Genomic DNA, 57,671 nt, shown 5'->3' with positions numbered 1-57,671 from the left:
GGCCTGCTGCATGGTGAATTTATACAGATCATTGTCAAGTATGGTCTCAATCATGGGCCTGTAATATTTCTAAAAAATTTTTGTATATGACAGCTAAAAGAATTATCTTATGGCATAATTTTCAAAAAGGACAGAGACTTTATGCAGATAAATACAAAACAGGACCATACAGCAGTGGTTGTTGTGGATATCCAGGCAGATTTCACCCAGGCCATGCAGGGGAGCCTGGCCGTTGGGGGTGCTGACCAGGCATACCTTGATGCGACAGAAACCGAAACCCGGCGGCTCAAGTCACTGGGTTACCCGATCTATGCCACCCAGGACTGGCACCCGGCAAACCACATTTCCTTTTTTTCCAACCACGATAACACCACCCCCTATGATCTCATTGAAATTGAGGGACGCCAACAGGTATTATGGCCCCCCCATTGTGTGCAGGAGAGCCCAGGTGCCCGGATTTTGATGGATGAATCCCTGTTTACGGCCATTGTAAAAAAAGGCATGGATCCGGCCTTTGACTCCTATTCCGGTTTTTTTGATGACCGCAAAAAAGAGACCGGCCTGGCGGATATCCTTAAAGGTTCAGGGATAAAAAAGCTCATCATTTACGGACTGGCAACCGATTATTGCGTCAAGGCCACGGTCATGGATGCTATAATGCTCGGGTTTGAGGTGACACTGATCAAAGACCTGTGCCGGGGCGTTGCCCCGGAAAGCACGGCTGCAGGGTTGGAAGAGATGAAAGCGGCCGGTGTCGATATTTGCTGAAAACAAATTAAGGGGCTTTAGCGGGTTCGGAAAAATTAATGCTACAGCGTTTTCTTAAAAAAAACAATATTTTTCAGTGTGTGCAAAAACATAACCGGACATTACGGATAACAAATAGGATTATATGGGGGAAATAGCAGAAACTGCCGCTGCCACCTGATCCTTGGGCAGGGCAAACTCCCTGATAAATACAGGAAGGCAATTCCATATTTTTTTGGGTTGTCTGATACTTCTGTCACTGTCAATGGCAAGAACCCCGGTCTGTTTTCCGGCGTTAAAAGGATCCGGCCTGGATGTCAACGGGGTTTGGTTTCTGTCTGTAAAAGGAAGAACAAGGGGACCCTCGTTTTCAAGAACATAGGCCATATGTCCGCTTTTAAGAAAAACAATGCTGCCCGGCGGATAGAGCCCGACGGTTTTAACAAAAGCATGGAGAATAAACTGCAAGATGGGGTCTTTGTGCACATAACTGCGGAACAGGCCGGTGACGGCAGTAACCTGGTTAACGGCATCCTGGTAGCTGCGTTTGGAAATCATGGCGTCATAGATGTCCATCAGTTTGCATATTTTGACATAGGGCGGCATCATCCCGCAATCAAGTCCCACAGGATAACATCCAGGCTCTCCCTCATATATCGGCCCATGATGATACCGGATCATGTTGCTGAGCACAGTACTGCCCAGATGGTTTTTTTCAATTACCGTAAATCCGAAATCGTTGGTGTGCCTGCGCAGCAGTTCGGTTTCATCTTTGCTCAAGGCGGATGTCTTGTTTAAAATCTCTTCCGGTACCATGGACTTTCCCAGATCATAGATGAACAGCCCAAAGGACATCTCTTCTATCTCCTCGGGGTAGTAATAGGAAAACATTCCGGAAGATCCATTGCCGGCAAGCGCTGATGATGATGACCAAAGCGATTTTTCCACTACGCTGGAGAAAGCCCTGTTAAATTGACGCAATACTTGGGAGCCCAAGGCGCAGACATTGGTGGCATGGCTGTAAAAATAGTCATCATAGAAAAACCAATCCCTTGGCGCGTATGCAAAGGGGTGGTGTTTGTGTTCGGCAAATGATGCAAGTTCAGATGCCTGCTCTGATACGGCATTCACATCAAACTCACCCTTTGTCTGCCGGATCTGGTTCACAGCATTTTTTATCCTGGCCTGGGCTTTAACACTGATGGATTCGCCAAACCTGCGCAGTTCCAGAATCTCCTTGAGCCGTTCAGTTACGTTTTGAGTTTTGACGGGTTCCGGATCGGGAAAAGAATCTGGCAAGGGGTCGGAAATGGCGGTGGATCCCATCTCTATTTTATTACCGGATGCGTCAAACACGCCCCCGTTGCTTGCCACCGGAACCTGCCGAAGGCCATTGTTCCGAAGTATTTTCAGGGGCTTTGTCTTATCCACCATCACATCTTTGGCCAGAAGCAGGGTGCCGTTGCCGTTATATACATCCACACCGGTTTTAACCCGGCCACCCTGGCGGACAATGTCAATGAGCTTATCTATGGAAATTTTTGATTCAATCATGATTCAAGGGCGTTAAGCTTTCCCACGGCCTTTGACAAATCTATGAACTCCTGAACATTCAGGGTTTCAGCGCGCCGTGAGGCGTCAATGCCGGCGTTTTTAAGGGCAATACCGACGAGTTCTTTTGTCAAGCCCATTTCTCCGCCGGACATGGCATTGTGAAGGGTTTTTCTTCGTTTGGAAAACGCTGCCTTGATTACGCTGAACAGCAGGATCTCGTCGGCTTCGCCCATGCCTTTGGTTTCAAAAAAATCAAAGCGCAGGACCGTGGAGTTCACTTCCGGCCTTGGAAAAAAATTATTGGGCCCGATATCTGCAACCCGACTGATTTTTGATGCATACTGAACCACCGCAGAGAGCCTTGAATAGTCTTTGGTGCCGGCTGATGAAAGAAGACGTTGGGCAAGCTCCTTTTGAAACATCAGAAATGCGCGTGTCACAACCTGGCGAATTGTAACGAGTTTAAAAAGGATCTGGGATGAAATATTGTATGGCAGATTCCCTATTACAACAAGTTTTTCTGTTCCTGCAATTTCCCTGATATCTGTTTTTAATATATCCTGATTTATAATCGTAACATTGCAGATTCCTTCACCGGCCAGCTCCTCTTCAAGCAGAGGAATTATACGGCGGTCTTTTTCAACGGCCACAACCTGCTTGCAGGACCTTGCCAATGGCAGGGTGATTGCCCCTAAACCCGGACCTATTTCAAGCACGGTAGTTTCTTTATCAACGCCGGTTTTTTCTACAATCATCTGGGCCGTAGTCGGGTGTGACAAAAAGTTCTGGCCCAACTCCTTTCCCGCATATAACCCGCTTTTCTTTAATAACTCTCCAGGATGTGTCATACTCGTTTTGCTCTCCGTTTCTTGGCTGTTTATCTCCAGAACGCCATATGTCACATATTTTTCGCCTTGGAAAAAGAATAAAAGATTGACAGTAGCGGTTTTCCTTTGAAATTTTAAGGTACCTACCAGTAAATCACAGTTTTTTATTAAATTCCATAAAATTTAACGCCCACAGGCAGATACTTTTTTTACTTATTTAGATATGGCCTACTTGACATTAGTAGAGTTAAGAAGTAATTTCTAAAATATCATATTAAAAAAGCGGCTTGAAGCACAAGCCGGCCCCTTGAAAATTACTATAACTAATTAACAATTAAGCGCGGGACAGAATATAGAATTTACCGGTATTTATTTTAAGGTACGGTAAAACCTTAAGTTTCAAGAAGGATTGACCTATGGAACCTACAGAATTCAGTAACAATTGGGAGAACTTTATTAAAATGCTTCTCCATCGCTTGGACATTCCAACTAAGGAGGATATTGCTAATCTTCACAAAAGGCTTGATAAGCTAGAACAATTAATTTATCAGAATCATCCGTTGAGCAGGCAGAAAAACAAAAGCCGGACGCCAACAAAAAAAAGTGCATCTTCCATTGTTCTGAGTATCATCGGCAACCATCCGGAAGGCACTAATTTTAAAACCATTAAGGCGGCCACGGGTTTTGACGATAAAAAATTGAGAAATATTATTTTCAGACTGGATAGAATAAAAAAGATCGAACGGCTCAGCCGGGGAATTTATAAAAAAATTTAATTTTCTTAAATTTTTTTATATTGAACCTGGGATTACTCCAAGTGGTAACCTTAGCAAAAACATGCGAAACAAGGCCCATGCCCAGAAGATGGTTAAGGGAAACCTTTTACAGGAAAATATATGAATAAGATTGCATTTACACCCGGGCAGGCCATAAGCGGCTACACAATTAAACAGGTATCGCCCCTGCCCGAAATTAACGCCCATCTCATCGAACTGCTCCACGAGAAGACAAAAGCTGTCCACATCCACATTGCCAATGAGGATAAGGAAAATACCTTTGGGGTATTTTTCAGAACCGTTCCCACGGATTCCACAGGGGTTGCTCATATTCTTGAGCATACCGTGCTGTGCGGGTCCGAAAAATATAAGGTCCGGGATCCTTTCTTTTCCATGCTCAAACGAAGCCTGTCCACCTTTATGAATGCATTTACCGCGTCGGACTGGACCATGTATCCATTTTCTACCCAGAATAAAAAAGACTATTTTAACCTGATGGATGTTTATCTGGATGCGGCGTTTTTTCCCGATCTTGATCATTTAAGTTTTAAGCAGGAAGGCCATCGGCTTGAACTGGAACCAGGGGAAAACGGGGAACCTGAACTGGTGTATAAAGGGGTGGTCTACAATGAAATGAAAGGCGCCATGTCCTCACCTGCTCAGGTCATGTCCCGGGCCTTGCTTAAAGGGCTTTACCCGGATACCACCTATGCCAATAATTCAGGCGGCGAACCCGCAGATATACCAAAACTCACCCACGACGAACTTAAGTCGTTTCATGCAAGGTATTATCATCCGTCCAACAGCTATTTTTATACGTATGGGGATTTGCCTCTGGAAGAGAGCTTAAGCTTTATTGAAAAAAAGGTGCTCTCCGGATTTGATTTTCTTGATATGGATACCCGAGTGCCTTCTCAGCCCCGGTGGCACACCCCTAAAGTCATGACCCAGACATATGCCTATTCAGATACCAATAATATCGCCGCCAAATACCAGGGATGTGTGGCCTGGTTGACACCTGATATCGCGGATCATTTTGAAGTGCTGATTATGGCGGTGCTTGAACAGATTCTCCTTGGAAATTCGGCATCCCCCTTGAGAAAGGCACTCATTGACAGCGCCTTGGGTTCTGCCCTGTGCGATGGTACTGGGTTTGATTCAGATAACCGGGACACCATGTTTGTCTGCGGGTTGAAGGATATTGAAGTATCTGCAGTCCCCGAAGTGGAGAAGATTGTTTTTAGCAGCCTTGAAACCCTTGTCGGCAAAGGAATTGATCAACATTTAATAGATTCTGCCATCCATCAGATCGAATTTTCACGCAAGGAGATCACCAATACACCATACCCCTATGGCATAAAATTGCTTTTGGGCATTGCCTCAATCATGGTTCATGAAGGTGATCCCGTAACCGGTATTAATATTGACAGTGATTTGGTAAAACTGCAGGAAGAGTTGGCCAAAGGTCCCTTCCTGGAAGGCCGAATTCGCCGGTATTTTCTGGATAATCCCCACAGACTGCTGTTTACCCTTGCTCCGGATGAAGGGCTTGAAGCCCGCCAGGCCGAAGATATACGCCAGGAACTTCAGGAGAAATTAAAATCACTGGGTGAAGCGGAACTGGCGCAGATCAACAAGGATGCTGAGGCCCTGAAAGAACGCCAGGAAACAGAAGAAAACATGGATCTTCTGCCCACCTTAGCGCTTGAAGACGTGCCGCCTGAGATTGAAATCATTCACCCCGATACGATCAGAGGTATCACCTGCGCCACCGCTTTTGACAAGCCTACTTCGGGCATCCTCTATTTCACCTGTCCGGTAGGTGCCGGAAACATTGCGCCGAATCTTTTTCCTATGGTGCCGTTTTTTGCCCGGGCTTTTACGAATGCAGGCACAAAAAAATCTTCCTATGTGCAGATGGCTGAGCGTATGGATCTTTATACCGGCGGCATTTCCATGTCCCCCTTTTCAGGCACCCATTTTGACCATGAAGGTAAAGGTCACTCCTTTCTGGCGTTGCAGGGAAAAGCCCTGGACCGGAATATTGACCATCTTTTTGATATGATGGATGAATATATCAATGATGGTGGATTTAAAGACCACGTCCGGCTTAAAAGCCTTATTCTGCAATATCAGGCAGCTCTTGAAGCCTCCATCGTTGGATCCGGACACAGGTATGCGATAACCTTGTCCGCCCGACACCTGTCAACGGCGGCCAGTATTAATGAATTGTGGCATGGCATTGCCCAGTACACCCGGATCAAGGATCTTACCGCCAAAGTCGATAATGCGAAAACAGGCGCCCCGGCCCTGGCTGAACTGGAAAAAGACCTTTCTGCCATGGCTTGTGCCGTCATGAGAAAAGATAATTTTAAACCTGCGGTCATCGGGTCTGCTTCGTCCATGATCCAGGCCGATAAACGCATTAAAAAAATTTATGACAACCTGCCCAACGGCAGCAGCCAGGCTTTTCATACACCGGATATAGAAACACAGACCCTGCGGCCCTACGACGGTTGGATGACCAATACAGCGGTCTCCTTTGTGGGTCAGTCCTTTAAAGCGGTTCGCATCTCTCATGAAGACGCCCCGGCCCTGTCCGTTATTGCAAAACTTTTGCGTTCCCTGTTTCTGCACCGGGAAATCAGGGAAAAAGGCGGGGCATACGGGGGATTTGCCCTGTACAACATGGAAGAGGGTTTTTTTTCATTTGGCTCCTATCGTGATCCCCATATCAAACGGACCCTGGATGTTTATGCAGATGCCTGTGATTTCATCACCCAGGGGCAATTCACTCAGACAGATGTGAAAGAGGCCATACTTCAAGTCTGCTCGGACATTGACAAGCCTGAAACACCCGCTCCGTCTGCCATGAAAGCCTTTTATCGCCAGATAACCAAATTATCCGATGAGATTCGCAAGGGATTCAAGGATGCCCTGTTGGGTATGGACAAGCAAAAGGTCGTGGAAACGGCTATCCGGTATTTTTTCCGGGATGACGCGGACAAGGGTATTTCCGTGATTTCCTCAAAATCCCTGCTGGATCAAGCCAATCAGGAACTCCTGGCAGAAGGGCGTGCGCCGCTGACCCTTTATAAAATATAGGTATTTAATACTTGATCATGAAGCTTTGTTGTGGGCTTGCCTGGCAGTTGATATGTCAGGTCAGCCCATGGCTGTTATAAAAAAAGATCGGGCAATCGTTTTACATTTCAAAAAGTTTGGATAGTATTTCTTCCGCTTCTTCAGGAAGTCCTTCCCCGGCTTTGGCAATATCCAGGGTATGGGCGCCCAGTAGACGGTAAAGGGTTGAAAATTGAGGTGTTTTTTCGTCAATGTCAGCCAGGTGCCGGAACACTGTTTCATGATCCCCCCGGACCACAGGGCCTGTCAGGGCGCGGGTGCATCCCTTGGACCCGATATTGAAAAGGGTGCCCTGAATCAGGGGGGACAAGATTTCAAATGCCACATCTTCTTTAAGCCCTGTTTCCATTAAAAGGGTCAGGGCAAACCGCACCAGGGTCACAAGGTAGTTGGACGCCACCACAGCCGAGGCATGGTAAAGGGTTTTGGATTCCGTTGGGATGGCAAAGGCGCGAGCGCCAAGGGCTGAAGCAATATCCTTGCCCTGGGAAACGGCATCAGGGTCCCCTTCAACAGAGATATTGATTCCCTCAAATGGATTTGCCTGTCCCGGTTCATAAGGGGTAAAGGACTGCAGGGGATGAATGGAGCCCACAATGGCCCCGGCCTGTTTTGCCGGGGCAAGAATTTCTGAAGAATGGGCGCCTGACAGGTGAAAAACCAGGGTTTGTGGTCCCAGGGCCTTTTGTTGGACAAGATCGCCGCAGATAGTCTCTATGAGGCCGTCAGGGGTGGTGACAAAAACAATGTCCCCGGCCCGGGCACAGTCAGCAGCCGTATCAAACACGGTGCCGCACCCGGCTGCTGCCCTGGCGGCCTGGGCTGAAGTCCTGCTTCTGCTGAAAAATCCAGCCGGTTCATACTCTTTTTTAAATAGGAATGCGGCCAGGCAGATCCCCACCCGTCCACAACCGATCACGGAAAATTTACGTTTGGACGTATTCATATTTTTATTTATATTCATGCGCTTGGGACGGAAAACTGCCTTCCTGGACTTCTTTTATATATTCATTAAGCCCCTGGGCAGCCAGGGCTGCAATATCCACGTACTTTTTCACGAATTTGGGTATGAATCCGTCATTGATGCCCAGCATGTCATGGAATACCAGAATCTGGCCGTCGCAAGAGGGACCTGCACCAATGCCGATGGTGGGAATGGTCAGGGCCTGGGTAATTTTTTTGGCAATGGAAGAGGGAATGCCTTCCAGAACTACGGAAAAAGCCCCGGCTGCTTCAACCTCCCTGGCATCCTTAAGCAGACGCTCTTCATCCCGCTGCACCTTGAATCCCCCCATCTGATGTACGGACTGGGGGGTCAGCCCAATATGGGCCTGGACAGGTATCCCTGAATTTACCATGGCTGAAATGGCAGGACAGACAGCAGCACCGCCTTCAAGTTTTACAGCTGTGGCACCGGCTTCCTTTAAAAAACGCCCGGCATTTTCAACGGCCTTATCCAGGCTGCTCTGGTAAGACATGAAGGGCATGTCACCCACAACCATGGATCTTGTGCAGGCTCGGGTCACAAGTTTGGTATGATAAATCATTTCATCCATGGTCACGGGCAGGGTGGTGTCCCAACCCTGAACCGCCATGCCAACGGAATCGCCCACAAGAATGACGTCAATTCCGGCACGATCCAGCATGGCGGCAGAGGGATAGTCATAGGCGGTGAGGGCGGTAATTTTTTTGCCCTCCTGTTTCATCTTCATCAGGCTGGAAGTGGTAATTTTTTTGCTCATGAGTTTCTCCTGAGTTTTCGGTTTGTATATTAATTTTTTGTCGAATCAAGCCAATTTCTGTACCGGACCATTCCGGCCAGCGCCTTGACAGCACGTTCCGGCGAAGGGAAAAATACCCCTTTATAGTCCAGATCGTCATAAGGGTAAAGGGTGCGGCTCCGTTCATCGGTTAAAAGACTGACGCCGATGACTGGTTTGTTGTATTTATGTGTCATTTCAACAATATATCGAGTATAGTCCTCCTCTTCCTTGATATAGCCTGCCATAAATATGTCTGCTGTTTCTCTTGTTATGCCGGGATCTGTTTTCAGTACAGCTTTTGCCATGGCATTAAACAGGATGCGTCTGCCGTGGATGCCCAGGTGAATGACCGCATCACACCCATCCCATTTTAAAAGTTCCTCCAGGCAGATCATGGGTATTTCAGGGTCTCTTTCGCCGACAATATCCACTGGGTTGCAATGGCTCCAGAAAGACGGCAGGCGCTTGTTAAGCCGTTCAATAATTTCTCTGGACAGTTGTGGTACCCCAAGCCCGTATTCTGAGCAAAGATCTGTGGTGACCACACCCCATCCGCCCCCCAGGGTCATGATGGCCACACGTCCCCCCTTGGGCATGGGCAGGGATGAAAATACGGTAGACATATCCAAAAGTTCCATGGGTTGCTCCACCTGGATGATTCCGGCCTGGGTGCAGGCCGCATTAAACACCCCTGCATCCGAGGCCATGGCCCCGGTATGACTGGAGGCGGCCCTTTCCCCCACCTGGGTTCTTCCGCCCTTGAGTACCACCACGGGTTTGTTTTTTGACAGTTGGGCAGCAGATTCAAAAAATCGGCGCCCGTCTTTCACGCTTTCGATATACAGCACTACGGTGCGGGTGAGCTCATCAGGTTCAAGGGCCTGCATATAATCTTCAATTGTGATCATGGCTTCGTTGCCTGAGCCTACAAATACCCGGATGCCGATGCCCTGCTGCTCGGCAAAGGCCAGAAGCTGGGTGCCAAGATTGCCCGACTGGGAGACAAGCGCGGTGGAGCCGGGAAGAGGAAGGGCATTGGCCCCTGAAACGTAAAGAGATGCATGGGGATTGCACAGGCCCATGGTATTTGGGCCAATCACCAGAATGCCGGCCTTTCGGGCTGCGGCCATGATCTCATCCTCAAGTTGTCTGCCCTGGTCCCCGACTTCCCTGAATCCGCTGGTGATCAGCAGCATGCCTTTGACATGTTTTTTTTTGAGAACAGGAATCAGGTCCATTACCCGGCCGGCAGGTACGGTTAGCACGGCCAGATCCACATCGCCTTCTATGTCAGCAATGGTTTTGTATACATGCCGGCCCATAATCTTGCCGCCCTTGGGATTAATCAGGAAAAATTCGCCTTTGAATCCCCCGGCATAGGCATTTGTGGGCAGCAGATGACCCCATTTGCCGGGGCGTGCAGAAGCGCCCACAAAGGCAATGGTTTTGGGATAAAAGGTGCTGTATAATGCCTTGAAATCGATTTTTTGATGCACACAGGCGTCACAGCTTTCGGTTTTTTCAAGAATCATCAGCCCGTCAACTGCCACGGGTGACCCGTCCGGAGTGATAATTAAAGGATTGATATCAATTTCCCGGATGCCCGGACAGGCCATGGCCAGGTCAGACAGCCCTCTGAGTACAGATTTAAGTTCCGGGCGGTTTACAGCCGCCTCCCCCCTGAATGATCCCAGCAGGGCATTGGCTTTCAAGTTATCCAGCATGTCATCAAGGTCTGCCTCGGACAATGGGGCAAGCCGCAAAACTATGTCCTTCAAGCCTTCGGTGAGTACACCCCCCACCCCGAACATGATCACCGGGCCAAAATGGGGGTCTTTAAACATGCCTGCGGTAAATTCCCTTCGGCCCTGGAGCTGGGGCTGGACCAGGAAGGCTTCAAAACTTTCGCCGGCCCGGGATTTCATCCTTTGAGCTGCTTCCTTCAGATGCACCTCATTGGTGATGCCCACTTCCACCATTCCGGCTTCGGTTTTATGCAGGATCTGTTTTGCAATACCCTTGAGTACAACAGGGTACCCGACAGTTTGGGCAGCGCCATCGATATTTTCAATGGATTCCAGCCGTATTTCCGGCACCACGGCAATTCCCAGTTTTTTGAAAATATTTTTTGTCCGGTCCTCGTTGAGGCTTTCGATTCCGCTTTTGATGTAATTGCTGATGGTGGCCGCGATCTGTTTGAGTTGGCTCATGGTTTCACTCCGTTGAAAATGATGTCTGAAATACCGGCAGCAGTTTTTTTTATGTCCAGGGGTTTTCCGAAAATAACCTCCCCGAGACAGGCATGTTCAATGGCCCCTATAATAACTTTTCGTAAAAGATAGGGGTCCGTATGGGCAGCGATTTCCCCTGAGGCAATACCTTCGCGGATAATTTTAAGAATGGTTCGGGCATATACCGTCACCATTTCATAGGCGCCTGAATTGAAAAAAGCCTGGGAATTTCTGACTTCAAGCAGCAGAATTTTGGACAGCAGGCGGTTCTCCAAATACTCTTCAAGGCTGGCAAGAATAATAAGGTCGAGTTTTCCAATACTGGATGTGGCCTGGGTCATCCGGATTTTTATTTTTTCATGGAATTCCTGGAAATGGGCGTTAAGCACCTGGTAGAGCAGGTCTTTTTTATCTTTAAAATACTTGTAAATCAGTCCTTCGGTGACATCGGCATTTTTGGCAATCTGGGCCGTGGTAATGGAGTGGAAATCTTTTTCCTGCATCAGCCTGGAAAAGGATGCCATGATTTTTATCCGCCCGGGGGGATCTGGTTTTTCTTTACCGGTCATATAAAACAGCCTGTCTGATGTAAAAAAGTTACATGAGGGAAAGAAGGTAAGTGATACTTACTCACAAATATGTATTCTGTCAACATGAAATCAATTTAAAAAAATAATCTGCCATGGCGCTATCCTGATTCAGGGACCGGGCTGATAGCGTTTGAATATTTTCGACATATTTTCAACTGGTTTTGAATCGGTTTTCAACCGGTTTTCAACAATCAGACAGTTTTTTTGAACCGCTTCAAGATCATGATGTAAAGCATCTTTTTATTTGTTTTAAACATACCTGAGTTAGCGGCATAAAGATTGCTTTTTTAATTATAACATATTGAAATTTTAATATAAAATTAATACAATGGCATTAAAAAAACATTCACTTCGGAGGTGAAGACCGATGCCGACCACTATCAATGTAAAACATGGAAATGAAAACCTTGTCAGTCAAAGCGGATTGCTCCCTGTAGGTGCATTGCTTAAGTCGATTAATTTTGCCCAGCGGTTCAAAAATTTACCGGATGTACATTGTGTTGATCCTAATATTTCTCATGGAGAGATCCTTTCGTCCATGTTGGGACTTATTTGTGTTGGTAAGCCAGACTATATCGCTATTGAAATTTTCAGGCAGGATCCATTTTTCTTTACACAATCTCTGGGAATCAGCAATTGTCCTTCTCAATCAACATTGCGTGAACGCATTGACCTGATCGGGGAATCTGCCAATGAACTTATCAAGGAGGCTTCAGTTGAAATGATTCGAGGCAAAGCACCCGCCATTTCACCGGTTCAGACGAGTGTCGGCAATTATATTCCCTTAGATCTGGACGTTAGCCCTTTTGACAATTCAAAAACGAAAAAAGAGGGAGTTTCCAGGACATACAAAGGCTGTGATGGCTATGCACCAATGTTCGGATATTTAGGAACTGAAGGATACTTAATCAATGTAGAGCTTAGAGAAGGCAGCCAGCATTGTCAAAAAAACACCCCGGAATTCATTCAAGAAATATTAAAATTAACCAGGCAGATTACCCAGGAACCTCTTCTTATCCGTCTTGATTCAGGAAATGACAGTCAGGATAATTTTGAAGTAATAAAAACATGCGAAGGTGTTGATGTCTTGGTTAAGCGCAATTTACGTAAAGAATCTTTGGATGGTTGGCTTATCCTGGCCCAGAATACTGAAAGCGTTAGATTGATTCGCTGTGGACACAAAAGTGTGTGGGTCGGGCAAACAACTGTTGACCCAAAAGGGCGGGCATTGCCACGTCCGATTGTCTTCAAAGTGACTGAACGATATGAAGAAAAAGGGGAGCCCCTGCTTTTTCCCACAATTGAAGTCGAGACCTATTGGGTTACCATCGCCGGGCTGAGCCCCCAAGAGGTCATCAATTTATACCATGATCATGGAACCAGTGAACAATTTCATTCAGAAATCAAAAGTGATCTTGGGTTAGAACGCTTCCCCAGTTGCCGTTTTAGCAGCAACAGCCTGATTCTCCATCTTGCTCTTTTGGCGTATAACATTCTTAGAATCATAGGCCAAATTAGCCTTGAGGAGCAGGATGAGAACAATCTTCCGATCAACCGTAGAAAAAAAGTCTCACGAAGGAGGTTAAGAACAGTTATGCAGGATTTAATGTATATGGCTGGCCGTTTAATATATAGTGGTCGGCGGTGGAGCATTTCATTTGGTAAGATCAACCCGTTTGCCCAATTGGCTGAGAACGTATTGTACCGGTTACGTTGTTCTCCAGGATAAGCACATTATTGGGTAAAAAATCGGGATGGAGAAGTTATGCGCAGAGCGCTAATGGTGAACTGTGCCTATCTGGCGTGATTTGACCATGGGTAATCAAGTATAGTTCAGTAAAAAAATGGATTAGCTAAGATTGCTGGCCAATAAGTCATCAAATATGATCTTGGGTCAGGGTTTGCAGAGGCCAAGCCTCAGCAGATTTTTATGTATCAGAGCGCAAGGGTTGGCTAAGCAAATTTTATGCCGGGAATCCAGGACATATTTATAAACACAATATTTGTCGGTTTTTAACATGGTACTATGGTTATCGATATTTTATTAACATCGTTTTGAACATGTTGGACGGGTGTTGATAAAAGATAAGGAGATCTCTATTATTTTTCACAGACAGAAACGCAGGGATGTGTTAGGGGGGACTCGGAAGAAATAAATTGCGCGCAAAACCTGCTGAATTTATTTCTTCCGAAAAAGTTGGATTTCTTCTTTTTTCTCAATTAAAGTTGATCAAATGAACCCCTTTTATTTTCTGGGTACCACGTTTTGAGGATTCCCTGCCAGATAGCTTTTTATATTTTCAATGGCTATAGACATCAGCCGTTCCCTTGATGCAATCGTTGCCCAGGCAATATGGGGCGTAATGTAACAGTTTTTAGCTGTCAGCAACGGGCAATTCTTGTCCGGCGGTTCTACATCCAGGACATCCATCGCAGCTCCGGCAATACGACCTTCATTTAAAAAATCTGCCAAATCGTTTTCCACAATCAGGGGGCCCCGGGAGGTGTTGATCAAATAGGCCGTTTTTTTCATTTGAGCCAGAGACTCTTTGTTTATCATTCCTTTTGTCTGCGGCGTAAGCGGACAATGCAAAGATATGATATCACTGCTGTGGATCAGGTTATCCAGATCCGAATAGGTGATTCCATCAGGAAGATCAGGGGGAACAGAGCGGTTGTAGATCAGAATGTTCATCCCGAAAGCCAATCCGATCCGTGCCACGGCTTTGCCGATACCGCCATAACCCACAATACCTAAAGTCATGCCTTCCAATTCTACCAAAGGATAATCCCAATAGCAAAAATCCTTAGATGCCGACCATTTTCCGTCCGTTACCGTCTGACTGTGGTGTCCAACCCTGTTTGTCAGTTCCAGAATCAGGGCAAAAACCATTTGCGCTGACGAAGAGCCGGAATAGCCGGGAACGTTGGTAACAGTAATCCCTGTTTTTTTTGTATATTCAAGGTCGACGACATTGACCCCTGTTGCTAAAACCCCGATATACTCAACCTTGTTCATTGCCGCAATGTTTTCAGCCGTCAGCACGGTTTTATTTGTCAACACAATATTGGCGTCAGCTGTTCGTTCCAAAATATCTTGCGGACTTGTCCTGTCGTAAACCTTGAGCTCTCCAATTTCCGAAAATTTTTCCCAGTTGAGGTCGCCCGGGTTTAGTGTATATCCATCAAGAACAACTATTTTCATTTTTTCACCTTCCTTCTTTATTATTATGTCCAAACAAGTTAGGAGATGGGCATCATAAAAAAATTTAAGTCAACGATATTTGGGTATCACATTCACCATCCAAAAATAATAAACTAAAGACAGGGGTTAAATCAATACTGATAGGGTTCTGTAGTCCCTTAACATGCTAAATTTTTGTTGTATACAAAATTTTGAAGTAATTTCTATAACAGTCTTGATTTGCACCTTGTTGAATGCTATTAAAGTTCTGATTTGTTCTTTGAGGTTAAGAATAAATTAATTCAGACCGTTCAAACCTTAGTATTGTTTGTATGTTATGGGTGAACTGCTCATGGCCTGTGAATTCGCCGTATGTGTTTGCAAGATGAAAGGCCTTAAATTCAAAATGGATTATTTGATCGGGCTTTTATCTTAACATAATCGTGTTAGATGTTTTAAACCTAAACTTCAACAGAGGAATAAACATGACTGAAAAAATTAGATGGACAAGAACCGATGAAGCACCCTTATTAGCAACGCATTCTTTGCTTCCCATTGTTAACTCTTACCTTAAAGGATCCGGGATTGAAGTCGAATTAAGAGATATCTCTCTGGCGGGCAGAGTCTTAGCTAACTGGTCTGACCGCCTCAAAGACGATCAGAAAGTGTCTGATGATCTGGCATTTTTGGGCCAGCTTGCCAAAAGCCCTGACGGAAATATTATCAAACTTCCGAATATCAGTGCTTCTGTTCCTCAATTGAAAGGCGCTATCAAAGAGTTACAGGCTGCCGGATATGATGTTCCCGATTATCCTGATGAACCCAAAAATGCCGAAGAAGAAGCCATCAAAACCAAATATTCCAAGAACCTGGGTTCTGCCGTTAACCCCGTATTGAGGGAAGGCAACTCCGATCGTAGAGCTGCTGTAGCGGTTAAAGAATTTGCCAAGAAAAATCCCCACTCCATGGGTGCCTGGTCTCCCGACTCCAAAACCCACGTTGCTTCCATGACCGAAGGTGACTATTACGGAAGTGAAATTTCAACAACTGTTGAAAAAGCATGTACCATTAAGATCGAACTGGCTGGTGCAGACGGATCAACGACTGTTCTCAAAGAAAAACTTGCCCTGCAGGCCGGTGAAATTATTGATGCCTGCGTGATGAGCAAAAAAGCGCTTCGTGCATATATTGCCAAAGAGATCGAGGATTGCAAAAAGCAGGGTATTCTGCTGTCAGCCCATCTTAAAGCAACCATGATGAAAGTGTCCGATCCGATCTTCTTTGGTCATATTGTTTATGTTTATTTCCAGGACGTTTTTGACAAACATGAAGGCGTTTTCAAAGAGATTGGCGTCAATCCCAATATGGGTCTTGGCGATCTCTACGCCAGACTTGAGACCTTGCCTGCAGCCAAAAAAGCTGAAATTGAAGCAGATATCAAGGCCTGCTACGCAAAAAGACCGCCTCTGGCCATGGTTAATTCCGACAAGGGAATCACCAACCTGCACGTTTCCAGTGACGTGATCGTTGATGCTTCCATGCCCGCAATGATCCGTAATTCAGGTAAAATGTGGGGAGCCGATGGAAAGGCTTATGATACCAAAGCCCTGATTCCTGACAGAGCCTATGCCGGTGTTTTCCAGGCAGCCATTGAAGACTGCAAGAAAAACGGCGCTTTCAATCCTCCAACCATGGGTACCGTACAGAACGTTGGTTTGATGGCACAGAAAGCCGAAGAATACGGTTCACATGACAAAACATTTGAAATGAAGGCTGCCGGAACCGTTAAAGCTATTGATGATTCAGGTAAAGTTCTGCTTCAGATCGCTGTTGAAGAAGGCGATGTCTTCAGAATGTGCCAGGTAAAAGATGCTCCGGTTCAAGACTGGATCAAACTGGCCGTTAACCGTGGCAGACTGACCGGTTATCCTGTTGTTTTCTGGCTGGATAAAAACAGAGCTCACGATGCCGAACTGATCAAAAAGGTTGATAAATACCTGCCCAACCATGATACATCCGGTCTGGAAATCAAGGTCATGGCACCGGATGAAGCATGCACCTATTCCTGCGGTCGTGTAAGAAAAACACTGGATACCATTAGTGCCACCGGTAACGTTTTAAGGGATTATCTGACTGACCTGTTCCCGATTCTTGAACTTGGCACCAGTGCCAAACTGCTTTCCATCGTTCCCTTGATGGCAGGTGGCGGCCTTTTTGAAACCGGCGCCGGCGGATCTGCTCCGAAACACATCCAGCAGTTCCTGGAAGAAGGCCATTTAAGATGGGATTCTCTGGGTGAATTCCTGGCATTGGCTGAATCCATTGAATACATTGGCAACAAAGGTAACGCCACAGCTAAACTGTATGCCAAGACTCTGGGCGAAGCCAATACCAAGTTCCTGGCTGAAGGAAAGAACCCCTCTCGTAAAGTCAAAGAAATTGACAACAGAGGCAGCCATTTCTACCTGGCAATGTACTGGGCAGAGGCACTTGCCGCCCAGAACGACGATAAAGCTTTGAAAGCAAGATTTGAAAAAGTTGCTAAGGCAATGCACGAAAACGAGAAGAAAATTGCCGATGAGCTGCTGGGTGCACAGGGTAAACCTGTTGATATCGGTGGTTACTATTTCATTGATTTTGATAAGACCTCTGCTGCCATGAGACCTTCCGCAACTCTGAACAAAATCGTTGATAATGCCTAATTAGCTTATCATCTGACATTCTTAAGCCCGGCCGCTGAAACACATTTCGGTGGCTGGGTTTTTTTATATCCATCCATCAGAACGCACGGCAGGTCTCCTTAATCATGGGATGAATCTGCTTGATGATTGAAAAAACTTTTTCAGGATCCAGGCCCAGAACGTTCAGGGCTGACAGGCCGGATAGTTTTTCTATGATTTCATCGTGGTCCAGTTCAAATTCATCGTCGGTTTCCAGGGAAAGATCGCCTTCTTCAAGTTTAAGGGTATTGTTTTTATCCTGCTTTGAAAAAAAGCCAAATCCCAGTTTTTCGGACAGGGAATCGGCAAGGCTGACTGCAAGCAATTCCTTGTCTGTATCCTCTTCAAACTGTTCCCAGTGATGAATTTCGGCTATTTTTATAATCTGTTTGGAAAAATTCATTTTTTTAAGCAGAACCCCGCCGAAGGTCGTGTGAATTTCGTGAATGACAAACTGCAGATCCTCATCACTGATACAGAGGTCCGGATACATGTCCACAAAGACCTTCATCAAAAGCATTTTGCCAATATCATGGACCAGGGCCATCAGGAAAACGGTTTCCAGGTTATCAATCCCTTTTTCCTCGGCCAGGCGTCTTGCCAGGGTGGCCACAGCAAAGGAGTGAACCCATAATTTGTCCATTTCGGTTTTAAGCGCTTCATTTTCTGAATTAAAAAGATTTTTTGTTGCAAGGGCCGAACATACGCCCAGGGTATGTTGAAGGCCAAGCCTCACCAGTGCACCGTTAAGGCTGTTTACATCGTCCAGGCCTTTGTAAAGGGAAGAGTTGGCAATGGTGATAAGTTTTCCTGATATTACCAGATCCTTTTCCACAATTTTTGCCAGCTCCTCAACAGAGGGGTTTTTGCTGGTCAGCAGTTCCTCAATTTCCTTAACAATGTTCGGGAACACCGGCAGTATGATTTTCCCCGAATAAAACCGTTTGATAATTTCGGCCACTCCGGCGCTGTGGGACATGCCTTCTTTGCCCGTTTTTTCTGTGGTGGCAGACTCAAAGCCCAGCTGGGACAAAATTTGGATCAACTGGACATGGCTGACCGGTTTTGTGAGGTACCCGTTGCACCTGCGTTTGATGCAGGCATTGATTGTTCCCATGTTCATTCGGGCGGTTATCATTAGAATTTTTACCCGGTCTTTTTTGGGAATTTTGTCCTGAAGCTCTTTTTTTCGAATATGTTCAAGAAGTTCCTGGCCACCCATGCCGGGCATGGATACATCAAGGGTTATGATATCAAACGGGTGTTTTTCCGCCTTTGCCTTGTCAAGTTCTTCCAGAGCCTTTTTAGAACTATCCACAGCTACGCAAGTACCCATATGTGTCATTTTTGCGAGCAGAATATTTCTGGATATATCTTCGTCATCCACGATGAGAATTTTCATCTATCCGTCCTTATGGTAAGTTTACCCCAAGGTTGGCGTTTATTACTGGAATATTATCCATGATATCGGTTTAGCCAAGGTCCTGCATGATTACAGCCTGGGATGTGGTCCCGTCCACCAGGATTTTTAGGGGCCTGTCAAACCGGATATGCTTCAGATACCGGGTGGCAGTGGCAGGTTCCAGGTTATAGAGAAAATCATAATCAATAAAATCGTTGCCCGTGTCCTCTACGGTTATATATGAAATGCCAAGGGCGGTGATATTCTGAAAAAAATGGGATCCCTGGGAAAAATCGGCTCTGATGCTTTCAATGGTGGTCTCTACCATCACCCCCACGTTGGAAATATCGTTCCATGCCACGGGAATGCCCAGCCACGGGTCCGAAGACCCCCAGCGTCCTGGTCCGATGAGCACATATTTTGTTCCGGTATCATTGAACATGGCATTGATTTTATTAATTTCCTCTGCCATCAGAGGCGTTTTATTCGCTTCAAAGGTTTTGGGATCCACATACACGATATCCCGGATATCCTTATATTCCCCATTGCCAAGGGAATGGGTGGAATGGCACAATGCCTTTTTAATCTCTTTTTTCGTAATTGTTACCCCAAGTTTCTGCTTATATTGGGACATGGGCCGGATCTGCAGCAGGGAGAAGCGCGGCCTTGACCGGACACCTTCAACGGGCAGGTCCACGGCAAACTCCACTTCAACGGATGTGCCCATCCAACGGACGCCTAAAGCAGTGACTTCGGACAGGATTTCTGCCAGGGGAAAGGCGTTGTACTTCAGGATATTAGCAAAAGTGAGCACAGGAAATTCTTTGTCTGAAAAGTGGTCCCGGATGCGGTTATCCTGCATATTAAAGGAGGAGCAAAGCATCCGAACGGCCGGATGGTCCTTGGCATCGGTAATGTATAGTTTGGTCAGACAGGGATCTTCACCAATGCCGAAAAATTTTTCATGGATCGGGAATTCATCCATTTTCAGGGCGTAAAAATATTTCTGTGAGTTTTTCAGAATATCATCAATCATGGAAAACTGGGGCAGAAATTGTGGATACTTCGGGCAGAGCCGAAGGGTTTTCCCGCCGTCCATAACAATTTTTCCAAGCCCCAGCGCAATGTACGAAATGCCATCTTCGGCTTTGAGATGGGCAATGGGATAGAAATTATAGGAGAGGGCAACCCCTGAGATAGACGGGTAAAAATAGTTTTTGTGCCGGGTGCCGGTGATTTGCTGAAGCACCACGGCCATCTCTTCGTCCTGGATTCTGTGCATGGTGGACTGGGTATAGGATCTCGGGGCTTTCAGATATGTTGAGGCATATACCAGCTTTACGGCCGTGATCAGTCGCTCAAGCCGGTTTTCAGTGCTTGTATCGGTATTCGGCAGCATATAGGTTTTATAAAGTCCGGCATAGGGCTGGTAATGAGCGTCCTCAAACAGGGACGAAGATCTGACGGCAATGGGGTAATGTACATTTTGAATATACGCCTTTAATCTCATTTTCAGCGGGCGGGGCACTTCTGCTTTAAGAAAGTGTTCTATTACTTGGGCGTCATCGGGCATTTTGTCCTGTTCGATAAGCCGGAAGAGCTTGTTTTCCTCCACAAACATATTGAATCCGTCCGTGGCAATGACAAAGGTCTGGGGGATGGTAATGTCAATTTCCGGGAATTTTTGGCTCAAAGAGGGGTCTATGCCCAGTTGATGGGACATGAACGCAAGTCCTCTTGCCTTGCCGCCCAAGGATCCTGTTCCTATTTTCATGAAATCCGTGTCCGAGTCAAATTTTTCAGGGTCAAATTCAATGACAAGCCCCTGGCGCGAGTCTTTCCGTCGGGCACGGATGCGCTCTATGAGAAACCGCTTAATTTCTGATGCGTCGGTAAAATCGTCAATGGTATACGGTTTAAGGCTTAGAGCAAAATCGACTTCATTGCGGGCAAGCAGCCATCGGGAAAAATCATTATGCCTGGCATGATGGAGGATGGATGCATCGGGGAGATCCGGCAGCAGTTTTTCGACCTCTCTTAAATTGGAAGCCCGGGCGATTTCACTGTTGTCCGGCATACGGAACACAAAGGCCCCGAATCCCAGATGTGTGACAAAAAAGCTTTTGATCTGGTCATGGAGGTTATTTGAATTTTTATTGATAAACTGAGCGGGTATGGTTGCTGCAATCTCCCGGTTTTTTTCCTCCGTACTCAGGATCAGGAGGGGCAGATCCGGGATTTCCGATTTGATCCGGGTTAAAAGTTTGCAGCCGGCATAAGGATCTTCCTGGCCGTTAATGACGTAGCGCATATCCGTGAAAACGCTGAGCACATAGGGTTTGTACAGCTCAAAAAGGGTCATGGCCTGGTCATAGTCGTGGGCCACAAGGATTTTGGGCCGGCCCCTCCTTTTTAAAATCCTTTGCTCTTCATTAATGGAATCCTCCATGACTGACTGGGTCTGGATCACAATGTGTTTGTACAGAACCGGCAGTAAAGAAGAGTAATGATAGGGACCAAGGATTTAATAATTTCCGAATATGATCTCATGTATCTCCTCTACTGTCTTAGTAGTTATGCAAAAAAACAGCACTTCAAATTTTTGGAATGTTTAAAAAATATACAGATAGTGGTTGTGGACAGACTATAAATTCAGTATTCATATTCGATTATGACGATACAAACTTACTCTCCAGAGATAGAAGCGCAAATGCGTGATTTTTATAATAGCCTATCAGAAAAAGATCGGCGTCGTTATGCTGCCATTGAAACCTCAAAATTAGGACATGGCGGTGCGAGCTATATGCGTAGGCTTTTCGGTTGTGATGATCGCACCATTCGTCGGGGGCAACAGGAGTTGGGGGCGAGTATATCCGGTGAAGCCCAACGCATTCGGAAGATAGGTGGAGGACGCAAATCACTCTTGGCAACGACTCAAGGATTGGATGATGCATTTTTAGAAGTAATAAAAAACCATACCGCTGGTTCTCCAATGGATGAGACTATAAAATGGACCAATCTATCTCGTCCTGCCATCGCTGAAAAACTTAAAGAACACAATTTTCCAGTGAGTGTTACCGTGGTTGATCAATTACTGGAAAAGCATCATTTCCATTCCCGCCAAGCATTTAAATCAGAGGCAGGCAAAAAAAACATTCCCCAACGAGATGAACAATTTAAAAATATTCAGCGACTTAATCAAAAATATCATGAAGAGGGCCATCCCGTGTTAAGTATGGATGTAAAAAAAAAGAATTGATTGGGAATTTTTTTCGTTCAGGAAAGCTTTATACACAAGAACCTATTCGTGTAAATGATCACGATTTTGTCTCAAATTCAGACGGCAAAGTGGCCCCTCATGGACTATATGACATCTATCGGAATATTGGTTATGTCACTTTGACCACAAGCCATGATACTTCTGAATTTGCCTGCGAGTGTATTCGGCGGTGGTGGTTAACTTACGGAAAATATGATTATTCCGGATCTAATTCGTTATTGTTACTTTGTGATTGTGGGGGAAGCAATAATGCTCGTTATTATATTTTCAAAGAAGATTTGCAAAAATTGTCGGATGAATTAAAAATCAAAATTCGTATTGCTCATTTTCCACCGTACACATCAAAGTATAACCCCATTGAACATCGATTGTTCCCGCATATCACAAGGGCATGTAAAGGTGTTATTTTTAAGAGTATCGAAATCGTTAATGATTTCGTAGCAAAAACAAAAACATCTACGGGGTTGAAGGTTTTTACGTCTATCCTTGATAAAAATTTTAAAACTGGTCGTAAAGTAGCGGACGATTTTAAAAAAAATATGAGAATTCAGTTTGATGAATATTTACCGCAATGGAACTATGTTGCTCTTCCTACGGCAATTAGCATTTAGGATGTTATTAAATCCGCATTCCTAGGGGGAATTCTCTACCATTATAATGACCCTGACCTTTCCATTTTGTGTGTCAAAGGCCACATTTTTTTCATCTTCAAAATTTTTTATGATGGCCACCAGCAGGTCGGCCTTTCCTCCCCATATATAGGTCCGGTAAATAGGGGATTCCGGGTCTGTATCCGCATACCGATTAATATCGCAGGTGTTGTGAAAGAGCAGGCAAAAGGGGATCTGTGAATATTGCTCCTTCACCTGTCTGCCAAAGGTGTATACATCCATCCCGGCCAGTCCGGGCATGGCAAGAACCAGGTCAAAAGGTTTGCTTTCAAGTTGTTCAAAGGCTTCCTTGACTGAGAAGGCAAAGGTCAGTTTCGGGGGTTTGGACAGATTCAGCCCCTTATATTGATTGATAATCCGGTTTGAAAGCCGGCCCTCTTCTTCCATAATAAACGCATCATAGGGGCTGGATACCAGAAGGATATCGGCCACCTTATAGGCCATGAGTTCATGATATATTTTTATGGAAGGTGCATCAGCGCCTGTTTCGTCTGTTTTCATGACTTTTTCCCGAGCCGCTTAATCCATGTCCATGCGATTTTCACTTTCAGAAATTGCTTTTTTTAAGATCAGTATAACTGGTATTTTACTATCTTTCCATCCAACCCCCCGATTTCCAGATTTTTTTTCCATGAAGGGGCCAAGGGCACATGTTTGATAAAGCCCGGGTCGCCAAAATAGACATAGGCAGTACAGCTTTTGCACTGTTCCTTTAAAAATTGGCCAAGGTCGTTGTAAAACAATTTCATGTTCTGATCCTTGCCCATGCGGATCCCGTAAGGGGGATTGGTTACAATGAGCGCGTTTTCCACCCGGTTAAGCTGTCTGAAATCTGCCAGCTCCACGTCAATCTGGGCGCCATAGTGAAGTCCCATCAGGTTGGTTCTTGTGGCTTCAACGGCAAGGTCGGAAATATCGCTGCCCCGGATAAGTCCCCTGGGAAGTGGCCGGATGGCTTTGTCTGCCGCCGCTTTAACCGCTTCCCATTCGCGGACATTAAAATCAGGCAGGCGCTCAAATCCGAACTGTTCACGAAAAATCTGGGCCGGAATCCGGCTGTAATGCATTAGGGCTTCACACAGAAGGGTTCCGGATCCGCACATGGGATCCAACAACGGTTCTTCTCCATTCCATCCGCTTAAGGCAATAATGGCTGCGGCCACGGTTTCCTGCATCGGGGCAGAAACCCTGGCTTCCCTGTATCCGCGTTTGTGCAAAGGCCCTGAACCTGCGTCAATGGAAATGGCGGCCCGATCTTTATGGATATGGACATTGATCATGATCCAAGGCGATTCGGTATTTACTGAAGGCCTGTGGTTGGTCCTGTCCCTGAAATAATCGGCAATGGCGTCCTTGACCCTCAATCCGGCAAAATTGGAATGGTTGATCTGTGACTCGGATACGTTGGAGGCAATGGAAAAGGTTTTTTGGGGTGTTAAAAACTCTTCCCATCGGATTGTTCTGGCCCCCTTGTACAAGGCATCCTTGTCCTTGCATTGAAACTCGACCAGGGGGACAAGCATCCGTGACGCCAGGCGGGAAAGGTAGACTATTTTATAAAATGTGGATTGATCCGCCTCAAACCAGATGCCCCGAAACACCGGTTGTGTATTTTTTCCACCAAGATCCCGGATCTCTTTTAAAGCCAGATCTTTGACGCTTTCCGCCACCTGGGCAAAATAGCGGGATTCCCGCTCGTAAATATATTCAAGTTTTGCCAGTTTCCGGGTTCTGCCCTGTCCCTTCTGGAGAATAGCCTTTTTGGGTATGTTCAACTTAGGTTCCTTTGTCTACTAAATTTCAATTTACAATTTTATATCAGATTCTTTTACTATCCGGCAAGATCGATAAATCCTTGGATATAATCGGTTGTACTCTCCTGGTCCCGGATTCCCATGCTTATCTCTTTTCAGATGTCGCCCGGACGATGGAAATAGTTTTTAATCCAAGCCTTTTTTGACTCTTTTTCCGCGTCAATTAATGATTCCCCAAACCTTTATTGACAGGTCATTCCGCGTCAAAATAAAAAAAATAGATTGATAAGCGTTTCCTAAAATATAGATTGACAAGCGTTTCCTATTTTATTAAATTTTTAATTTTTTCATGGAATTTTAATTTTTTCATAGAATTTCATAGAAAAAAATAATTAGGGACGGTTCTCCAAACCATTGATTGATTTAAAATACGCCATAACGGACGTAGTAAGGCAGTGGAAGGAACTCTTACCGATTTTGGATTGAAGAATCTGTTGCGGATACTGCAAACAGATTGAAGGAGCGTTATTATCTAAAACAAGGATATGTAAAATGGATGTTATGGGAAAAAAAATCAAGCGTCTCTTGATTGCCAACCGCAGTGAGATAGCGATTCGTGTGACACGTGCGGCACATGAGCTTGGACTGGAAACTATTGCTATCTACTCCCAGGAGGACCGATTTGCACTTCATCGGTTTAAAACCGGTGAAAGTTATTTGATCGGAGAAGGAAAAGGCCCTATTGAAGCCTATCTGGATATTGAAGGGATTGTTCGGCTTGCCAAGGAAAAAAATGTAGATGCCATCCACCCCGGATACGGATTTCTCGCAGAAAAGCCGGAATTTGCTGAGGCGTGTGCTGAAGCCGGCATTATATTTGTCGGGCCCTCTCCGGATGTTATGCGCAAACTGGGGAATAAGGTTTCTGCCCGCAAGGTGGCTATAGAGGCGGGAGCCCCTGTTGTTCCGGCAAGTGGTCCATTACCTTATGATGATAAAAAAGTCATTGAAATCGCTGAAGAGATTGGCTATCCGATTATGTTGAAAGCCAGCTGGGGCGGTGGCGGCAGAGGCATGCGGGCTGTGGAAAGCACAAAGGAGCTTTTGACCCAGGTTGATGCCGCCCGCAAGGAATCCAGCGCTGCGTTCGGAAGTGATGAAGTTTATTTTGAAAAACTTGTCAAAAGAGCCAGACACCTTGAGGTCCAGATTTTGGGGGACTCCCAAGGCAATATCATTCATCTATACGAACGGGACTGCTCTGTTCAAAGAAGAAATCAAAAGGTTGTTGAAAGGGCGCCATCCACGTTTCTTTCAGAGGAAAAGCGCCAGGAGTTGTGTAATGCAGGCCTGGCCATTGCCAAAACAGTAGGATATGAAAGTGCCGGAACCGTTGAGTTCCTCATGGATATGGAAAAAGAAAAGTTCTACTTCATGGAAGTCAATCCAAGAATACAGGTAGAACATACGGTAACAGAGGAAGTAACCGGAATTGACATTGTCAAGGCGCAATTAAGAATTGCCCAGGGAATGGTGATCGGGACTCCTGAAAGCCTTATTCCTACCCAGGAGAATGTGAGACTAAGCGGCCATGCCATTCAATGCCGTATTACCACGGAAGATCCTGAAAATAACTTTATTCCAGATTACGGAAGAATTACAGGCTATCGGACAGCAGCAGGATTCGGCATTCGTCTGGATGCCGGAACCGCTTATTCCGGGGCAATCGTTACCCGCTATTTTGATTCCCTTTTGACAAAAATAACCGCGTGGGGCGCAAATGCCGAAGAAGCACGTTTGAAAATGAATCGGGCTCTGACGGAATTCAGGATTCTGGGCGTTGCCACAAACCTGCAGTTTCTACAAGGTCTGGTTAATCATCCAACCTTCATAAATGCCGAATATACCACTAAGTTCATTGATGAAACCAAAGAGCTCTTCACGTTTACCAAAAGACGGGACCGGGCAACCAGACTTCTTTCATTCCTTGGAGAAGTCATTGTTAACGGAAATGAGGACGTCAAAAATCGACCCGTTCCGGCATTACACGTGCATCAGCCAGCCATACCCAAATATTCTGCACAGCAGGCCCAGCCGGGACTCAAACAATTACTGGACAAAGAAGGACCCCAGGCCGTCGCACACTGGATGAAAGCGCAGAAAAAATTGCTGATTACGGATAAGAGTATGCGTGATGCCCATCAGTCCCTTCTTGCCACCAGGGTGAGAAGTTTTGATCTTCTGAATATTGCACCAACCTATGCAGCGCTTTTGCCTGACCTGTTTTCAGTAGAGTGCTGGGGCGGCGCAACCTTTGATGTTGCCATGCGGTTTTCCAAAGAGTGTCCCTGGGAACGGCTTCAGAAATTGCGTGCGGCCATGCCGAACCTTTTGACGCAGATGCTGCTCAGAGCCTCCAATGGTGTGGGATATACCAATTATCCGGACAATGTTATCAAGTACTTTGTCAAACAGGCTGCTGAAAACGGAATGGACCTTTTCCGTGTTTTTGATTCCCTGAACTGGGTCGAAAATATGAGATTGGCCATGGATTCGGTTCTGGAAAACAATAAAATTTGTGAAGCTGCCATATGTTATACAGGTGATATTCTGGATCCCAAAAGGACCAAATACAGCCTGAAATACTATGTTGATATGGCAAAAGAGCTCGAAAAAGCCGGTGCCCATATTTTGGCGATTAAGGATATGGCAGGATTGTTAAAGCCGGCTGCGGCAAAGGTGCTGATTGAAGCCTTAAAGAATGAAATTGGTCTGCCCATTCACCTTCACAGCCATGATACCAGCGGCATTGCCGCAGCAACACTGCTGTCGGCAGCAGACGCAGGCGTTGATGCCATTGATGCGGCAATGGATGCCATGAGCGGGTTGACCTCGCACCCCAATTTAGGTTCCATTGTGGCCGCACTTAAAAATACCCCGCGTGATACCGGTATGAATTCGGAATCACTGGCAATTATTTCCAACTACTGGGAAAAAGTAAGGCAGATGTATGTTGGTTTTGAAAGTGAATTTCACAGCGGCACCTCTGAAGTTTATCTGCATGAAATGCCGGGCGGACAATATACCAATCTGCGCCAGCAGGCCAGGGCACTGGGCATTGAAGAAAGATGGCCTGAAGTGGCAAAGGTGTATAGAGATGTAAATGAGATGTTCGGTGATATTGTAAAAGTCACGCCAAGCTCCAAAGTGGTTGGCGATATGGCTTTGTCCATGATTACCAGCGGTCTGACCAAAGAAGATGTTTTGAATCCGGAAAAAGAAGTGTCGTTCCCGGAATCCGTCGTTAGCTTCTTTAAAGGAATGATGGGACAACCTCCGGGAGGATTTCCCAAAGAGTTGCAGAAAAAGATATTGAAAGGTGAAGAACCCATTACGGTTCGTCCAGGACAACTGCTTGAGCCTGTTGACATGGACTCAACGCGTGCGGAAGCAGAAAAACTGGCAGAAAGGAAAATTTCAGACTGCGAACTTGCTTCCTATTTAATGTATCCGGATGTATTCATTGATTACGCCAAACATCGCAGGACCTATGGAAATGTGAGTGTGCTTCCAACGCTTAATTTTTTCTATGGAATGAAACGGGAAGAAGAACTTTCTGTTGATCTCGCGTCCGGAAAAACCCTTATTGTTCGTCTCATGGCCAAGGGGAAGGCAGATGAAGAAGGAAAAAGAGAGGTCTTTTTCGAACTGAATGGTCAATCCCGGATTGTTAAAGTACCTGACCGCTCGAAAGCGCCGGAAAGAGCACCACGGGAAAAGGCCAACCCGGCTGTTCTTGGTGAAATTGGTTCACCAATGCCGGGTCTGATCTCTGCCGTTTGCGTTACTGAAAACCAGAAGATCGAACGAGGGGATGTTCTTGCTACCATTGAAGCAATGAAAATGCAAACCAATGTGCTCTCTGATGTCTCCGGTATTGTTCAAAGAATCGTCACATCCGTTGGAACACAGGTTGATGCAAAAGATCTCCTGATTGTTATTAAGCAGGTAGAAGATTAATTCAGTTTTTTTGACTTAGTATAAAAAAGGCCGATGCACCCAATAGGTGAATCGGCCTTTTTTCTAAAAACAAGGTAATAATCCTTCGGCATAATATCACCTCCTTATAAAAATCCTCAATTGAACAATATCAAGATTCATATTTGAATTGATCACTATATGATCAAATATGGTAATAAAAATTATATTGACATGAAAAAAAACAGAATTAAATTAAGCAAAAATAGAGATGATTTTGTGGGAGCAAAGGTATCAGGGGATAGGATGGACAAACCTTAAAACTTTCATAAAGACGTCGATTCTACCAGCCCGAACGCTCCATCAGTATTCTAAAATAAAAACTATTTAAAGGAGGAATAATTATGTTTACAAGAATCAGTGATCTTGACAGATTGTTCGGGAGCATGAACCTTCTTCAAAAAAGACTGGATAATCTTTACGGCGACTATGAAAAATCATCCGGTTACAGATGGGGATTTGAACAAACTGCTCCCCGGACCAACCTCTATGAAAATGGAGACAATTTTGAAATAAGGGCGGAAGTGACGGGACTTAAAAAAGACGACTTGAATGTAAAAATTCAGGGGAACTATCTTGAAATCAGCGGGCAAAGGAAATCCGATGCACCTGAAAATTATAAAATCCATAGAACGGAACGGGGTATCGGGTCTTTTTCCAGAAGTTTTACATTACCGGCAGATGTTGATTCCACCAAAGTTGAGGCCACATTGAAAGACGGTGTGTTGTACCTTATCCTTCCCAAGCATGAGGCGGCAAAACCCAAAAAAATCAGCATCATCTAAATCGTCAATGAAAAGTTTATCCAAAGGAGGATTGTCATGGATAGGAGCCAGGAGATAGCTAAACAGGAAGAAAAAAATATTGAAAAAACCAAAGAATTATATGAAGCAACCCCTGCCGTTGATATTTATGAAAATGAGGATGAAATACTTATCTACGCCGACATGCCCGGGGTTGTAAAAGACGATATATCTGTTGATATAGACAACGGCACCTTATCAATATCCGGTGTCAGGAAATTGCCTGTAACCGGTCCGGTCACCTACGAAGAGTTCTCAAATGCTCAATATGTAAGAAATTTTTCTGTCCCCCAGACAATTGATGTTGAAAAAGTTGAGGCTGAACTGAAAAACGGTGTATTACGGCTGCATCTGCCAAAGTCTGAGGCAGCCAAACCCAGACAGATTGAGATAAAAAGCGCATAATACCCCCAAATTAACCCGGAGTGTTTATGCCCGTTAAAATCTAGAAAATAACTAATTCGGGAAGCTTCCTCCGGGTGGCTTCCCATCTCTATCCGCTATATTTACCATTTTAGGGACTTGGCCGATCTCAACTTACCGTTAATGGTCGAATGGTAATATCCCACTGAGGAAGCTGGTTATCATTTTGGTACCTTTAAGTTAAAATAAAAAGGCTCATGTCGCGTTTTGGGGTCTTACTTAATCAGCACCTCAATAAGTGAGTGAAGCAGGGATTTCCCTCGTTTACCAACATTATGAACGAACTCGAAAAATCCGAGGTAAAAAGGAAGTTTCTCCTGTGAGATACCCCGATGTGGGCGAATCCAACTTCGGAGTAATGACCAGAAGCCTTCCATTGTATTCACATGGACTTCATAAAACCCATCTCCATCATCATCTCTGGCATATTCACCGGCTTCATGATTCACACTTTCATGGTCATAACCCCATTCATTCAACCGGTTATAAATGGCATACTCATCGGTGTAGACCAATGTTTCTGGCTGTATAGTGGCCTTTATCAAAGGCTCAATGGTGGCCTGCCGGACATTGGGGAGCATTTGAATCACAACCTGCCCACACCGCTGTATTATCCCGAAAATAGGTGGTTTCTCTTTTTCCAGCGTACCACGCCCTCTATCACCCTTTAATCGGTTACGGCGACCATCCCGGCCTTTTTTTGATACAGCTTCGGGGTTGCCTTTGTGCCCTGCAACGATATACACCTCATCGCACTCAACCTCATCCTGAAGGGTTATCCAAGGCTTTTTTTTACCACGCCTTCGCGTAGCTGAGCAGTCATATTGTGAACATCTCCACGATTAAGGTCCAACTCTTTGGAAATCTGGTTGTTTGACAAATTTAACTCCATGAAATAAAGGCACAATATCCACACTTTAAGGGGTTGGTGATGTCCGGCAAAAATGGTCCCGGTGAGATCATCGAAGCGTTTTCCGCACTCTTTGCATTCATAGCGCTGTTTGGCAGATTCCCTATCATCGTAACCTTTTTTGATTGTGTTTATGGAATCACAAAACGGACACTCACGTATTTCTGGCCAACGCAGCTCACGAACGGTTTCATAGCATTGCACATCATCTATCAGGGTCTTGATATTTACCTTCATCGGCTCCAATCCAAGTGTAACCAGTTAATAGCAAAGCGAATATCTACCATCATAACAGTCCGTAATGCAAGTCAATTCTTGCTTTTTTGTTACCAAATTTCAAAAGACCCCAAAACACGACATGAGCCATTTTTTTTATGCCGGGCATCATCTGATCAGAATATAAAACTTGATTATATCAATAACGGCCAGACCCCTCGACGGGTACGGGACCCTTAAACTTGCAAACGTTTATAATGATCCAAGCTTTGTCCGGGAAGTGCTCAGCTATGAAATCGCCAGGAAATACATGCCGTCATTCCCAGGTTGAGGATGTGCTGGATGTGGATCGCCTTTTGTGGATGCTGGCGTTTGATATTCTGACAGTTAATCTTTAATCTTTAATCTGGATTCGCCGGTCAACGTCGCCCATAACTTTTATCTGTACCAGGATGGGGCATTCCGTTTTAGACGTTCCAGGTTCGCTTCCGGATTTTTCCCCTTTGATGTGCATTGGAATGATCTTTCTCATGATGACGGTGAGCCAAGCTATCCTGATCCACGGGATCAACCAACAAGGGGGATCACCTTAAATGAAAAAATGAAAAAGTAAAAATTTGACATTTCTAAGGGTTTACCTGATTGACAAACTCGTTTTTAGGCGATATTGGGTTACTTGTTCTGATACATCTACGAGACGACAAAGCCAAACCTGCCGAAAGACAGGCACGGAAAGGCGCGGTTCCATTGATTATAACTGGGTTGCCATTTAGAGGTGATCCGGTATTCTAATATTCTAACGTTATGGGGGGAGGACATGAAGAAAGTTTTTGTTCCGTTTTTCATTCTATTCATCGGAGTTTTCATTTTGACTTCCATTGCTTTTTGTACAGATCAGCATTGTGATGGTTGTGATATGAGTACGGAACATCTTATTTCAGAAATTTATGTAGCAACTTTTGGAAGGGCACCCGCGAATGCTGGTTTGAACTACTGGGCTGAATCAGTTGACACAGGGTATTTTACCATTGATCAAGTTGCACAATCCTTTTTTGACCAACCTGAAACTAAAGAAAAACTTCCAGAAGCGTTAAGCAATTCAGAGTTTATTACTAATATTTTTGATAATGTATTGAACCGCGCTCCAGCTGACGCGGGCTTAACTTATTGGGTGGACGCACTGGACAGTGGAGAGATACGGCGTGACCAGGCTATTATGGCTATCATTAATGGTGCAAAGTCCGCAACTGGAAGTTCCGAAGATGCCGCTACGTTAGCTAAAAAGACTGAAATCGGACTTCTTTTTGCTTATTCTGACGTAGGATCTATGACTGATGACGAGAGTTTTATGGATTGGGCAGCCAATATTATAAGTTCTGCGGCAAATGATGATTTTGATGTAGAAGAGGCAGAAGAGTATATTGCAGAATTGTTATCTGATATTGAGGTACAGCTCAAAATTGTAAAATCATCTGCCTCTTATGACGATTTTCCAAATTATGATTCTGCTGATATGGAGGAATTGGTAAATGGATTTTCTGACTATACCTTTGATTTTTATCACCAGGCCTCAGCAGATGAAAGTCTCCAGGATAAGAACATATTTTTTTCAACCTATAGCATAGAAAACGCCCTTGCCATGACCTGGGCCGGTGCAAAAAATAATACCGCCGATGAGATGGCAGACAGTCTGCACTTTACACTTCCGTCAAGCAGTTTTCATTCCACACTGAACGCTCTGAATGTGGATATAAACAGCCGGGATGATACCGACCCCTTCTTCATAGGGGGGGATGCTTTTCAGCTCAATTTAGTCAATGCGGTATGGAGCAATATTGGATACCCCTTTCTCGCCTCCTACCTTGATATTTTAGCACAAAACTATGATGCCGGTGTCCACACCCTTGATTTTTCAGGACAGCCTGATGCCTCACGATTGGTAATTAATCGGTGGGTGGAAGATCAGACTAATGAAAAAATTAAAGATCTGCTCCCTGAAGGTTCAATTTTATCGGATACAGCAGTGGTTCTAACCAATGCCATTTATTTTAAGGCATCCTGGTGCTCTCAATTTGATGAGGGAGCTACAATTCCAGGTGATTTTACACGTCTTGATAATTCTACCGTATCATCACAAATGATGCATCAGACGGTACGCACCAGGTTTTTTCAAAGTGAAGATTTTGATGCTGTTGAGCTGCCCTATGTGAGTCCGCACGATGAATCTCAATATTCCCAGGAGCTTTCCATGCTTTTAATTGCTCCCCATAACGGCAGATTTGATTCAGTTGAAAGCGCTCTTGATAATAATTTTATCCAATCTATTCTTTCATCTTTGTCCATAGGGGATGTTGAATTGACTTTGCCGAAGTTTGAGTTTGATTGCGAAATACGTTGTAAACAAATCATGCGCAATTTAGGCATGATTGATGCCTTTATTCCATATGCAGCAGATTTCAGCAATATGGTTGACCCCGAAGATTCAACGCCATATATTGATGAAATTTATCATAAAGCCTTTATTGCCGTTGATGAGAAAGGCACGGAAGCCGCTGCTGCAACAGCCGTTGTTGTGGATGTAGTTGCAGCATATGAGTCGGTAAGCATCTCTATGGATAGACCATTTATCTTTTTGATACGGGATGATTTTACAGGAACCATCCTGTTCATGGGTAGAGTAATTGATCCATCTCTATAACGACCATGTCCTGACGGACACAACAAATAATGAAAGATGTGAGTATTGAGTATTGAGAAAACAGCTTGTTTTAAATCTCACTACTCACTACTCATAACTTTCATATAAAAAAGCCATAGAAAAAGAAAAATGGCTCTCGCTGAAGAATTAGACGTTCAAGTGTCGCTGTAGTGTTACCAAACAAACTTTTGTTTGGTAATTGATGAATCGGCTGGAATTTCATTTTGAACGTTCTGTCTTAAGGGTATAATTCCTCCTTGAGCATACAACAGGCGATTTTATAGCGGGGGAATTCATTATCATCGTAGGAGAGATTTCCCGGCTGTATTAATTTGTTCATTACACAACCTTCGGGAATCTGCAAAGAGAAAAGATCCTTTTCATTGATTTTTGGACGAGGCATAAGTTGATTGTTTATTATTTCATAGGAATGAAAGGGAAAATCCTCACATAAAGGACATTGATACACCCGTCCGTTGGGGAAGATAAAATAGTTGTCCGCCACATTGGCAGCACATTCAAAGGTTTCTTCATGGGTAAGGAACACCTTGGGGTAGGTAACGATAATTCCCTGTTCTGCAATCTGTTCCGCCGTTTTTGGAATGGTTTTCTGCCAGATTGATTTTGATACCTGGTGCCTTGCATCCGTGTTTTCCGTTTCGCCCCGCATACCCACCACCTGGATAAAAAATCGTGAAATACCGAGATCCTTTACCAATTCAGGAAGCTTTGGGACCTCATGAATGTTTTTTTCAGAGACCGTATAGATCATTGAGCAGGAAAAACCTTTTTCCACAGCACGGCTGATACCGGACATGACGGCATCAAAGCATCCCTCTCCTCTGATGGCATCATTGATTCTCTTGCTGACACCATCCAGGGAAAATGAAAAAAAGTCAATCTGATTGGGTGTGATCTTGTCCAGGATGTTGTGAAATAAAAAACCGTTGGTATCAATGGTGATGGATTTGAATCCCATGGATTCGGCTATGCCTATGGCTGAAGCAAGATCGGGGTGAAGCGTGGGTTCACCCCCTAAAAAAATCAGGTTGGTATCCTTTGCTTTGGAAGAAAAGATACCAAGCCACGCCTTGATCGTATCCAGGGAAAGGGTGTTGCTTCCGTGCTGGTCTCGGTTGATATAGCAGTGGGCACAACGCAGATTGCATCGTGTCAGTATGTGGAAAAACAGATTGGTGCTCTGCCTTGAAAATGCAACGGTTTGTTTTTTCATTTTATCCCATGCACTGTTTGGTAAAATTGGGATCAAAGGGCACAGGGTATGTACCGTCAAAGCAGGCCTTGCAGAAATTGGCTTCAGGGTCATTGACTCCGGAGGCTTCGAGCATGCCTTCAATGGACAGGTAATGCAGGGAATCCAATCCAAGGTATTCGGTCAGTTCATCCAAGGGTTTCTGAGCCGCAATCAACTCTCCCTTGGATGAAAAATCAATGCCGTAGTAACAGGGGAACTTATGAGGCGGACAAGATACCCGCATGTGTATTTTTCCGGCTCCCAACTCCTTTAGTGCTTTCACACGGGTTTTGGCCGTGGTGCCCCGGATAATGGAATCTTCAACAATGATAATATCTTTACCTTTTATCAGTTCCCGTACCGGGTTCAGTTTCACCCGCACCGCAAAATCCCGCATGGACTGGGTGGGCTGGATAAAACTTCTGCCCACATAGTGGTTGCGTATCATAGCCATTTCAAAGGGGATTCCAGATTCTGCGGCATAGCCGATGGCCGCATAGTTGCCGGAATCGGGGAACGGCATGACCAGGTCTGCATCCACATGGGATTCCTGGGCCAGACGCCTTCCATGTGCCTTTCTCATTTCATAGACGTTTTTGCCGTCAATGGTGGAGTCAGGCCGGGCAAAATAGATATATTCAAATATGCACAAGGATTTTTTGGCAGCTGCATTGGGATGTTTGATACTCTTGATGCCGTCTTCACTGATAATAACGATTTCACCGGGGGCCAGTTCCCGGATGAATTCAGCCTGGATCAGGTCAAAGGCACAGGTTTCAGATGCCAGTACATAGTGCCCGTTGAGTTTTCCAAGGGCCAGGGGGCGGAATCCGTTGGGGTCTTTCATGCCGATAATTTCGCCCTTACAGGTCAGAAGAATCATGGAATAGGCGCCTTCAAGCTTTGAGACGGCCTTTAATATGGCTGATTCATAATCGCCCTTTATAAGGTTTTTAATAAACAGGTGCAGAAACACTTCCGAATCCATGGTGGTCTGGAAGATGGAGCCCTGTTCCTCAAGTTCTTCGCGGATGATGTGGGCGTTGACCAGATTACCATTGTGAGCCAGGGCATAGGAGCGGTGCCGATGGTTCACCACAAAAGGCTGGGCATTGGCCAGAACGGAATCTCCCGTCGTGGAGTACCGGACATGGCCGATGGCAGACCCGCCTTCAATGCGTTTAAGGTCGTCCATGTTGAAAATTTCCGGTACAAGTCCCATGCCTTTATGGGAGAAAATTTTATCATTAATCCCCCGGTTCACGGAGATGCCCGCACTTTCCTGGCCCCTGTGTTGAAGCGCATAAAGCCCGAAGTAGGTAATTTGGGCCGCTTCCGGGTGTTTGTAAAGGCCAAAAACCCCACATTCATCTTTGGGACGTTCACTGGGCGTAAAAACGGGGCAGGTCGAACAATTTGGGTGGGTCGTATTCATTTCTGGTTCTTTCAATGCTTAATTTCCTGGTGATAATACTGGAGTGGCTTAACCGTCAGGTTCTCTTTTTTCATGGCCTGGATGGCCAGGCTGATGGCCCGGGCCCCGTCCGTGGTGGTGGCATAAGGTATTTTATATTTAATGGCGGCCCTGCGAATTTCATAGCCGTCTCTTTGGGTCTGGCTGGAGGCGCCTGTATTTAATATAAGCTGGATTTCACCGTTTTTCACGGCATCCACCACATGGGGTCGGCCTGCGGATACTTTTTTTACAAATGTGGATGGAATTTTGTTTTCTTCCAGGAATGTGACGGTTCCCCGGGTGGCCATGATGGTGAATCCCATGTCATGGAAACATTTTGCCACAGGCAGTGCCGCCTTTTTATCCTTGTCCTGGACGGAGATAAATACAGTGCCTTCCTTGGGCAGTTTCTGTCCGGCAGCAAACTGAGCTTTGGCCACAGCTGCGCCAAGATCTTTATCAATGCCCATGACTTCGCCTGTGGATTTCATCTCCGGCCCAAGAACAGGATCGACGTTTTCAAAGCGGTCAAAGGGCATTACTGCTTCTTTGACACAATAATAGGGCGGGATAACTTCGGTGGTCACCCCAAGTTCTTTTAAGGTTTTTCCCAGCATCACCTTGGTGGCCAGTTTGGCCAGAGGCACACCGATCGCCTTGGAGACAAAGGGGATGGTCCGGGATGCCCTGGGATTGACTTCAATGATGTACACCGTGTCATTCATAATCCCGAACTGGATGTTCATCAGACCCTTGACATTAAGTTCTTTGGCAATGGCTTTTGCCGCATCAGACATCTCTTTGATGTGGTGCGCTTCAATGGAATAGGGCGGCAGCACACAGGCGGAATCTCCGGAATGGATACCTGCCTCTTCAATATGTTCCATCATGCCGCCGATAATGGTGTCTTCACCGTCGGAAATGGCGTCCACATCCAGCTCAAAGGCTTCTTCCAGAAACTTGTCAATGAGTACGGGCTTGTCCGGGGATGCCTGGACCGCCAGTTCAAAATAGGATTCCAGATCCTTTTCATCATAGACGATTTTCATGGCCCGGCCGCCCAGCACAAAGGAGGGGCGAACCATGACCGGGTATCCGATATCCCTGGCCACTTTCACGGCTTCTTGGTAGGAATATGCAATGCCGTTATCCGGCTGGCGAAGGCCCAGTTTTTTAAGCATGGCCGCAAAAAGATCCCTATCTTCGGCGCGGTCTATGCTTTCCGGACTTGTGCCGATGATGGGAACCCCTGCTTTTTGAAGGTCCGTGGCAAGGTTCAACGGTGTCTGGCCCCCGAACTGGACAATCACCCCAAAGGGTTTTTCCTTTTCCACGATGTGAAGCACATCTTCCCGGGTCAACGGTTCAAAGTAGAGCTTGTCCGAGGTGTCATAGTCCGTGGAGACCGTTTCCGGGTTGGAATTGACCATGATGGATTCAACCCCTTCTTCCCTTAAGGCAAAGGAGGCATGAACACAGCAGTAATCAAACTCAATACCCTGGCCGATACGGTTGGGACCGCCGCCCAGGATGATCACCTTTTTCTTGTCCGACACCCGGGCTTCGCATTCGCTTTCATAGGTGGAGTAGTAGTAAGGGGTAACGGCCCTGAATTCCGCAGCACAGGTGTCCACAAGTTTATATACCGGAACAATGCCTAAATCTTTTCGTTTCTGTTCGATCTGCTTGTCTGTCAGCCCCCCGGACAGATAGGCCAGCTGCGTGTCGGAGAACCCGTATTTTTTTGCCTTTTCAAAAAGATCCTTTGGCAGGTTCATACCGGCCAGTTTCAACTGCTTTTCAAGGTCGACAATCTGCTTCATCTGGTACAGAAACCATGGATCAATATCGGTGAGATCATGGATCATGGTGATGGGCATGCCGTGTTCAATGGCGTATTTGATGTAAAAAATCCGCTGGGAATTAGGGGTGGATAATTTGTATTCCAGATCCATACCCGCCACAGATCCGGGAGCAGGGTCTTTTCCGTCGGCACCAAAACCGGCCCGGCCGATTTCAAGGGAGCGCAGACCTTTTTGAAGTGCCTCTTTAAATGTTCTGCCGATGGACATGGTTTCGCCCACGGATTTCATGGCAGTGGTCAGTATGTCGTCTGTTTCGGGAAATTTTTCAAAGGTCCAGCGCGGAATTTTGACCACACAATAGTCAATGGACGGCTCAAAGCAGGCCATGGTTTCGCCGGTGATATCATTGGGAATCTCATCTAGGGTATACCCTACGGCAAGCTTGGCTGCAATTTTGGCAATGGGAAAGCCCGTGGCCTTGGAGGCAAGAGCGGAAGACCTGGATACCCTGGGGTTCATTTCAACCACGATAATATCCCCGTTATCCGGGTTCACGGCAAATTGAACATTGGAGCCGCCCGTGTCTACGCCGATCTCCCTGATGATGGCAATGGAGGCATCCCGCAGGGCCTGGTATTCTTTGTCGGACAGGGTCTGGGCCGGGGCCACGGTAATGGAATCGCCGGTGTGAACCCCCATGGCGTCAATATTCTCAATGGAGCAGATGATCACCACGTTGTCCGCGTGGTCCCGCATTACCTCCAGCTCGAACTCCTTCCACCCCAGAACAGACTCCTCAAGCATCACCTGGGTGATCAGGGAGGCGTCAAGGCCGGACTTGGCAAGATTTGCAAGCTCTTCCATGTTGTAGGCCACACCGCCGCCGGTTCCGCCCAGGGTAAAGCTTGGCCGGACAATAATGGGAAATCCGATCTGCTGGGCCACCTCTTCCACTTCAGTCATATTGACGGCAAACCCGGATTTTGGAATTCTCAAACCGATTTTATTCATGGCATCCCGGAACAGTTCGCGGTCTTCGGCCTTGTTGATGGCGTCAATGGAGGCACCGATCAGCTCAATATTATAGCGTTCAAATATCCCTGTTTTGGCTGCATCAATGGTGGTGTTCAGGGCAGTCTGACCCCCAAGGGTGGGCAGCACCGCATCGGGACGTTCAATCTCAATGACCTTGCACAGGGTTTCAGCCGTCACCGGCTCAATATAGACCCGGTCGGCTGTTTCAGGGTCGGTCATGATGGTGGCCGGATTGGAGTTGATCAGGACAACTTCAAATCCTTCTTCCTTTAAGGCCTTGCAGGCCTGGGTGCCGGAATAGTCAAACTCGCAGGCCTGGCTGATGATGATCGGGCCGGCACCAATGATCAGAATTTTGTGGATGTCGTTACGCTTTGGCATTTTCCATCACTTTTGCAAACTGGTTAAAAAGATAGGCCGCATCATGGGGGCCCGGGGAGGCTTCGGGGTGATACTGGACGGCAAACGCCCGGATGGTATCATTTTTGAGCCCTTCCAGGGAGTATTCGTTCAGGTTGATGTGGGTCAGCCGGCACTTGTTTTTGTCAAGGGTATTGAGATCCACTGCAAATCCGTGGTTCTGGGAGGTAATCTCGACTTTTCCGGTATCTATATTCTTCACCGGCTGATTGCCGCCCCTGTGGCCGAATTTAATCTTCATGGTTTTACCGCCCATGGCAAGACCTAAAAGCTGCATGCCAAGGCATATACCAAAGACGGGAAAATGTTCGAGAAGTTCGCGTATGGTTTCCACGATATAGGTCAAAGGTTCAGGGTCGCCGGGGCCGTTGGACAGGAAAATACCGTCCGGGTTCAGGTATTTTATGGTCTGGGCATCGGTTTTTGCCGGAACCACCAGCACCTCACATCCTGCGTTTTCAAGACAGCGGATGATATTGTATTTAATGCCGAAATCCAGGGCCACAACAGAATGTTTTGTGCCTTTGTGGCGCCATATAGAGGGGTCTTCAAGGCTTTTGGCATCCACATAATCGGGAGAGTTGTCTTTCCAGAAATAGGGTTTTCGGGTTGTGACATATCCAACCAGATCTGATCCTTCCATGGAAGGGATTAATCTTGCCCGGGCCACAAGGGATTCAGGGTCCAGATCCGTGGTGGAGATCATGGCGCGCATGGCACCCGATTTTCGTATATGCCGGGTAAGCGCTCTTGTATCAAGGTCCTCAATGCCCAGGATATGGGATTTTATCAGATAGTCGGCAAGAGTTCCCTTTGATCTGAAATTGCTTGGAAACGGTTGGTATTCTTTGACAATGAAGGCTGCCACATGAATACGGTCTGATTCAACATCTTCCGGACACACGCCGTAATTGCCTATGAGCGGATAGGTCATGGTGACCATCTGCCCGTAATAGGACGGGTCGGTCAAAATTTCCTGGTACCCGGTCATGCTGGTGTTGAACACCACCTCTCCCTGGGCTTCCCCCGGCCCTGTAAAACTTGTGCAGGAAAATGTTCTTCCATCTTCCAGGGCTAACAATGCTTTCATATGGATTAATACCTGTCCCTTAAATTTTTATGGTAAAAGCGTTCCACAATCTATTTAGAACCTGTTTAAATATCATGAAAAAGCTTTATTTTTCAAGTCCCGGGGTTTATACAAAATAAATATAGCCGGTTTTTATGGCCTGAACTCCAGTTATTTAAAGGCCCTGATCATGGGAAATACCGTCATCTTCAAACCGCCCAAGCTCGGCGTCCTGCTGCACCGGCCCCTGCTTGAGGCCTTCCAGAGCGCCTTTCCGCTATTCTGTCGGATGCAAAACTTGATGTGGCGGTTAAGGAGTGCCTTCTGGGAGCCCTCTCATTCAACGGTCAGCGCTGTACGTCCCTGTGATTCCCGCTATAAATCCATTGAAGAACCCTTAGGGTATGTGACGGATTCGGAATACGGCCAGCAGATCGATACAAATTGTTTGATCTTGGCAAGCCTGTGCCTTCGGCAAAGATAACCGATCTTTCTAAACCGATTTTGGACCGCATTATTACAACTCAAACACCCCTGAATACGAAGGAAGCGATCCGGTTTTATGAAGAATACGATGAATCAGATGCCATATGACTATTAACGATTACGATGAATTAAAAAGAAAATATAATGCCCTGCTTGAAGAGAACAAAGCTCTGAAAGCAAAAATCCGGGAATTTGTTTCCAAATCTGAAAATATTATTTCTCATCATAAACCTGTCCAATCCGGAGTAACTGCATTCAACCACTTTGAGAAACCTGCATCAAATCCAAAATCCGATGCAGCAGTGCCTGGAGGAACATATGGCGGTTTAGTTACCCGATATTCTCAAAATAATGAAAAGATTGATCTTTTCATGTCCTTGTTTCGAGGCAGGAGCGATGTGTATGCAAAAAAATGGCAAAGTAAAAAAGGCGCTACAGGATACAGCCCGGTCTGCCTGAATGAATGGGTCCCCGGGATCTGCAATAAACGCAAAATAAAATGTTCAGCATGTGGCAATCAATCGTATGGGACGCTAAACGAATCCGTTGTTGAAAAGCATCTCAGAGGGGAATTCGTCATCGGGGTGTATCCCATGAATCTTGATGAAACCTGCCATTTTATAGCTATTGATTTTGACAAAGAAGGATGGATACAAGACATTGCGGTTATCCGGAACATTTGTTCAAAATTTGACATACCGGTTGCAATAGAGCGGTCTCAATCCGGCAATGGCTGCCATGCCTGGTTTTTCTTCGAACAAAAAATTCCTGCAGCCTTTGCCCGAAAATTCGGGACATCACTCTTGACATACGCCATGGGTGAACGCCATCAAATTTCGTTCAAATCCTATGACAGGCTGTTTCCCAATCAAGATACCATGCCGGATGGCGGTTTTGGCAACCTGATCGCTCTGCCGCTCCAGAAAAAAGCCCGGGGTAACGGCAATGCGGTTTTTATCAGTGAAGATTTCAATCCATACCCGGACCAATGGCAGTTTTTATCCGGCATTCAAAAGCTGAACGAAAAAGATCTGACATCGTATATCAACAAGCTGACCCGTGGAAACGATCTGGGGGTGCTGAAAGAAGAAACATCAGAATCCAAACCGTGGCAAAAACAGCAATCCATTGGCCTGAAATCCAATGATTTCCCCAAAACGGTTAAAATTGTTAAATCCGGCATGCTGTACATTGAAAAAAGAGGATTAAGCCAGAAAGCATTAAATATCCTTAAAAGGTATGCAGCCTTTAAAAATCCTCTATTTTATAAGGCCCAGGCCATGAGGAAGTCAACCTTCGGCAAACCACGGGTCGTCTCCTGCTCAGATGATTATAAAGATCATATAGCATTGCCTTGCGGCTGCGAATGCGATGTCAAATCTTTGCTCAGGGAAAAGAATGTTACACTGATACACGAAGATAAATCCAATCCTGGAAAAGTGATCAATGTTGAATTCAATGGTGAACTACGGGAAGAACAGCAACTTGCAGTTGATGCATTGTCGGTACATGATAATGGTGTTTTATCGGCTGCCACGGCATTCGGGAAGACTGTTATCGGTGCAAAATTGATCGGTATGAAAAAAGTGAATACCCTGGTGTTGGTTCACCGGCAGCAACTGCTTTCCCAGTGGCGGGAACGGCTGGAACAATTTCTTATCATCAATGAATCCCTGCCTGAAGCGCCTGAAAAAAGAGGGCGTAAAAAAGAACAGGATATCATCGGCCACATGGCAGCAGGCAAAGACAGACTCAGTGGCATCGTCGATATAGCAGTCATGCAATCATTGAATACCAAAGGAGATGTCAAAGAAGTCGTAAAAAATTATGGAATGATCCTCGTGGATGAGTGCCATCATGTTCCTGCAGTTACTTTTGAACAAATATTGAAGCAGGCCACAGCAAAATATATTTACGGTCTGACGGCAACCCCTGCCAGATCGGATGGTCACCACCCGATTATTTTCTTTTATTGCGGGCCTGTACGTTTTTCCGTGGATGCAAAAAAGCAGGCAGAAAAGCGGCCCTTTGATCATTATTTAATTCCGAGATTCACATCTTTTAGAATACCACCTGGCGAGGACGAAGGACGGTTGTCCCTTCAGGAAATAACAAAGGATTTAGTATCAGATGAAATCAGAAATCAACTCATTATAGACGATGTCGTGGAATGCTATGAAAAAGGCAGAAAGTCACTTATTTTGACAGGGCGGGTGAGTCATGTGGCCAAGCTTGTGGAAAATCTGAAAGACAGACTATCCAATGTCATAAGCCTGACGGGCGGTATGGGGGATAAAAAAACAGCCCGGGTCATAGGTGAAATAAATGAAATTAAGGATACAGAACCCTTTGTACTGGTTGCTACCGGCAGCTATATTGGTGAAGGTTTTGATGAAGCGCGGCTGGATACATTATTCTTAGCCATGCCCATTGCCTGGAAAGGGACATTGCATCAATATGCGGGCAGACTGCACCGCTATTTTAAAGGGAAAGAAGAAGTTCGAGTTTACGATTACATCGATCTTCATGTAAAAATGCTTGAAAAAATGTACGGAAAGCGGCTGAAAGGGTATGCTTCAATCGGTTATAAAACCAAAGCGTCAAGGTTTCCCGATTCACCGACCAACCTTATTTTTAATAAAGACGATTTTTTTCCAGTGTATTTAAGAGATATTGCAGTTGCCTCAAAGTATGTACTGATCATCAGCCCCTTTGTCACAAAACAAAGAATGTTCCAAATGATGGATCACTTTAATGACCTGTTGAAAAAACAGGTTAAAATAACAGTCATAACCAGGCCTGCCAATGATTATGACGAAAATAGAAAAACCATGTTGAGCGATCTTTTTTCAACCATAGAAACCGGCGGTGTTCAAATGGTTTACAAATCCAACATCCACCAGAAATTTGCAATCATTGACAACAAAATCACCTGGTACGGGAGCATTAACCTTTTAAGCTTTGGCTACTCTGAAGAAAGCATCATGCGTCTTGAAAGCAGCAGTATTGCATGTGAATTAACTGACAGCATTGGTATGAGAGATTTTTTCAACAAACAAAATGCAATAAAGTGAGGTCTTATGAATAATCAACAAAAGATTGTGAGCCTGTTTCCATCAGAATCAAATATCCCTGAAGAATTTCGGATTCCGGAGCCTGTGGAACAGAAGGAATTCCTGGTTGACGGGCAAATTCATCACTGGGACGGTCCTGTGCAGGATGTGTTTTCGCCCGTGTGCCTGGCCGGGGACAGCGGCGTTGAAAAGAAGCGTATCGGCAGCTATCCGCTGCTTACGGAAAAGGAGGCGATGGAGGCTTTGGATGCGGCCGGCCGGGCCTATGACAGCGGTCGCGGTCACTGGCCGACCCTGGCTGTGGAGGACCGCATTCGCCATATGGAAAAGTTCGCCTACCGCATGAAGGAAAAGCGCGGGGAGGTCGTTCGCCTTATCATGTGGGAGATCGGCAAAAACCTTCAGGATGCCTGTAACGAGTTTGATCGCACCCTGGATTATATCCTGGGCACCATCGAAGCGTTAAAGGATCTGGACCGGGCCGGGTCGCGCTTTGACATCACCCAGGGGGTGGCAGCCCAGATCCGTCGTGCGCCTCTGGGGGTGGTTCTGTGCATGGGACCTTTCAACTATCCTTTGAACGAAACCTTTACCACCCTGATCCCGGCCCTGATCATGGGCAATACCGTCATCTTCAAACCGCCCAAGCTCGGCGTCCTGCTGCACCGGCCCCTGCTTGAGGCCTTCCAGGGCGCCTTTCCGCCGGGGGTTGTCAATACCGTATACGGCCGTGGGGCCAGGGTTGTAACTCCGCTCATGGAATCGGGCCGCATTGATGTGTTGGCCTTTATCGGCACCAGCCGGGTCGGCGACAGCCTCAAGAAGCAGCATCCCCGGCCCCACCGCCTGCGCTGTGTGCTGGGGCTGGAGGCCAAAAATCCGGCCATTGTTTTGCCGGATGCGAAACTCGACGTGGCGGTCAGGGAGTGTCTCCTGGGCGCACTGTCTTTCAACGGCCAGCGCTGTACCGCCCTGAAGCTACTGTTCGTGCATGAATCCATTGTTGAAAAGTTCCTGGATATGCTCTGCCGGGAGGTGGAAAAACTTGAACCGGGACTGCCCTGGCAGAGCGGGGTGGGGATCACCCCCCTGCCCGAGGAGAACAAGACCGGTTATCTGCAGGAACTCATCAATGATGCGCAGCAGGCGGGCGCGGTCATTCGCAATGAAAGCGGCGGCCTAATCAACCAGACCTTCATTTTTCCGGCCGTACTCTATCCGGTGACACCGCAGATGCGCGTTTTTAAAGAAGAGCAGTTCGGACCGGTGATTCCCGTTGTCCCCTATAAATCCATTGAAGAACCTTTAGGATATGTGACCGATTCCGATTACGGCCAGCAGATCAGCATCTTCGGTACCGATCCAGACTCCATTGCCGAACTCATCGACCCCCTGGTGAACCAGGTCTGCCGGGTCAACATCAATAGCCAGTGCCAGCGAGGGCCCGATACCTTCCCCTTTACCGGGCGCAAGAATTCCGCCGAAGGCACCCTGTCCATGTCCGACGCCCTGCGGGTTTTTTCCATCCGTACCCTGGTGGCTGGTAAACTCAACGACCTCAACAAGGAGATCATGTCGACCATTACCCGTGAGCGCAAATCCCGCTTTTTATCCACGAATTTTCTTTTGTAAATAAAAATTTTATGCAATCGGGGGGAAAATATTGAGAAACATCATATTCTTTAGTAAACAACCTATTAATATAAATACAGCTTTGAAAGGGAGGTTTCCTGATTGCCAAACCATGGATTTATTCGCAGATGCATTACGGAAACCCTGGAGGGATTGAGAGAGGGACTGACGCTTTTTTCCGGGCCGAGCAGGGCGGCAGTTATTTATGCCATCAGACCCGATGATCCTATGTATATCTTTGATCCCCAGAACCTTTTGGCCGGGCACGAACCCAAATTCAAAGAATTGTATATTGATTCAGATGATTGGCGAACCAAATGTTCCATCAAATATGACAAAAAAAAATTCAGCAATTTGATTCCCGAAAAAAATCTTGGGTTGGCCGGATTGATATCCTATGGCGGCAGATCAAGCTCTATCGTGTATCAGATGTGGTTTACCGACCACCATCCGGACATGTGTAACATAGGTCCAACCGAGCGGTGGCTGGAACATGCCGTTTACAGATTTTCTCATGACTTGGCCAATGAAGAAGAGTTGTACACAGGCATTTCCGGCTCTTTTCTCAAGGAATACGCCACCCATGCGGTCAGAGATTTTATTGTGGATGAAATGAATATCCGGATCGGCTGGGATACCAGAATGCGGGCTTACCCGATTTTAGAGGCAGTGCTTAAAATTTCAAGAACGCCGGAAGAAAGAGAATGGCCAAGAGGTAAGCTGATTTTTGTGGAAAAAGCATCCATCCCTAAAATGAATTTTATTTTAGAGCTTCCCGAAGCGGAGCAACCGTGTTTGGATAATGTCAAGCATATCAGAAAGCTGCTTGTCTCGGTTGAAAATTCAGATTTGAAACTGGTTGCCACTGAAAATACAATTATCGGCATCACCAGGGAAGATCATCCGGATTTTTTCATCTCAGTTGATTTTAGAGGCGGATACGGTTTTCTGGCAATCAATGATGATTTGGTGTGCTCTTTCTCCGACGGGCGCTTTAAATCGACCACGCATAAGGAAAAGCTGGTTCAGGTGGAAGAGGCATTGATGGACACTGATATGGATGCTGAAAAAGTCACCGCTTTATTTAAAGTAGTGACCGGGATTGTTCACAATGCTGCCGGCCACCGATATGGATGCAGTATTGTGATTGACCTCAATGATCCCCCGGTTTTTATCATGGGCCATTCGCTGCTGCACCCCCTGGACCTGAAAAATCAGGATAATTATGATCTGGCCAAATCCCTGTCCAAGGTGGACGGGGCACTGCACATCGGGGCTGATGTAAAGCTGCATCGATTTGCCTGTCTTTTGCAGGGCAGGAATGTGCCCGGTGAAAACAGGGCCAGGGGAGCCAGGTTCAACTCCGCTTTGCGGTTCACGGCAGAACACGAAAATGTTATTGTAATCGTAGTCTCATCCGATACCCTGGTCTCGGTCATGATGGGGGGTAAAGTACTAAAAACCAAATGGAAACTGGAAACCTCTCTCATATGCAATATCCCCGTGCCCCTGGAAAAATGGGTTCCTCTAAGCGAATAATGCCAAAACTATCGGTAAAGAGGTTTTTGTCCATGAATTATAAAATGAAAGCCATTCCATGAGTCAAGAAGCTATAGAACAGTTAATATCCGGTGTCTTTCCTGCGCTTCCCCAAACCCTTTACCAGGACTTGCAGCGGCGGATTCAAGATTATTTTTCCGCCGGGGATATACAGGATATCAGCCAGTTGCCTGTCAAACCCCAAGATTTTACCCGGATGATGCTGTTCAGTCCCTTTACGGCTCAACATATTACAGCAAACCCCTTGATACTTGGTCGGCTTGGTAAAAGTGGTGATATTGATACATCCTATGATCCGGGTGCTTTTAAAAACAAGCTTGCCGCTTTTATCTGTGATAGCCAGGACAATGCAGGGCTTAAAGCCCGGATGCTTGAATTCAAAGTATACGAAATCATTCGCATTGCCTGGCGGGATCTTACAGGTGCGGCACCATTGTCCGAAACCATGGCCGATCTGTCCGATCTTGCCTGTGCCTGTATCAGTTGCGGTTTTGAACAACTGTATCCCGGGCTGACCCAAAAATGGGGAACGCCGAGAGATAAGGACGGCCATACCCAGAACATTGTGGTGCTGGGTATGGGTAAGCTCGGGGCCGGCGAGTTGAATTTTTCTTCAGATATTGATCTTATTTTCGTATATCCCAATTCAGGGCAGACTGATGGGGAGAGATCCATATCCAATGATGAATTTTTTACAAAGCTGTGCCGGGAATTTATCAAGCTGTTTTCAATGGATAACGGGATCCATTTTTACCGGGTGGATACCCGTCTGCGTCCCTTCGGGGAGAACGGGCCCCTGGTTATGGATGCGGAAGCTTTTGAACATTATTACCAGTCCCAGGGCCGGGAATGGGAACGTTATGCCATGATCAAGGCAAGTCCGGTGGCAGGGGATATTGCAGCGGGCTACACAATTATTCAAACCCTGAAACCCTTTATTTTTCGCAGATATCTGGATTACGGCTCTTTTGATTCTTTCAGGGATATGAAACAACGCATAACATTCCAGGTGAAAAATGCCAGACTGAAACACAATATAAAAATCGGGTCCGGCGGTATCAGGGAAATTGAATTTTTCGGTCAGCTTTTTCAACTCATCAGAGGCGGTGTGGAACCGGCACTTCAGGTCAGACCCATATTGCCGGTCTTGGACACCCTGGTGGAAAAAAAGCTGATAGATCAAAAAGTGTGTGATCAACTCAAACAGGCCTATCATTTCTTGCGGCTTGTGGAAAACAGGCTCCAGGCCTACCAGGACCGGCAGACCCACGATATTCCAGACGATCCGGTTCAAAGACAGATCCTTGCCCTGTCCATGGGATATGTTGACGAAGATGCCTTTTATGCTGAACTGTCAAGGATTCAGGGTGTTGTGCATAAACATTTTTCCAGGCTTCTGGTGCAAGCCGATGACGAAGACAAAGACAATAGCAGCCAGGAATTGAAACAGATATGGGACAGTATCACAGATCCCCAGTTTCAGGGTGAAGATCTCTCTATTTCCGGTTACCAGGATACAGGATCTGTGGTTCGGCTTCTTAAAGCTTTGGCAGCCCATCCCCACACCCGCCAGCTTTCCCAGACCGGGCGCAATAAACTGTCCCAGCTTTTGCCCCGACTGATTAAAAAAGTGGGTGAACACCCGGATGCAGAAGAGGTAATGGCCAAACTCATTGATCTGGTGACAACCATTGAACGTCGTACGTGTTATCTGTCTTTACTCATTGAAAATAAAGGTGCCCTTGATACCCTGATCGTTCTTGCCCGTAAAAGCCCATGGATTATTTCGTTTTTAAGTCAACACCCCGTTCTTTTAGATGAGCTTATTTATCCGGAAACTCTGTATTCTCCGCCCAAACGGGATATGCTTGAACGGGAAATGGAAAGCCTGATGGCCCGGGTCCCTCAGGATGATCCGGAATACCTGCTCGAAGCACTCAATATTTTTCGCCAGATCAATACGCTCAGGGTGGCTGCGGCAGATGTGTCAGGTAATTTCCCGCTGATGAAGGTCAGTGATCACCTGACCTGGATTGCTGAAACCATTCTTAACCAGGTGGTGGCGTCATCCTGGCAGATTGTAACTGAAAAATATGGGTATCCCAAGGGCATGGAAGGCAAAGGTGTTGAAGAATGCGGATTTATTGCCATTGCCTATGGTAAGGTAGGCGGGCTTGAAATGGGATATAAATCCGATCTGGATATGGTTTTTATTTTTGATGCTGAACCAGGGATTACCAGCGGAACCGAACGGTCGGTAGACATTATCCGTTTTTATTCCAATTTAGGCCAGCGCATTATCCATGCCCTGACCATGCATACCTCGGCCGGTACCCTTTACGGTGCGGATATGCGGCTTCGGCCCGGCGGGGATTCAGGCACCATTATCACCCATATCCAAACCTATGAGGATTACCTGGAGAACCAGGCCTGGACATTTGAACACCAGGCCCTGATCCGGGCCCGCCCCGTGGCCGGTGATCCGGCATTGTTCAAACGGTTTGATACCATACGCAAAAAAATTCTGACCCGTAAGCGAGATGATGCAACATTGAAAAAAGAAGTTGGACAGATGCGTGAAAAAATGCGGGCTCAGCGGTTAAAGTACGAACCCGGAGTATTTAATCTAAAGCAGAGCCGGGGGGGGATTGTGGATATTGAATTCCTTGTTCAATATCTTGTGCTGCGCCACGCCTGTGACTATCCAGATGTTGTGGAATGGACGGACAATATCCGCCTGCTTCAGGCATTGAGTGTGGATGGCCTGATATCCGGTGAGAAGAGCAGCATTCTCCAGAATGCCTATGTAGCCATGCGAAGGGCCATGCACCGCCTCACGCTTCAGGAGCGGTCCGCCACAGTTGATGAGTACCTGTTCAGTGAGCAGGCTGCCAAAGTAGCGCAAATTTATGATGCTGCCTTTATGATTTAAGGGACTGCGCACACATCAACAATCTTTGAAAAATTACCGATAAAATTCTTTTTATTTATTGAACCTGACATCAATCCGGATTTGCTTTCAAGAAACCCGGATTGATGCCTTTTCAGTATTTTCAACATTTTTTTAACCTGTTTTCAACACCAATACATTTGTTTTGAACTTCATCAAGATTGTTGTTTGCCAGGGCTTTTATTTGTTTTGAACATGTTATAAACACAAGTTTTCATCAGCTTTTGAACATGATTTTCTATTTATTGACATTTTATCAATACCGTTTTGAACTTTTGAACATTTTATATGAGTGTGTTGATAAATGTTGGAATATGGTAAAACATATAACACTCAGCAATGAAAATATATGCCCTGTTGATTACGGAAAAATTTAATGAATACTGGAAACAAGATAATGACAACACCTAACAACACCATGGACTACACGGCAAATCGTGAATTGCTTGGCAGCCGTACTTTCAAATTTGCCTGTCACGACAGTGTGCCCTGCTTTACCCGTTGCTGCCACAATGCCGACATGTATCTTTATCCCTATGACATTGTACGCATGAAACAGAATCTTAACATGACCTCGGAAGAGTTCCTGGTTGCCCATACCACAACAGCCATCCGCAGCATGCCCACCTTTCCCAATGTAATGTTGAAAATGAGCGACCGGCAGGGCAATCCCTGTACCTTTCTGACGGAAAAGGGGTGTACGATTTATCCAGACAGACCCTACTCCTGCAGGGCTTACCCCCTGGAACCGGCCATTTATGGTGATGCCGACGGCAGCATGCATATGCAGTATTATGTCATGCACCATGATTACTGCAAGGGACATGATGAAGATAAAGAATGGACTGCCAAAGCGTGGATGGCGGATCAGGAAATGCAAGTATACCATGAACCCAACAACTGCTGGGCGCGTATTGCAGGCCGTTTGCAGGTCGATTCGTTCAAGGCCCAGGGCCTTGATATGAATAGCCCGCCCATGAAGATGGCTTTCATGGCCAGTTATAATATGGACACCTTTCGCCGCTTTGTTTTTGAAACCAGTTTTCTATCGCGTTATGTTATTGCGCAGCAGCAACTGGACGCAGTGAAACAAGATGACCGGGAGTTGCTCATGCTTGGGCTTTCCTGGATCCAAAGGTTTTTGTTTGGTGAAGGTCAGTTAGAAGAACGCGCTTAAGGAAGAAAACGTGACAAAACCGATACAATCGCTTTGAAGACCCTGTCTGAATGTCAGGGGCTTCAAAGCGATATTAAGAAAATTTGTCCGGCACTTTGACCGGAAACATTGTCCCTTAAATTTTCATCTGGTCCATGGCTTTTTTCATCTGCCGAACAGCCTGGCGCAGGCGTTCTTCATTTTCAACCAGAGCCAGACGAAGATATCCTTCTCCCTCTTCGGAGAAACCTGCTCCTGGTGCCACTGCCACATTTCCGTTGTTCATCAGTTGGATGGCAAATTCCATGGAACCCATTTTATTAAAAGGTTCAGGGATTTTTGCCCATACAAACATGCCGGCCTTTGGTCTTGTTATATCCCATCCGATTCGTTCAAGACCTGAACAAAGTACATCCCGACGGTTTTCATAAATTTTTGCCAGTCCGGGAATGGTGTCATCACAGTCCCGAAGCGCAATAATACCTGCCACCTGGATGGCAGAAAAGATACCATAATCAAAATAGCCTTTAATTTTTCCAAGTGCCTCGACAATTTTTTCATTACCAACGCAATATCCAATGCGCCAGCCGGCCATATTGTATGATTTGGAAAAGGATCCAAATTCAACACCGACATCTTTGGCACCCTCAATTTCCAGGAAACTTGGGGCTACATATCCATCATAGGTTATTTTGCCGTAGGCAAAGTCATTGATAACCATGAATTTAAACCGTTTGGCAAGTTTTACGACCTCTTTGAAAAAATTTTTATCCGTTACAACGCCGGTGGGATTATGGGGATAGTTGAGCATAAGGACCTTTGGGCTGGGATAACAGGATTCACATACTGTAATAATCCTGTCCAGAAAGCCCTTTTCAGGTTCCAGGGGAATTCTCATAACATTTGCACCGGCGATCACCGCTGCATAGATATGGATGGGAAAGGCCGGTGCCGGAACCAGAACGCAGTCCCCGGGACCCATGATGGCCAGGCACAAATGGGAAATCCCTTCTTTGGAGCCAATGGTAAAGTAGGTTTCTTTGTCCGCATCCAGAGTAATGTTGTAATGGCGGCCATAATATTTGGCAATCTCTTTTTTTAAATTGGGAAGTCCTGAACTTTCCGGGTACCTATGGGATTTGGGATCCTTGGCAACATTCACCAGCTTTTCAATAACCGCATCAGGTGTGGGATCCATTGGATTGCCCATACCAAGGTCAATGACATCATCCCCATTGCGCCGTTTCTCCATTTTCATTTTATTAATCATACCGAAAAGGTAGGGGGGCAGGTAATCCATCCGGGATGCAAACCGAATAATCTTGTCTTCTTCCACGTCAAAAGCTCCTAATCATAAATGGTTGAAACATGAAATCAAAATAAAAAGAATATCAGATTTTATTAATCTGATAAAATCAAATCTTTATAAAATTGTTTTCATGTTTTAATTTTAATAATGTTTCACGGGAAACATTATCCATTTTAGTTGTTATAATAAATGATTATCTATAAAATGAAAGTAATGATTTTATAAAAGAGAGGGGGGCATGAGGAAACAGGGATCAAATGCAGAGCAGATTTTAAATGCCCTTAGAAAACTGACTGCCTATTTAAATTCCATGGAGCGCAATCCTTCCGGATTTGGCGAAGATAAAACAACCTGGTTCAAGTATCCCCTTAAAATTATTTCGGAAACATTGCTTTTCAATGTAAGTGTGCTTTACCGGGTCTCAAATATCATCAATGATCGACTGATTCTTGAGGTGGTCAAGGTTGTGGATCCGGGCGCAATGAGAATGGATCTTCAGGAGGGCCGGAAACTTCGTCTTTTTCTTGATGTCCGGGATAAACGGTATGTTAATGAGGTCCATGCATTTTTAAATAAAAAAACATCCCATATTAAGGTAATAGGCATGGGGTGTGACATTATAGGCTATGTCTATTTTCCCGAAAATTTTGGCGGTATTTACCTTGTGGGCGGCGATTTTACGGGCAAAGAGCGCGGGCTCCAGGACTTTGAAATTTCAGCCATGGAAATTATGTGCAATCTGTTATCCTCGATCATCATGAAAACCATGTTTGAACAAAAAGCTGAATATGACGATCTTACAGGCTTGTATAATTCGGGAAAAATAAAGGAAGAGGTTGAAAAAATTATTCTGCGGTTTAAACGCAAACCCTATGCCTCTGCTGTCCTGGCCATGGGTGATATTGATTTTTTTAAGTCGGTGAATGATAATTACGGGCATATTCAGGGAGATTTTGTTTTAAAAGAAGTGGGCAGGATTATATCCAATTCCATGAGAGAGTGCTTTGATCTTGCCGGACGTTATGGTGGGGAAGAATTTTTAATTATTTTTGAAGATTCTGATATCCAGGGCGGTTTTGAAGTGGTAGAACGCCTAAGACAACTCATTGAGAATCATGATTTTCCGATAGTTGAACGTAACGGAACCACTATTAAAAATAAAACCATGAATGTTACCATGTCCTTTGGCTTATCTTTGACAACAGGCAATGATAAATCGGTCACATCAACTGATTGGATAGCAAAAGCGGATAATGCACTATACCAGTCAAAGAACAATGGCCGGAATCAGACTACGGTATACCAGGAAAATTCGGGAATCAAATAAAGATCATAATTGTTAGACCAAGGAAATATTGACACTGAACACTTCCGGGTCCTTCTGGTATATTTTAAGACCTTCCATGATGCCGGTCGCTTCTCTGACGTCACCATTACCGGGACCTAAAATCAGGGGCCCTTTAAAACTGCCTGGGATTATCAATTCAGAACCCGGGTTTTCCATTGAAATAATAAAAATACCTGTCACTTCTTTTTCTACGATATATGGAAAGACAATACCGGAAGGAATAAAAAAAGAGCCTTTTCCGGAAAGACCCCACCCTTCATATGGGCGGCTGTGACCGAATTTATTCCATCCAAGATACATTTTATTTATAAAATGAAGATTTAAGCCTTCAAGATACAAGAAGGATAAAGGGTCTTCATTGTTTTTGCCCCAAAGATGGTTGTGTGTCCTGATGGCAAAGGCCCTTGCTTTTTTTTTCCAGGCTTGGAGATCCACGCAGGAATTATTTTCAGAGTAAAGATTAGATTTCATCGGGTATAAACGTGGCCAGATCCCATAAGGATAAAGCCTTTGCCTTTTCAATTACAGTTTTAGAGAGCCGACCTTTCTCAAGAACAAGAGCGGTTTTATAAATATTATAGATAATAGCTGTATGCATTGAAATGTCCCCCAAGGTTAAATTCGAAAAAGCATATAATAAATTTTGTAAATTGTGTCCATTCATAAAATTGCCTGACCGAAAACCGTACAATATGTGCGGGTCTCTGTGATTTTATCGGTTTAAAAAAAATATTGTTTTATTTAATCAATTGAAATTATATGTATAATTGAATTTTCATTCAGAAGGACTAAAAAAAATAAAAAAAGTGTTTGACAGGCGTATCATTTTCAGGCATATTTCGTCGGTCTTCTCGAGGGGACAAAGCAAAGCGGTTTTCTTCGGGGAGATTTTTTTTGAGAGCAGTAAGTTTGATCTTTGAAAATTGGTCAGTGAAAAAGAAAAGAGCGGGTCAATGACAATGCGCTTTGGAGCGTAACAGCTTTAAGTGCAGACCTTAAAAAGTTTTAGTAAAGGATTATAACTGGAGAGTTTGATCCTGGCTCAGAATGAACGCTGGCGGCGTGCTTAACACATGCAAGTCGAACGAGAAAGGGATTGCTTGCAATCCCGAGTAGAGTGGCGCACGGGTGAGTAACACGTAGATAATCTGCCTTCAAGCCTGGGATAACTATTCGAAAGGGTAGCTAATACCGGATAAAGTCGATTTACACAAGTAGATTGATGAAAGATTGCCTCTTCTTGAAAGCAATTGTTTGGAGATGAGTTTGCGTACCATTAGCTTGTTGGTGGGGTAAAGGCCTACCAAGGCAACGATGGTTAGCTGGTCTGAGAGGATGATCAGCCACACTGGAACTGGAACACGGTCCAGACTCCTACGGGAGGCAGCAGTGAGGAATTTTGCGCAATGGGGGCAACCCTGACGCAGCAACGCCGCGTGAGTGAAGAAGGCCTTTGGGTCGTAAAGCTCTGTCAACAGGGAAGAAGTTACAATTGTTTAACAGATGGTTGTATTGACGGTACCTGTGGAGGAAGCGCCGGCTAACTCCGTGCCAGCAGCCGCGGTAACACGGGGGGCGCAAGCGTTATTCGGAATTATTGGGCGTAAAGGGCGCGCAGGCGGTCTTGTCCGTCAGGTGTGAAAGCTCGGGGCTCAACCCCGGAAGTGCACTTGAAACAGCAAGACTTGAATACGGGAGAGGAAAGCGGAATTCCTGGTGTAGAGGTGAAATTCGTAGATATCAGGAGGAACACCGATGGCGAAGGCAGCTTTCTGGACCGATATTGACGCTGAGGCGCGAAGGCGTGGGTAGCAAACGGGATTAGATACCCCGGTAGTCCACGCAGTAAACGTTGTACACTCGGTGTAGCGGGTATTAAAACCTGCTGTGCCCAAGCTAACGCATTAAGTGTACCGCCTGGGAAGTACGGTCGCAAGACTAAAACTCAAAGGAATTGACGGGGGCCCGCACAAGCGGTGGAGCATGTGGTTTAATTCGACGCAACGCGAAGAACCTTACCTGGGTTTGACATCCTGTGAATATCCCGTAATTGGGATAGTGCCTTCGGGAGCACAGAGACAGGTGCTGCATGGCTGTCGTCAGCTCGTGTCGTGAGATGTTTGGTTAAGTCCAGCAACGAGCGCAACCCTTATCGTTAGTTGCCAGCATTTAAAGATGGGAACTCTAACGAGACTGCCCGGGTCAACCGGGAGGAAGGTGGGGATGACGTCAAGTCCTCATGGCCCTTATATCCAGGGCTACACACGTGCTACAATGGTAGGTACAAAGGGCAGCGACTCCGCAAGGGGAAGCCAATCCCAAAAGCCTATCTCAGTCCGGATTGGGGTCTGCAACTCGACCCCATGAAGTTGGAATCGCTAGTAATCGCGGATCAGCATGCCGCGGTGAATATGTTCCCGGGCCTTGTACACACCGCCCGTCACACCATGGGAGTTGATTATACCCGACGTCGCTGGGCTAACTTTTAGAGGCAGGCGCCTAAGGTATGGTCGATAACTGGGGTGAAGTCGTAACAAGGTAGCCGTTGAGGAATCAGCGGCTGGATCACCTCCTTTCAAAGGAAAGAATAAATAAGCTTTTTTCGGCTTCACTGGCCAACTTTGAGAGATTAAACCTCTCTTTGTTCTTTGACAATTTGTTGTAGTAAATATTAATAGCGTTGTTGATAAAGTGCCGTAGGGCACGGAATCAACTAAAAATATAAAAAGGTGTGTGAGATTAAATCGAACATGCCGGCTATGTTGAAGAAAAAATTGATGAAATCCGAGGCGCAAGCGGGGATTTTAAATAAGGCGTAGTAGACTACGCCGTTTTAAAATTCACGCGCAGCAACGAAGGAGTTCGCAATTTTTTCGAAAACATCAAAGCGTTTAAACTTATTTGTGGAATAGTGGCTAAGCTACTAAGAGCAAACGGCGGATGCCTTGGTGTCAAGTGAAGAAGAAAGACGTGGAAAGCTGCGATAAGCCTCGGTTAGGAGCTAAACATCCTTTGATCCGGGGATTTCTGAATGGGGCAACCCGGCACGGTTAATACCGTGTCATGCCTTTCTGAATAGATAGGAAAGGCAAGGTAACGGGGAGAACTGAAACATCTTAGTACCCCCAGGAATAGAAAGTAAAAACGATTCCCCAAGTAGCGGCGAGCGAACGGGGACCAGCCCAAACCGTTAACGTGTCAAGCCCGAAAGCGTTGCGTTAACGGGGTCGCGGGATGCAATTGGATCCAGTTTCGGATGGGTCAATAAGTTACAAAAGATATCATTAGCTGAACAAGCTGGAAAGCTTGACCATAGCAGGTGACAGTCCTGTAAGTGAAAATGATCTCTCTTATTTTTGCACTCCCAAGTACTGCGGAACACGAG

The 57,671-nt window shown here is 45.7% G+C and carries 35 protein-coding genes, 2 rRNA genes, 2 pseudogenes and 1 riboswitch (2 of these 40 running past the window's edge); of the genes and pseudogenes, 19 read left to right on the top strand and 20 right to left on the bottom strand.

What is annotated here, in order from left to right; translation table 11 throughout:
- Positions 1-54, bottom strand: the 5' end (the start) of a protein-coding gene (gene pncB, locus DESPODRAFT_RS01615; RefSeq protein ID WP_004070829.1) for a nicotinate phosphoribosyltransferase. 1,110 nt of this gene lie to the left of the window's left edge; 54 of the gene's 1,164 nt are visible here — the first part of the coding sequence; it begins with the start codon at positions 52-54; the stop codon falls past the left edge of the window.
- An 87-nt stretch (positions 55-141) separates the two neighbouring features.
- Here pncB and pncA point away from each other — a divergent pair, with 87 nt between their 5' ends.
- Entirely contained in the window at positions 142-768 is a 627-nt protein-coding gene (gene pncA, locus DESPODRAFT_RS01610) for a bifunctional nicotinamidase/pyrazinamidase (protein WP_004070826.1), read from the top strand.
- Between the two features lie 120 nt (positions 769-888).
- On the opposite strand, the gene DESPODRAFT_RS01605 is transcribed toward pncA, so the two are convergent.
- Entirely contained in the window at positions 889-2,301 is a 1,413-nt protein-coding gene (locus tag DESPODRAFT_RS01605) for an HD-GYP domain-containing protein (RefSeq protein WP_004070824.1), read from the bottom strand.
- Positions 2,298-3,149 carry a 16S rRNA (adenine(1518)-N(6)/adenine(1519)-N(6))-dimethyltransferase RsmA gene (gene rsmA, locus DESPODRAFT_RS01600; RefSeq protein WP_004070821.1) on the bottom strand — a complete coding sequence of 284 codons (852 nt, stop codon included), beginning with the start codon at positions 3,147-3,149 and terminating at the stop codon, positions 2,298-2,300. The genes DESPODRAFT_RS01605 and rsmA overlap by 4 nt, the downstream gene beginning before the upstream one ends.
- A gap of 395 nt (positions 3,150-3,544) precedes the next feature.
- Here rsmA and DESPODRAFT_RS01595 point away from each other — a divergent pair, with 395 nt between their 5' ends.
- A complete protein-coding gene (locus DESPODRAFT_RS01595; protein WP_004070818.1) occupies positions 3,545-3,904 on the top strand; it encodes a hypothetical protein in 360 nt (119 codons plus the stop codon).
- Positions 3,905-4,024: 120 nt separating this feature from the next.
- On the top strand, positions 4,025-7,009 hold the full coding sequence (locus DESPODRAFT_RS01590) for an insulinase family protein (RefSeq protein WP_004070816.1): 2,985 nt from the start codon (positions 4,025-4,027) through the stop codon (positions 7,007-7,009).
- 100 nt (positions 7,010-7,109) lie between these two features.
- Here the strand turns inward: DESPODRAFT_RS01590 and DESPODRAFT_RS01585 are convergent, their stop codons facing one another.
- From DESPODRAFT_RS01585 to DESPODRAFT_RS01570, 4 genes are read right to left on the bottom strand one after another with little or no spacing between them, the layout of a single operon-like run.
- Positions 7,110-7,994, bottom strand: coding sequence for a Rossmann-like and DUF2520 domain-containing protein (locus DESPODRAFT_RS01585; RefSeq protein WP_040016125.1), 885 nt, complete (start codon positions 7,992-7,994; stop codon positions 7,110-7,112).
- A gap of 4 nt (positions 7,995-7,998) precedes the next feature.
- Positions 7,999-8,790: a 3-methyl-2-oxobutanoate hydroxymethyltransferase gene (panB, locus tag DESPODRAFT_RS01580; RefSeq protein ID WP_004070812.1), complete on the bottom strand. Its 792-nt coding sequence runs from the start codon at positions 8,788-8,790 to the stop codon at positions 7,999-8,001.
- Between the two features lie 29 nt (positions 8,791-8,819).
- Positions 8,820-11,021 carry an acetate--CoA ligase family protein gene (locus tag DESPODRAFT_RS01575; protein WP_004070810.1) on the bottom strand — a complete coding sequence of 734 codons (2,202 nt, stop codon included), beginning with the start codon at positions 11,019-11,021 and terminating at the stop codon, positions 8,820-8,822.
- The gene (locus tag DESPODRAFT_RS01570; protein ID WP_004070808.1) at positions 11,018-11,611 is read right to left on the bottom strand and encodes a TetR/AcrR family transcriptional regulator; all 594 of its coding nucleotides are present in this window, start codon (positions 11,609-11,611) and stop codon (positions 11,018-11,020) included. The genes DESPODRAFT_RS01575 and DESPODRAFT_RS01570 overlap by 4 nt, the downstream gene beginning before the upstream one ends.
- A 388-nt stretch (positions 11,612-11,999) precedes the next feature.
- Between DESPODRAFT_RS01570 and DESPODRAFT_RS01565 the strand changes: the two genes are divergently transcribed.
- Entirely contained in the window at positions 12,000-13,361 is a 1,362-nt protein-coding gene (locus DESPODRAFT_RS01565) for an IS1380 family transposase (protein WP_004070609.1), read from the top strand.
- Between the two features lie 516 nt (positions 13,362-13,877).
- On the opposite strand, the gene DESPODRAFT_RS01560 is transcribed toward DESPODRAFT_RS01565, so the two are convergent.
- On the bottom strand, positions 13,878-14,837 hold the full coding sequence (locus tag DESPODRAFT_RS01560; RefSeq protein ID WP_004070805.1) for a D-2-hydroxyacid dehydrogenase: 960 nt from the start codon (positions 14,835-14,837) through the stop codon (positions 13,878-13,880).
- Positions 14,838-15,301: 464 nt separating this feature from the next.
- Between DESPODRAFT_RS01560 and DESPODRAFT_RS01555 the strand changes: the two genes are divergently transcribed.
- Positions 15,302-17,518 carry an NADP-dependent isocitrate dehydrogenase gene (locus tag DESPODRAFT_RS01555; protein WP_004070803.1) on the top strand — a complete coding sequence of 739 codons (2,217 nt, stop codon included), beginning with the start codon at positions 15,302-15,304 and terminating at the stop codon, positions 17,516-17,518.
- Between the two features lie 76 nt (positions 17,519-17,594).
- Here DESPODRAFT_RS01555 and DESPODRAFT_RS01550 read toward each other — a convergent pair whose 3' ends face one another.
- Both DESPODRAFT_RS01550 and DESPODRAFT_RS01545 read right to left on the bottom strand, forming a co-directional pair.
- Positions 17,595-18,938 carry an HDOD domain-containing protein gene (locus DESPODRAFT_RS01550; protein ID WP_004070800.1) on the bottom strand — a complete coding sequence of 448 codons (1,344 nt, stop codon included), beginning with the start codon at positions 18,936-18,938 and terminating at the stop codon, positions 17,595-17,597.
- Between the two features lie 70 nt (positions 18,939-19,008).
- The gene (locus tag DESPODRAFT_RS01545; RefSeq protein ID WP_245531986.1) at positions 19,009-21,408 is read right to left on the bottom strand and encodes a PEP/pyruvate-binding domain-containing protein; all 2,400 of its coding nucleotides are present in this window, start codon (positions 21,406-21,408) and stop codon (positions 19,009-19,011) included.
- A gap of 201 nt (positions 21,409-21,609) precedes the next feature.
- Here DESPODRAFT_RS01545 and DESPODRAFT_RS21655 point away from each other — a divergent pair.
- Positions 21,610-22,829, top strand: a pseudogene (locus tag DESPODRAFT_RS21655) (ISAzo13 family transposase).
- 21 nt (positions 22,830-22,850) lie between these two features.
- Here DESPODRAFT_RS21655 and DESPODRAFT_RS01535 read toward each other — a convergent pair.
- Together DESPODRAFT_RS01535 and DESPODRAFT_RS01530 are read right to left on the bottom strand one after the other, a co-directional pair.
- Positions 22,851-23,390, bottom strand: a complete 540-nt coding sequence (locus tag DESPODRAFT_RS01535; protein WP_040015794.1) for a hypothetical protein — start codon at positions 23,388-23,390, stop codon at positions 22,851-22,853.
- Positions 23,391-23,458: 68 nt separating this feature from the next.
- Positions 23,459-24,664, bottom strand: a complete 1,206-nt coding sequence (locus DESPODRAFT_RS01530; RefSeq protein WP_004070796.1) for a THUMP domain-containing class I SAM-dependent RNA methyltransferase — start codon at positions 24,662-24,664, stop codon at positions 23,459-23,461.
- Between the two features lie 531 nt (positions 24,665-25,195).
- On the opposite strand from DESPODRAFT_RS01530, the gene DESPODRAFT_RS01525 reads away from it, so the two are divergent.
- The 3 genes from DESPODRAFT_RS01525 (at position 25,196) to DESPODRAFT_RS01515 (ending at position 29,889) form a co-directional block, all read left to right on the top strand.
- Complete coding sequence (locus DESPODRAFT_RS01525; RefSeq protein WP_004070795.1) at positions 25,196-28,663, top strand: pyruvate carboxylase; 3,468 nt, start codon at positions 25,196-25,198, stop codon at positions 28,661-28,663.
- A 362-nt stretch (positions 28,664-29,025) separates the two neighbouring features.
- The gene (locus DESPODRAFT_RS01520; RefSeq protein ID WP_004070793.1) at positions 29,026-29,466 is read left to right on the top strand and encodes an Hsp20/alpha crystallin family protein; all 441 of its coding nucleotides are present in this window, start codon (positions 29,026-29,028) and stop codon (positions 29,464-29,466) included.
- Positions 29,467-29,502: 36 nt separating this feature from the next.
- A complete protein-coding gene (locus DESPODRAFT_RS01515) occupies positions 29,503-29,889 on the top strand; it encodes an Hsp20/alpha crystallin family protein (RefSeq protein WP_004070791.1) in 387 nt (128 codons plus the stop codon).
- Between the two features lie 233 nt (positions 29,890-30,122).
- Here the strand turns inward: DESPODRAFT_RS01515 and DESPODRAFT_RS21960 are convergent.
- A pseudogene (locus DESPODRAFT_RS21960) lies at positions 30,123-31,063 on the bottom strand (IS1595 family transposase).
- Between the two features lie 665 nt (positions 31,064-31,728).
- Positions 31,729-31,803, top strand: a riboswitch (cyclic di-GMP riboswitch).
- Positions 31,804-31,850: 47 nt separating this feature from the next.
- Here DESPODRAFT_RS21960 and DESPODRAFT_RS18495 point away from each other — a divergent pair.
- Entirely contained in the window at positions 31,851-33,731 is a 1,881-nt protein-coding gene (locus DESPODRAFT_RS18495) for a serpin family protein (protein ID WP_004070787.1), read from the top strand.
- A gap of 238 nt (positions 33,732-33,969) precedes the next feature.
- Here the strand turns inward: DESPODRAFT_RS18495 and DESPODRAFT_RS01495 are convergent, their stop codons facing one another.
- The 4 genes from DESPODRAFT_RS01495 to carA are packed head-to-tail and all read right to left on the bottom strand — an operon-like array spanning position 33,970 to position 40,792.
- Positions 33,970-34,965 (bottom strand): radical SAM protein, encoded by a 996-nt coding sequence (locus tag DESPODRAFT_RS01495; RefSeq protein ID WP_004070785.1) that lies wholly within the window; start codon positions 34,963-34,965, stop codon positions 33,970-33,972.
- 1 nt (position 34,966) lies between these two features.
- On the bottom strand, positions 34,967-36,421 hold the full coding sequence (gene purF / locus DESPODRAFT_RS01490; RefSeq protein WP_040016122.1) for an amidophosphoribosyltransferase: 1,455 nt from the start codon (positions 36,419-36,421) through the stop codon (positions 34,967-34,969).
- Positions 36,422-36,432: 11 nt separating this feature from the next.
- Positions 36,433-39,663, bottom strand: a complete 3,231-nt coding sequence (gene carB / locus DESPODRAFT_RS01485) for a carbamoyl-phosphate synthase large subunit (RefSeq protein ID WP_004070783.1) — start codon at positions 39,661-39,663, stop codon at positions 36,433-36,435.
- The gene (gene carA / locus DESPODRAFT_RS01480; RefSeq protein ID WP_004070782.1) at positions 39,650-40,792 is read right to left on the bottom strand and encodes a glutamine-hydrolyzing carbamoyl-phosphate synthase small subunit; all 1,143 of its coding nucleotides are present in this window, start codon (positions 40,790-40,792) and stop codon (positions 39,650-39,652) included. Before carA ends, carB begins: the two co-directional genes overlap by 14 nt.
- A gap of 169 nt (positions 40,793-40,961) precedes the next feature.
- Here carA and DESPODRAFT_RS20810 point away from each other — a divergent pair, with 169 nt between their 5' ends.
- The 6 genes from DESPODRAFT_RS20810 (at position 40,962) to DESPODRAFT_RS01445 (ending at position 51,650) form a co-directional block, all read left to right on the top strand.
- On the top strand, positions 40,962-41,255 hold the full coding sequence (locus tag DESPODRAFT_RS20810; protein ID WP_040015791.1) for a hypothetical protein: 294 nt from the start codon (positions 40,962-40,964) through the stop codon (positions 41,253-41,255).
- Positions 41,256-41,361: 106 nt separating this feature from the next.
- The gene (locus DESPODRAFT_RS01470; RefSeq protein WP_004070781.1) at positions 41,362-44,331 is read left to right on the top strand and encodes a TOTE conflict system archaeo-eukaryotic primase domain-containing protein; all 2,970 of its coding nucleotides are present in this window, start codon (positions 41,362-41,364) and stop codon (positions 44,329-44,331) included.
- 6 nt (positions 44,332-44,337) lie between these two features.
- Complete coding sequence (locus DESPODRAFT_RS01465; protein ID WP_004070780.1) at positions 44,338-45,963, top strand: NADP-dependent glyceraldehyde-3-phosphate dehydrogenase; 1,626 nt, start codon at positions 44,338-44,340, stop codon at positions 45,961-45,963.
- 102 nt (positions 45,964-46,065) lie between these two features.
- Positions 46,066-47,502, top strand: coding sequence for a DNA integrity scanning protein DisA nucleotide-binding domain protein (locus DESPODRAFT_RS01460; RefSeq protein ID WP_004070779.1), 1,437 nt, complete (start codon positions 46,066-46,068; stop codon positions 47,500-47,502).
- Between the two features lie 58 nt (positions 47,503-47,560).
- The gene (gene glnE / locus DESPODRAFT_RS01455; protein WP_004070778.1) at positions 47,561-50,455 is read left to right on the top strand and encodes a bifunctional [glutamate--ammonia ligase]-adenylyl-L-tyrosine phosphorylase/[glutamate--ammonia-ligase] adenylyltransferase; all 2,895 of its coding nucleotides are present in this window, start codon (positions 47,561-47,563) and stop codon (positions 50,453-50,455) included.
- Between the two features lie 415 nt (positions 50,456-50,870).
- Positions 50,871-51,650, top strand: coding sequence for a YkgJ family cysteine cluster protein (locus DESPODRAFT_RS01445; protein WP_004070776.1), 780 nt, complete (start codon positions 50,871-50,873; stop codon positions 51,648-51,650).
- A gap of 115 nt (positions 51,651-51,765) precedes the next feature.
- On the opposite strand, the gene DESPODRAFT_RS01440 is transcribed toward DESPODRAFT_RS01445, so the two are convergent.
- Positions 51,766-52,965, bottom strand: a complete 1,200-nt coding sequence (locus tag DESPODRAFT_RS01440; protein WP_004070774.1) for an aminotransferase class I/II-fold pyridoxal phosphate-dependent enzyme — start codon at positions 52,963-52,965, stop codon at positions 51,766-51,768.
- Positions 52,966-53,176: 211 nt separating this feature from the next.
- Here DESPODRAFT_RS01440 and DESPODRAFT_RS18490 point away from each other — a divergent pair, with 211 nt between their 5' ends.
- Positions 53,177-54,265: a GGDEF domain-containing protein gene (locus DESPODRAFT_RS18490; protein ID WP_004070773.1), complete on the top strand. Its 1,089-nt coding sequence runs from the start codon at positions 53,177-53,179 to the stop codon at positions 54,263-54,265.
- Between the two features lie 12 nt (positions 54,266-54,277).
- Here DESPODRAFT_RS18490 and DESPODRAFT_RS01430 read toward each other — a convergent pair whose 3' ends face one another.
- Both DESPODRAFT_RS01430 and DESPODRAFT_RS01425 read right to left on the bottom strand, forming a co-directional pair.
- Positions 54,278-54,757 (bottom strand): hypothetical protein, encoded by a 480-nt coding sequence (locus tag DESPODRAFT_RS01430; protein ID WP_040015789.1) that lies wholly within the window; start codon positions 54,755-54,757, stop codon positions 54,278-54,280.
- Positions 54,747-54,884, bottom strand: coding sequence for a hypothetical protein (locus tag DESPODRAFT_RS01425; protein ID WP_004070771.1), 138 nt, complete (start codon positions 54,882-54,884; stop codon positions 54,747-54,749). Before DESPODRAFT_RS01425 ends, DESPODRAFT_RS01430 begins: the two co-directional genes overlap by 11 nt.
- Positions 54,885-55,305: 421 nt before the next feature.
- Between DESPODRAFT_RS01425 and DESPODRAFT_RS01420 the strand changes: the two genes are divergently transcribed.
- A 16S ribosomal RNA gene (locus DESPODRAFT_RS01420) occupies positions 55,306-56,862 on the top strand.
- A 337-nt stretch (positions 56,863-57,199) separates the two neighbouring features.
- Positions 57,200-57,671, top strand: a 23S ribosomal RNA gene (locus tag DESPODRAFT_RS01415); it runs 2,513 nt beyond the window's last position.
- The 16S and 23S rRNA genes sit together here, the layout of an rRNA operon.

This window comes from Desulfobacter postgatei 2ac9, from assembly GCF_000233695.2.
Lineage (GTDB): Bacteria > Desulfobacterota > Desulfobacteria > Desulfobacterales > Desulfobacteraceae > Desulfobacter > Desulfobacter postgatei.
This window is presented reverse-complemented; position numbering and strand designations above follow the sequence as displayed.

What these genes read in the sequence shown, in the direction of transcription:
- pncA (WP_004070826.1), top strand. Translation starts at nt 142, where the DNA reads ATGCAGATAAATACAAAACAGGACCATACAGCAGTGGTTGTTGTGGAT.
- DESPODRAFT_RS01605 (WP_004070824.1), bottom strand. Translation starts at nt 2,301, where the DNA reads ATGATTGAATCAAAAATTTCCATAGATAAGCTCATTGACATTGTCCGC.
- rsmA (WP_004070821.1), bottom strand. Translation starts at nt 3,149, where the DNA reads ATGACACATCCTGGAGAGTTATTAAAGAAAAGCGGGTTATATGCGGGA.
- DESPODRAFT_RS01595 (WP_004070818.1), top strand. Translation starts at nt 3,545, where the DNA reads ATGGAACCTACAGAATTCAGTAACAATTGGGAGAACTTTATTAAAATG.
- DESPODRAFT_RS01590 (WP_004070816.1), top strand. Translation starts at nt 4,025, where the DNA reads ATGAATAAGATTGCATTTACACCCGGGCAGGCCATAAGCGGCTACACA.
- DESPODRAFT_RS01585 (WP_040016125.1), bottom strand. Translation starts at nt 7,994, where the DNA reads ATGAATACGTCCAAACGTAAATTTTCCGTGATCGGTTGTGGACGGGTG.
- panB (WP_004070812.1), bottom strand. Translation starts at nt 8,790, where the DNA reads ATGAGCAAAAAAATTACCACTTCCAGCCTGATGAAGATGAAACAGGAG.
- DESPODRAFT_RS01575 (WP_004070810.1), bottom strand. Translation starts at nt 11,021, where the DNA reads ATGAGCCAACTCAAACAGATCGCGGCCACCATCAGCAATTACATCAAA.
- DESPODRAFT_RS01570 (WP_004070808.1), bottom strand. Translation starts at nt 11,611, where the DNA reads ATGACCGGTAAAGAAAAACCAGATCCCCCCGGGCGGATAAAAATCATG.
- DESPODRAFT_RS01565 (WP_004070609.1), top strand. Translation starts at nt 12,000, where the DNA reads ATGCCGACCACTATCAATGTAAAACATGGAAATGAAAACCTTGTCAGT.
- DESPODRAFT_RS01560 (WP_004070805.1), bottom strand. Translation starts at nt 14,837, where the DNA reads ATGAAAATAGTTGTTCTTGATGGATATACACTAAACCCGGGCGACCTC.
- DESPODRAFT_RS01555 (WP_004070803.1), top strand. Translation starts at nt 15,302, where the DNA reads ATGACTGAAAAAATTAGATGGACAAGAACCGATGAAGCACCCTTATTA.
- DESPODRAFT_RS01550 (WP_004070800.1), bottom strand. Translation starts at nt 18,938, where the DNA reads ATGAAAATTCTCATCGTGGATGACGAAGATATATCCAGAAATATTCTG.
- DESPODRAFT_RS01535 (WP_040015794.1), bottom strand. Translation starts at nt 23,390, where the DNA reads ATGAAAACAGACGAAACAGGCGCTGATGCACCTTCCATAAAAATATAT.
- DESPODRAFT_RS01525 (WP_004070795.1), top strand. Translation starts at nt 25,196, where the DNA reads ATGGATGTTATGGGAAAAAAAATCAAGCGTCTCTTGATTGCCAACCGC.
- DESPODRAFT_RS01520 (WP_004070793.1), top strand. Translation starts at nt 29,026, where the DNA reads ATGTTTACAAGAATCAGTGATCTTGACAGATTGTTCGGGAGCATGAAC.
- DESPODRAFT_RS01515 (WP_004070791.1), top strand. Translation starts at nt 29,503, where the DNA reads ATGGATAGGAGCCAGGAGATAGCTAAACAGGAAGAAAAAAATATTGAA.
- DESPODRAFT_RS18495 (WP_004070787.1), top strand. Translation starts at nt 31,851, where the DNA reads ATGAAGAAAGTTTTTGTTCCGTTTTTCATTCTATTCATCGGAGTTTTC.
- DESPODRAFT_RS01495 (WP_004070785.1), bottom strand. Translation starts at nt 34,965, where the DNA reads ATGAAAAAACAAACCGTTGCATTTTCAAGGCAGAGCACCAATCTGTTT.
- purF (WP_040016122.1), bottom strand. Translation starts at nt 36,421, where the DNA reads ATGAATACGACCCACCCAAATTGTTCGACCTGCCCCGTTTTTACGCCC.
- carB (WP_004070783.1), bottom strand. Translation starts at nt 39,663, where the DNA reads ATGCCAAAGCGTAACGACATCCACAAAATTCTGATCATTGGTGCCGGC.
- carA (WP_004070782.1), bottom strand. Translation starts at nt 40,792, where the DNA reads ATGAAAGCATTGTTAGCCCTGGAAGATGGAAGAACATTTTCCTGCACA.
- DESPODRAFT_RS20810 (WP_040015791.1), top strand. Translation starts at nt 40,962, where the DNA reads ATGGGAAATACCGTCATCTTCAAACCGCCCAAGCTCGGCGTCCTGCTG.
- DESPODRAFT_RS01470 (WP_004070781.1), top strand. Translation starts at nt 41,362, where the DNA reads ATGACTATTAACGATTACGATGAATTAAAAAGAAAATATAATGCCCTG.
- DESPODRAFT_RS01465 (WP_004070780.1), top strand. Translation starts at nt 44,338, where the DNA reads ATGAATAATCAACAAAAGATTGTGAGCCTGTTTCCATCAGAATCAAAT.
- glnE (WP_004070778.1), top strand. Translation starts at nt 47,561, where the DNA reads ATGAGTCAAGAAGCTATAGAACAGTTAATATCCGGTGTCTTTCCTGCG.
- DESPODRAFT_RS01445 (WP_004070776.1), top strand. Translation starts at nt 50,871, where the DNA reads ATGACAACACCTAACAACACCATGGACTACACGGCAAATCGTGAATTG.
- DESPODRAFT_RS18490 (WP_004070773.1), top strand. Translation starts at nt 53,177, where the DNA reads ATGAGGAAACAGGGATCAAATGCAGAGCAGATTTTAAATGCCCTTAGA.
- DESPODRAFT_RS01430 (WP_040015789.1), bottom strand. Translation starts at nt 54,757, where the DNA reads ATGAAATCTAATCTTTACTCTGAAAATAATTCCTGCGTGGATCTCCAA.
- DESPODRAFT_RS01425 (WP_004070771.1), bottom strand. Translation starts at nt 54,884, where the DNA reads ATGCATACAGCTATTATCTATAATATTTATAAAACCGCTCTTGTTCTT.